The 57,671-nt window shown below is 61.9% G+C and carries 44 protein-coding genes and 1 pseudogene (1 of these 45 cut by a window edge); 28 read left to right on the top strand and 17 right to left on the bottom strand.

The features are described from left to right. Window positions 1-185: the 5' portion of a hypothetical protein gene (locus AC3EML_RS26915; protein WP_023670849.1), read on the bottom strand. The gene continues 115 nt to the left of window position 1, outside the view; the window shows 185 of its 300 coding nt (coding positions 1-185); the start codon lies at window positions 183-185; the stop codon falls past the left edge of the window. Window positions 186-509: 324 nt separating this feature from the next. Between AC3EML_RS26915 and AC3EML_RS26910 the strand changes: the two genes are divergently transcribed. The 8 genes from AC3EML_RS26910 (at window position 510) to AC3EML_RS26875 (ending at window position 9,488) form a co-directional block, all read left to right on the top strand. Further along, window positions 510-1,949, top strand: coding sequence for an NAD(P)-binding domain-containing protein (locus tag AC3EML_RS26910; RefSeq protein ID WP_352521928.1), 1,440 nt, complete (start codon window positions 510-512; stop codon window positions 1,947-1,949). Window positions 1,950-1,972: 23 nt separating this feature from the next. Continuing rightward, the gene (locus tag AC3EML_RS26905; protein ID WP_023670851.1) at window positions 1,973-3,148 is read left to right on the top strand and encodes an acyl-CoA dehydrogenase family protein; all 1,176 of its coding nucleotides are present in this window, start codon (window positions 1,973-1,975) and stop codon (window positions 3,146-3,148) included. A gap of 13 nt (window positions 3,149-3,161) precedes the next feature. Then, window positions 3,162-4,517 (top strand): LLM class flavin-dependent oxidoreductase, encoded by a 1,356-nt coding sequence (locus AC3EML_RS26900; protein WP_352521929.1) that lies wholly within the window; start codon window positions 3,162-3,164, stop codon window positions 4,515-4,517. A 10-nt stretch (window positions 4,518-4,527) separates the two neighbouring features. After that, on the top strand, window positions 4,528-4,869 hold the full coding sequence (locus AC3EML_RS26895) for a DUF3088 domain-containing protein (RefSeq protein WP_023733281.1): 342 nt from the start codon (window positions 4,528-4,530) through the stop codon (window positions 4,867-4,869). 4 nt (window positions 4,870-4,873) lie between these two features. Beyond that, window positions 4,874-6,055, top strand: a complete 1,182-nt coding sequence (locus AC3EML_RS26890) for an acyl-CoA dehydrogenase family protein (RefSeq protein ID WP_352521930.1) — start codon at window positions 4,874-4,876, stop codon at window positions 6,053-6,055. Continuing rightward, window positions 6,052-7,407 (top strand): LLM class flavin-dependent oxidoreductase, encoded by a 1,356-nt coding sequence (locus AC3EML_RS26885; RefSeq protein ID WP_352521931.1) that lies wholly within the window; start codon window positions 6,052-6,054, stop codon window positions 7,405-7,407. Before AC3EML_RS26890 ends, AC3EML_RS26885 begins: the two co-directional genes overlap by 4 nt. Before the next feature lie 74 nt (window positions 7,408-7,481). Then, window positions 7,482-8,576, top strand: coding sequence for an LLM class flavin-dependent oxidoreductase (locus AC3EML_RS26880; protein WP_352521932.1), 1,095 nt, complete (start codon window positions 7,482-7,484; stop codon window positions 8,574-8,576). 51 nt (window positions 8,577-8,627) lie between these two features. Next, window positions 8,628-9,488 (top strand): NADPH-dependent oxidoreductase, encoded by an 861-nt coding sequence (locus AC3EML_RS26875; protein WP_352521933.1) that lies wholly within the window; start codon window positions 8,628-8,630, stop codon window positions 9,486-9,488. A 6-nt stretch (window positions 9,489-9,494) separates the two neighbouring features. On the opposite strand, the gene gcvA is transcribed toward AC3EML_RS26875, so the two are convergent. Then, window positions 9,495-10,505, bottom strand: coding sequence for a transcriptional regulator GcvA (gene gcvA, locus AC3EML_RS26870; protein ID WP_352557309.1), 1,011 nt, complete (start codon window positions 10,503-10,505; stop codon window positions 9,495-9,497). Window positions 10,506-10,841: 336 nt separating this feature from the next. Between gcvA and AC3EML_RS26865 the strand changes: the two genes are divergently transcribed. Continuing rightward, window positions 10,842-12,437, top strand: coding sequence for an ABC transporter substrate-binding protein (locus AC3EML_RS26865; RefSeq protein ID WP_023733277.1), 1,596 nt, complete (start codon window positions 10,842-10,844; stop codon window positions 12,435-12,437). A gap of 94 nt (window positions 12,438-12,531) precedes the next feature. Then, window positions 12,532-14,127, top strand: coding sequence for an ABC transporter substrate-binding protein (locus AC3EML_RS26860; protein ID WP_023733276.1), 1,596 nt, complete (start codon window positions 12,532-12,534; stop codon window positions 14,125-14,127). A gap of 80 nt (window positions 14,128-14,207) precedes the next feature. Here the strand turns inward: AC3EML_RS26860 and AC3EML_RS26855 are convergent, their stop codons facing one another. Then, window positions 14,208-15,662 (bottom strand): FAD/NAD(P)-binding protein, encoded by a 1,455-nt coding sequence (locus tag AC3EML_RS26855; RefSeq protein ID WP_352521934.1) that lies wholly within the window; start codon window positions 15,660-15,662, stop codon window positions 14,208-14,210. Between the two features lie 182 nt (window positions 15,663-15,844). Here AC3EML_RS26855 and AC3EML_RS26850 point away from each other — a divergent pair. After that, window positions 15,845-17,205, top strand: a pseudogene (locus AC3EML_RS26850) (LLM class flavin-dependent oxidoreductase). Further along, the gene (locus AC3EML_RS26845) at window positions 17,202-18,293 is read left to right on the top strand and encodes a rhodanese-like domain-containing protein (protein WP_023733273.1); all 1,092 of its coding nucleotides are present in this window, start codon (window positions 17,202-17,204) and stop codon (window positions 18,291-18,293) included. The pseudogene AC3EML_RS26850 and the gene AC3EML_RS26845 overlap by 4 nt, the downstream one beginning before the upstream one ends. A gap of 33 nt (window positions 18,294-18,326) precedes the next feature. On the opposite strand, the gene AC3EML_RS26840 is transcribed toward AC3EML_RS26845, so the two are convergent. The 5 genes from AC3EML_RS26840 to AC3EML_RS26820 all read right to left on the bottom strand — a co-directional run bounded on the left by AC3EML_RS26840 (window position 18,327) and on the right by AC3EML_RS26820 (window position 24,739). Beyond that, window positions 18,327-19,589, bottom strand: coding sequence for an FAD-dependent oxidoreductase (locus AC3EML_RS26840; RefSeq protein ID WP_023733272.1), 1,263 nt, complete (start codon window positions 19,587-19,589; stop codon window positions 18,327-18,329). 8 nt (window positions 19,590-19,597) lie between these two features. Next, window positions 19,598-20,818: an acyl-CoA dehydrogenase family protein gene (locus tag AC3EML_RS26835; RefSeq protein ID WP_352521935.1), complete on the bottom strand. Its 1,221-nt coding sequence runs from the start codon at window positions 20,816-20,818 to the stop codon at window positions 19,598-19,600. A gap of 15 nt (window positions 20,819-20,833) precedes the next feature. Further along, window positions 20,834-21,871, bottom strand: a complete 1,038-nt coding sequence (locus tag AC3EML_RS26830) for an ABC transporter substrate-binding protein (protein WP_352521936.1) — start codon at window positions 21,869-21,871, stop codon at window positions 20,834-20,836. A gap of 9 nt (window positions 21,872-21,880) precedes the next feature. After that, window positions 21,881-23,065 carry an LLM class flavin-dependent oxidoreductase gene (locus AC3EML_RS26825; protein WP_023670870.1) on the bottom strand — a complete coding sequence of 395 codons (1,185 nt, stop codon included), beginning with the start codon at window positions 23,063-23,065 and terminating at the stop codon, window positions 21,881-21,883. 63 nt (window positions 23,066-23,128) lie between these two features. Further along, window positions 23,129-24,739 carry an ABC transporter substrate-binding protein gene (locus tag AC3EML_RS26820; RefSeq protein ID WP_023830917.1) on the bottom strand — a complete coding sequence of 537 codons (1,611 nt, stop codon included), beginning with the start codon at window positions 24,737-24,739 and terminating at the stop codon, window positions 23,129-23,131. 313 nt (window positions 24,740-25,052) lie between these two features. Between AC3EML_RS26820 and AC3EML_RS26815 the strand changes: the two genes are divergently transcribed. From AC3EML_RS26815 to AC3EML_RS26780, 8 genes are all read left to right on the top strand, one after another. Then, window positions 25,053-26,039: an ABC transporter permease gene (locus AC3EML_RS26815; protein WP_023670872.1), complete on the top strand. Its 987-nt coding sequence runs from the start codon at window positions 25,053-25,055 to the stop codon at window positions 26,037-26,039. Then, entirely contained in the window at window positions 26,040-27,038 is a 999-nt protein-coding gene (locus AC3EML_RS26810; protein ID WP_352521937.1) for an ABC transporter permease, read from the top strand. A 2-nt stretch (window positions 27,039-27,040) separates the two neighbouring features. Continuing rightward, on the top strand, window positions 27,041-28,039 hold the full coding sequence (locus AC3EML_RS26805; protein WP_023670874.1) for an ABC transporter ATP-binding protein: 999 nt from the start codon (window positions 27,041-27,043) through the stop codon (window positions 28,037-28,039). Further along, window positions 28,017-28,964, top strand: coding sequence for an ABC transporter ATP-binding protein (locus tag AC3EML_RS26800; RefSeq protein WP_023670875.1), 948 nt, complete (start codon window positions 28,017-28,019; stop codon window positions 28,962-28,964). The genes AC3EML_RS26805 and AC3EML_RS26800 overlap by 23 nt, the downstream gene beginning before the upstream one ends. A 20-nt stretch (window positions 28,965-28,984) precedes the next feature. Next, window positions 28,985-30,040 carry an aldo/keto reductase gene (locus tag AC3EML_RS26795; RefSeq protein ID WP_023670876.1) on the top strand — a complete coding sequence of 352 codons (1,056 nt, stop codon included), beginning with the start codon at window positions 28,985-28,987 and terminating at the stop codon, window positions 30,038-30,040. A 61-nt stretch (window positions 30,041-30,101) separates the two neighbouring features. Continuing rightward, window positions 30,102-30,740, top strand: coding sequence for an NAD(P)H-dependent oxidoreductase (locus AC3EML_RS26790; RefSeq protein WP_023670877.1), 639 nt, complete (start codon window positions 30,102-30,104; stop codon window positions 30,738-30,740). A gap of 299 nt (window positions 30,741-31,039) precedes the next feature. Beyond that, window positions 31,040-31,339 carry a hypothetical protein gene (locus tag AC3EML_RS26785; protein WP_023729588.1) on the top strand — a complete coding sequence of 100 codons (300 nt, stop codon included), beginning with the start codon at window positions 31,040-31,042 and terminating at the stop codon, window positions 31,337-31,339. Between the two features lie 638 nt (window positions 31,340-31,977). After that, entirely contained in the window at window positions 31,978-32,163 is a 186-nt protein-coding gene (locus AC3EML_RS26780; RefSeq protein WP_023681021.1) for a hypothetical protein, read from the top strand. 747 nt (window positions 32,164-32,910) lie between these two features. On the opposite strand, the gene AC3EML_RS26775 is transcribed toward AC3EML_RS26780, so the two are convergent. Further along, window positions 32,911-33,282: a response regulator gene (locus AC3EML_RS26775; protein ID WP_023670881.1), complete on the bottom strand. Its 372-nt coding sequence runs from the start codon at window positions 33,280-33,282 to the stop codon at window positions 32,911-32,913. A 509-nt stretch (window positions 33,283-33,791) separates the two neighbouring features. On the opposite strand from AC3EML_RS26775, the gene AC3EML_RS26770 reads away from it, so the two are divergent. Further along, a complete protein-coding gene (locus tag AC3EML_RS26770) occupies window positions 33,792-34,484 on the top strand; it encodes a N5-glutamine methyltransferase family protein (protein ID WP_023689767.1) in 693 nt (230 codons plus the stop codon). Window positions 34,485-34,538: 54 nt separating this feature from the next. On the opposite strand, the gene AC3EML_RS26765 is transcribed toward AC3EML_RS26770, so the two are convergent. From AC3EML_RS26765 to AC3EML_RS26745, 5 genes are read right to left on the bottom strand one after another with little or no spacing between them, the layout of a single operon-like run. Continuing rightward, window positions 34,539-34,805, bottom strand: coding sequence for an acyl carrier protein (locus AC3EML_RS26765; RefSeq protein ID WP_023670883.1), 267 nt, complete (start codon window positions 34,803-34,805; stop codon window positions 34,539-34,541). Window positions 34,806-34,860: 55 nt separating this feature from the next. Further along, the gene (locus tag AC3EML_RS26760) at window positions 34,861-36,417 is read right to left on the bottom strand and encodes a class I adenylate-forming enzyme family protein (protein ID WP_031247038.1); all 1,557 of its coding nucleotides are present in this window, start codon (window positions 36,415-36,417) and stop codon (window positions 34,861-34,863) included. Further along, on the bottom strand, window positions 36,407-38,434 hold the full coding sequence (gene asnB / locus AC3EML_RS26755) for an asparagine synthase (glutamine-hydrolyzing) (protein WP_352521938.1): 2,028 nt from the start codon (window positions 38,432-38,434) through the stop codon (window positions 36,407-36,409). The genes AC3EML_RS26760 and asnB (AC3EML_RS26755) overlap by 11 nt, the downstream gene beginning before the upstream one ends. A 6-nt stretch (window positions 38,435-38,440) precedes the next feature. Beyond that, window positions 38,441-39,421, bottom strand: coding sequence for an NAD(+) synthase (nadE, locus tag AC3EML_RS26750; RefSeq protein WP_280790677.1), 981 nt, complete (start codon window positions 39,419-39,421; stop codon window positions 38,441-38,443). Then, a complete protein-coding gene (locus AC3EML_RS26745) occupies window positions 39,418-42,168 on the bottom strand; it encodes a non-ribosomal peptide synthetase (protein WP_023815051.1) in 2,751 nt (916 codons plus the stop codon). Before AC3EML_RS26745 ends, nadE begins: the two co-directional genes overlap by 4 nt. A gap of 341 nt (window positions 42,169-42,509) precedes the next feature. Between AC3EML_RS26745 and AC3EML_RS26740 the strand changes: the two genes are divergently transcribed. Next, window positions 42,510-43,235, top strand: coding sequence for an AAA family ATPase (locus AC3EML_RS26740; protein WP_023670888.1), 726 nt, complete (start codon window positions 42,510-42,512; stop codon window positions 43,233-43,235). Window positions 43,236-43,314: 79 nt separating this feature from the next. On the opposite strand, the gene AC3EML_RS26735 is transcribed toward AC3EML_RS26740, so the two are convergent. Beyond that, on the bottom strand, window positions 43,315-43,527 hold the full coding sequence (locus AC3EML_RS26735; protein ID WP_023670889.1) for a DUF768 domain-containing protein: 213 nt from the start codon (window positions 43,525-43,527) through the stop codon (window positions 43,315-43,317). Between the two features lie 87 nt (window positions 43,528-43,614). Beyond that, window positions 43,615-45,093: a M10 family metallopeptidase C-terminal domain-containing protein gene (locus tag AC3EML_RS26730; protein ID WP_023681029.1), complete on the bottom strand. Its 1,479-nt coding sequence runs from the start codon at window positions 45,091-45,093 to the stop codon at window positions 43,615-43,617. Between the two features lie 992 nt (window positions 45,094-46,085). Here AC3EML_RS26730 and AC3EML_RS26725 point away from each other — a divergent pair. The 6 genes from AC3EML_RS26725 to AC3EML_RS26700 all read left to right on the top strand — a co-directional run bounded on the left by AC3EML_RS26725 (window position 46,086) and on the right by AC3EML_RS26700 (window position 56,429). Further along, complete coding sequence (locus AC3EML_RS26725; RefSeq protein WP_023681030.1) at window positions 46,086-47,312, top strand: glycosyltransferase family 4 protein; 1,227 nt, start codon at window positions 46,086-46,088, stop codon at window positions 47,310-47,312. Beyond that, window positions 47,309-48,568, top strand: coding sequence for an O-antigen ligase family protein (locus AC3EML_RS26720; RefSeq protein WP_352521939.1), 1,260 nt, complete (start codon window positions 47,309-47,311; stop codon window positions 48,566-48,568). Before AC3EML_RS26725 ends, AC3EML_RS26720 begins: the two co-directional genes overlap by 4 nt. A 1-nt stretch (window position 48,569) precedes the next feature. Then, window positions 48,570-50,567, top strand: coding sequence for an asparagine synthase (glutamine-hydrolyzing) (gene asnB, locus AC3EML_RS26715; protein WP_488505351.1), 1,998 nt, complete (start codon window positions 48,570-48,572; stop codon window positions 50,565-50,567). A gap of 1 nt (window position 50,568) precedes the next feature. Beyond that, a complete protein-coding gene (locus tag AC3EML_RS26710; protein WP_023681033.1) occupies window positions 50,569-52,770 on the top strand; it encodes a GumC family protein in 2,202 nt (733 codons plus the stop codon). 69 nt (window positions 52,771-52,839) lie between these two features. Then, on the top strand, window positions 52,840-55,008 hold the full coding sequence (locus AC3EML_RS26705) for a polysaccharide biosynthesis C-terminal domain-containing protein (protein ID WP_352521941.1): 2,169 nt from the start codon (window positions 52,840-52,842) through the stop codon (window positions 55,006-55,008). Between the two features lie 215 nt (window positions 55,009-55,223). Further along, window positions 55,224-56,429: an acyltransferase family protein gene (locus tag AC3EML_RS26700; protein ID WP_352521942.1), complete on the top strand. Its 1,206-nt coding sequence runs from the start codon at window positions 55,224-55,226 to the stop codon at window positions 56,427-56,429. A gap of 49 nt (window positions 56,430-56,478) precedes the next feature. Here AC3EML_RS26700 and AC3EML_RS26695 read toward each other — a convergent pair whose 3' ends face one another. Next, the gene (locus AC3EML_RS26695; RefSeq protein ID WP_352521943.1) at window positions 56,479-57,615 is read right to left on the bottom strand and encodes an NAD-dependent epimerase/dehydratase family protein; all 1,137 of its coding nucleotides are present in this window, start codon (window positions 57,613-57,615) and stop codon (window positions 56,479-56,481) included. Window positions 57,616-57,671: the final 56 nt, after the last annotated feature.

Below are 57,671 nucleotides of genomic sequence, written 5' to 3'. Positions count from 1 at the left end.
AGGCTGAGGAAATCATGAGAATGGTAATCGGTAATGTCCCCAACCGCATCGTTTTCCATCGGTCGTGCTTTGAAATAGATCTCAATCGCGACCGCGACGGCGCCGTGTACTTGACGCCGGTGCAGCTCAAGGCGTGGTGAGAGCCGCCACCAATCGAAGTCCTCGAGGTCTCCTTTCGGGTGCATGACGCGTTTTTACACACGTGGGCTCGACCCCTACTTGGGTGAAGTGTCGGAAACGCAGCGTACTCCTTTTAACGGGCAAGAATTGCAGCGGAATCGACGCGGGCAACCGAGCGTTCAGATTATGTCAGCCCTGCGCGCCAATTGTTCGCTTGTCATCACGGATTGCAGGTGGTGCCGAATATCCGGCAGCAGCCCGGTGACGCTCCGATTGTGCCGTTGGATGCAAGTGAAAAAAACTACCGGGCAATCAAAGCAGACATTTCTGGACTGTTTGCCGACCGGGGCGGAGTTTGGTGTAACGCTTGAACTTCAGCCAGGACCGAAATGGCCTTACCGTCCGATCCAGATCACGACGCCCGCGAAACACTTCGACTGATCGGTCCCGATCCGCAAAATTGGGTGCCGGATCGGGAGGGCATCGACCACAATGTCTTTGTCGTTGGCGGCGGGCAGACGGGCGCGACCTTCGCCTTCGCGTTGAGGCGGGCCGGCATCGGCAAGGTCACGGTCATCGATGCGGCGCCGGATGAGGGCAAGGCCGGCATCTGGCTCACGCATGCGCGGATGAACCGGCTGCGAACACCAAAGGGCCTGCCGGGACCGGAACTCGGCCTGCCGGGCCTGAGCTTTCAATCCTGGTACGAAGCGCGCCATGGTGCCGAAGCCTATGCAGGCTTCGACCGCATCGCGCGGACGGATTGGGCGAATTACCTGAAATGGTATCGCGACTTTCTCGGCATTGGCATTCGCTACGGCACGCGTCTCCTTCGCATCGAGCCGGCTGACGGGTATCTTCGCCTCCACCTCGATGCCGGCGGCACGCCATTGATCGAAACGGCGCGGAAGATCATTCTGGCCAATGGCTTTGGCGGCAGCGGCGGTCCAATGATACCGGCGGTGCTCGCTGCTCTGCCCCAGGGCTTTGTCGCACACAGTTCTGCAGCAATCGATTTTGCCTCGCTCAAGGGCAAAGCGGTCGCTGTCGTCGGGTCGGCGGCTTCGGCATTCGATGCGGCGGGGACAGCCCTTGAGGCCGGCGCGCAATCGGTGCGCCTGTTCGCGCGGCGCACCAGTATCGCCAGCGTGCCGATCAACCGCGTGCGGGGTTATCCCGGCGCCTATGACAACTATCCGCGCTTGCCCGATCCGGTGCGCTGGCGCCAGGCACTGCGCTTCCGCGAGGCCGGTTCGACGCCACCGCCCCATGCCGTGGAGCGGGTGGTGCGGCACAAGAATTTCCACCTGCATCTCGGTGCCCCCTGGACGAATGCGGATATCGACGGCGGCAAGGTCGTCACCGACATCGGCGCCGAGACGTTCGCTTTCGACTTCGTCATCGCCGGCACCGGCTATTTCGCCGACCCGACGCGCAAGCCGGAATTTAGCGATTTCGCCGCCTCGATCCGGCTGTGGCGTGACCAATACGCGCCGGCGGAAGGCGAACTGGATGAATTTTTCGGCGCCCATCCCTATCTCGGCCTCGGCCATGAATTCCTCGAGAAAGCGCTGGGGGAGGCGCCGTTCCTGAGGAACATCCACGTCTTCAATCCAGGCGGCTTCGTCAGTTTCGGCCTGCCGATAGGCGATGTTCCGTCGATCAGGCGCGACGTGCCGGCTGTCGTCGCCCGCATCAGCCGCGATCTCTTCCTTGCCGATCTCGACAGCCATGAGAGCCGCATAACCGGCAGCCATCCGGCCGAGTTCGGGGAGGAGGCCTACGCCTCTGCCGTCTGGCGGCCGGCACAGACCATTGCGGCGGAATAGACGCATTCCATGGACAAACGCCGATGACCTTCAGCCCTGACCTTTCCGACCCGTTCGTCGCCACGGCGGTCGAGCTGCGCACCATCTTCGATCGCGATGCGGTGGCGCGCGACAAGGCCGGTGGACGACCGGTCGAGCAGATCCGCCTGCTCAAGGAAAGTGGACTGCCGTCGGCGCAGATTCCCAAAAACTATGGCGGCAAGGGCGCGCCCTGGCTGTCGGTGCTGCGCGTCGTGCGCGAATTTGCCCGCACCGATGGTTCGCTAGCCCATCTCTACGGCTACCATCATCTGCCGCTCAACGGCGTGTTGTTTCGCGGTACGGACGCGCAGAAGGACCAACTGCTGACACGCTCGGCCCGCGAGAACTGGGTCTGGGGCAATTCCGGCAACGCCATGTCGAAGACCTCTACGGCCAGGCGCAACGGCTCGGGCTGGATCCTGAACGGCTTCCGGCCGTTCTCTTCCGGCTCGCACATCGCCGACTATATCCAGGTGGCATGGGAAGACGGCCAGGACCGCCTGGCAGCTGCGATCCCGGCCGATCGTGAAGGTATCGTCATCGAGGATGACTGGGATGGCGTCGGCCAGCGGCAGACGGGTTCCGGTAAAGTCACGTTCAAGGATGTGCATATCGGTGATGACGAACTAATCGGCTCGCCCGCCGTGCCGCTGACGCCGTTCCAGACGCTGATTTCACTGTTCCAGCAGGCGGTCCTGCTCAACCTCTTCGTCGGCAGCGCGCAAGGAGCGCTGAGCGAAGGCCGCGACTATACGGTCTCGCAATCGCGACCCTGGGTCTATTCCGGCTATGAGAACCACACCGACGATCCGTTCGTTCAGCGCAAATATGGCGATCTCTATATCCGCACGCTGGCTGCCGCCGAACTCGCCGATGTGGCGGCGCGCAGCCTCGATGCCGCCTATGGCAAGGGCGAGGCCTTGACCCTGGAGCAGCGCGGACAGACGGCGATCGACCTTGCCACCGCCAATGTCTATGCCGGGCAAATCGGTCTCGACGCATCGAGCGAGGTTTTCGAGGTGATGGGCGCCCGCTCGGCCACCAAGGCCAATGGCTACGACAGGTTCTGGCGCAATGTGCGCACGCACACGCTGCACAACCCGGCCGAATACAAGAAGCGCACCATCGGCACCTGGTTGCTGACCGGGGAATTCCCGGTCGGCGGGTTGTATCGCTGAGGAGGCGCGGAAAATGGCCAGGCGCAAGGACAAGCTCAAGTTTGGAGCGTTTCTTCTCTTCACCGGCCACCATGTGGCGGCATGGCGCCATCCACAGGCGGCCGAGGGGACCAGCCTCGGCGACTATGTCGAACTGGCCAGGCTCGCGGAAGCGGCCAAATTCGATGCGATCTTCTTTGCCGATGGCGTCGCGGCGCGGCTGAGCAATCTCGAGGCTGCCAGCCGCAAGGCGCATAGCGGCGTCTATCCGTTCGAGCCCATTACGCTGCTGTCGGCGCTGTCGGCGGTGACCACCAACATCGGCCTGATCGCCACGGCTTCGACCAGCTATTCCGATCCCTACAATCTGGCCCGCCAGTTCGCGTCGCTCGACCATCTGAGCGGCGGGCGCGCCGGCTGGAACCTCGTCACCTCGTCCGATCCGGATGCGGCATTCAATTTCGGCCACGATACGCATATCCAGCACGGCGACCGCTACGATCGCGCCGAGGAATTCGCCGATGTCGTGCTTGGGCTGTGGGACAGCTGGGAGGATGATGCCTTCCCGCGCGACAAAGTGAGCGGGCGCTATTTCGACAAGGAGAAGCTGCATGTGCTGAACCACAAGGGCCAGCACTTCGAGGTGCGTGGTCCGCTGAACACGCCGCGCACGCCGCAAGGCCATCCGGTCGTCGTCCAGGCGGGCGCGTCCGGCCCCGGTAAGGAGCTGGCGGCGCGCACCGCGGAAGCGATTTTCGCCGCGCAGATCACGCTCGATGAAGCCACCGCCTTCTATGCCGACGTCAAGGGCAGGCTCGGTAAGTACGGCCGTTCAGAGGATGATCTGAAAATCCTGCCAGGCATCTTTCCGGTCGTCGGCCGCAGCGAAGCCGAGGCGCAGGAAAAGTTCGAACAGCTGCAGGATCTCATCCAGCCGGAAGTGGGCCTCGGTCTGGTCTCGGCGCTGGCCGGCGGCTTCGATCTCACCGCCTATCCGCTCGACGGGCCGGTGCCGGAACTGCCGGAGACCAATGCCGGCAAGAGCCGGCAGGCGCTGGTCATCGATCTGGCGCGGCGCGAGAAGCTGACGATCCGGCAGCTCTATTTGCGCATCGCCGGCGCTCGTGGCCACTGGCAGGTGGTCGGCACGCCACAACAGATCGCCGACACGATGGAAGAGCGCTTTGAGAATTACGGCGCCGACGGCTTCAACATCATGGCACCGATCATGCCCGGCGGCTTGAAGGATTTCATCGAGTTGGTGGTGCCGGAACTGCGCCACCGTGGCCTGTTCCGTCGGGAGTATGAGGGCAGCACCTTGCGCGACAATCTCGGCCTGAAGCGGCCGGCAAACCGTTTTTCGCGGCATGCCGCGGCGGCGGCGGAATAGGAATGAGCCGATGGCGCGCGACACGCTCTTTCTCATCCAGCCGGGTTTCGCCGACCCAAAGCATCCGGGCCAGACCTTCGTCTGCCCCTATTCCAACAAGGTCGAAGGGCTGCTCGCAGCCTTTCCCGATCTTGCTGCCAGGCTGGACGTCGAGCGCGTGCCGTTCGCAAGGCCGAGGGGTAAGGTGATCGATACGCTCGGCGAACGCCACCAGTCGCTGCCGGTGCTGGTCGTCGGCAGTGATCCGCCAGCCGACCTACCGACCGCCAAGGGCAAGGTCTTTGCCGACGACACAAGGCGCATTCTTGCGCTGCTTGCCGAGCGCCACGGCTTCCCGCATCTGCATGAGTGACCTGATGAGCTTCGATCCCGATACCTCCAATCCATGGATCCCCAAGGCGGTCGAGCTGCGCGACATCTTTGCCCGCGACGCGGTCGAGCGCGATCAGCTTGGCGGCAGGCCCGTCGAACAGATCCGCCTGCTCAAGGAGAGCGGCCTGCTCAGTATCGTCATTCCCAAGGAATTCGGCGGCGCCGGCGAACCCTATTCGACGGCGCTGAAGATCGGCCGCGAGTTCGCCAAGGTCGACGGCTCGATCGGCCACATCTACGGCTACCATTTCAGCGCGCTGATCGCCGCAAGGCTCAATTCGGACGAACCGCGCTCAGCCGATCTGCTGCGGCGTTCGGCTGCGGGCGACTGGTTCTGGGGCAACACCGGCAACAGCTTTTCCAAGACGCTGTTCGGCCGCAAGGATGGCGAGTGGACGATCGTCAGCGGCTTCAAGCCCTTCGCCTCCGGCTCGCATGTCGCCGACTATCTTTCGACCTCCTGGGAAGACGAGGTCAGCGGCGAGCGGAAGTTCGCGGCCATCCCCGCGGATCGTGAGGGCATCACCATTCTCGACGACTGGGATGGCATCGGCCAGACGCAGACCGGCAGTGGCAAGGTCGCCTACAAGGATGTTAGGGTCCATGACAACGAACTGGTGCGCGGCTGGGTGGACGCGTCGCTGCCGATCCGCACCATCGGCCCGCTGCAGCAGCAAAGCGTCCTGCTCAATGTCTTCATCGGCACCGCCCAGGGCGCACTGCTAGCGGCACGCGACTACACGCTCAACAGCTCGCGACCGTGGATGTATTCCGGCGTCGAGCGCCACATCGACGATCCATGGATCAAGCGGCAGTATGGCGAGCTTTTGGTCAAAACGCGCGCGGCAACAGTGCTGGCTGATCGCGCTGCGGCGGCGATCGATCATGCGATCGCGCGCGGCAAGGCATTGACCGAGCAAGAGCGCGGGGAAGCGGCGGTTGCAGTTGCCGCGGCCAACGTGCTGGCCGGCAATGTCGCGCTCGAAGTCACCACCGAGATCTTCGAGGTGATGGGCGCGCGCTCGGCGGTGCGCAAATACGGCTTCGACCGTTTCTGGCGCAATGCGCGCATCCACACCTTGCACAACCCCGCCGAATACAAGGCCCGCACCGTCGGCACCTGGTATCTGACCGGCGCCTATCCCGAGCCCGGCGTCTTTCGATGATCGGCCGGCAGCTCCACCTCAATGTCAACATCCTGCACGCCGGCTTCTCGCCGGCGGCATGGCGGATGGACGGGGTCGACCCCTATGCCGCCTTCACCGTCGACCACTATGTGCGGGTGGCGAAGATCGCCGAGCGCGCCAAGCTCGACGCTATATTCCTTGCCGATCAGGCGGCAATTTCGGATCGCATCGACTATCCGCCGATTACATCGCTGGAACCGACCATCGTGCTGGCGACGATAGCCGCCGCGACCGAGCGCATCGGCCTGATTGCGACGGCATCGACCAGCTTCAACGAGCCCTACAACATCGCCCGTCGTTTCGCGACGCTCGACCATGTCGGCGGCGGGCGCATCGGCTGGAACATCGTGACCACGGCCGATCCCGCCTCGGCCCGCAATTTCGGCCTGACCGGCGCGATAGATCATGGCCGGCGCTACGAGCGGGCCGCCGAATTCACCGAATTCGTCAAGGCGCTGTGGGACAGCTGGGAGGACGATGCCTTCATCGGCGACGTCGCCAGTGGGCGCTTCGTCGATGCCGCCAAGGTTCACGCCATCGAGCACGAGGGCGCGCATTTTTCGGTGCATGGGCCGCACAATGTGCCGCGCTCGCCGCAAGGGCATCCGGTGGTCATCCAGGCCGGCGGTTCCGATGACGGCAAGGAGCTCGCCGCGCGCCACGCCGAAGCGGTGTTTTCCGCGTCGCAATCGTTCGAGGAGGCGCTCGCCTACGCAAAGGAGCTGAAGGCCCGGGCTGTCGCCTATGGCAGAAGCGGCGGCGTGCCGCTCAACCTCGCCGGTCTGGCCACCATCATCGGCAGCACCGAGGCGGAAGCGGAGCGGCGGCAGGAAGAACTGTGGGACCGCATCCCGCTCGACTACAGCCTGACGCGGCTGTCGGGCGTGCTCGGCATCGACCGCGAGCGGCTGAGGCTCGACGAGAAGCTGCCTGACGTCATCCCGCTGCCGCCCAACGGCGGCCACACCTTCTTCAAGGCCACGCTGGCACTTGCCCGCAACAACGATTTCACCGTTCGCCAACTGATCCGGGCGCTCAACGGCAGCACCGGCCACCGCACCGTTGTCGGCACGCCGGAGCAGATCGCCGACGATATCGAAAGATGGTTTGTCGCCGGCGCCGCCGATGGCTTCAACCTGATGCCTGACGTGCTGCCGACCGGGCTGGAAGTCTTTGTCGATACGGTCGTGCCGATCCTGCGCCGGCGCGGCCTGTTTCGCAGCGACTATGAAGGGCGCACGCTGCGCGACCATCTCGGCCTTATCAGGCCTGAAAGCCGTTTCGCGCCGCAGCCGCACAAGGCGTCAGGGTTGCTCGGGGCCACCCATTGAACGATCATCAAACGATAACGGCGCGGAAGGTACCGCCATTGACCTCCACGCCCGACAAAAATACAGGCCCGACAATGAGCGCTGATCCCGAATTTCTCTGGTACATCCCGAACCAGGTCGATCCCGGTCACCGCGGCGAGCCGGCCGTCGAGGACCACAACAGCCTGGAGACGCTGACCAGCCACGCAAAGGCGCTTGAGGAACACGGCTGGAAGGGCTCGCTGATCGGTACCGGCTGGGGCCGGCCCGACACGTTTACCGTCGCCGCCGCGCTCGCCGCGCGGACCACCTCCTTCGAGCCGCTCATCGCGATCCGCCCGGGTTACTGGCGGCCAGCGCACTTCGCATCCGCGGTCGCCACGCTCGACCAGCTGACCCGCGGTCGCGTGCGTATCAACATAGTGTCGGGCAAGGACAACCTCGCTGCCTATGGCGACAGCGAAGGCGAGCAGAACCATCGCTATGCCCGCACCAGAGAGTTCATGCGGCTGGTTCGCAGACTTTGGACCGAAGAGAACGTCACCTTTGCCGGCGAGCACTTCAAGGTCACCGGGTCTACCGTCATGCCCCGCATCCCTGTCCGTGGAAACAGTCGCCATCCCAGGCTCTATTTCGGCGGCGCGTCGGAGGCGGCCGAGCGCGTCTCGGCCAGCGAGGCCGATGTCCAGCTGTTCTGGGGCGAGCCGCTCGACGGCGTCCGGGAGCGGATCGAGCGGCTTAAGGCCTTGAGCCGGGAACTTGACCGGGACCTCCCACCTCTACAATTCGGGTTTCGGGTCACCACGCTGGTCCGCGACACCACCGGGCAGGCCTGGACGGACGCCGAGGCGAAGGTCGCCGAAATGGCAAAGGGCCAGGGCGCCGGCTGGAATGATCATGGTCGGGCGGTAGCGGTAGGCCAGCAGCGTCTGCTCGATCTGCACACGCGCGGCGAGGTGCTGGACGACAATCTCTACACTGCGCCGGGCAAATATGGCGGCGGCGGCGCCGGCACCACCTGGCTGGTCGGCTCGGCCGCCGACGTGGCCAGTTCGCTCGGCAAGTACCGGGATCTGGGCATCACGCATTTCGTGCTCTCGGACACGCCGTATCTTTCCGAGATCAAGCGGCAAGGCGACCAGTTGCTCCCGCTATTGCGCAATAGGGTCCAAGCCGCGTTTGTTGAATGACGTGGGGTTGTCAGAACACCGAACGAGCCAGATCGCCAAATAGGGACGACAATGCCACAGCCGGCCGCTTTCAGCATCCGCCCTTCCGACGCCGACCTGCGCGGTGAAGCAGCACTAAGGCGGCGTTACCGGGCGCCGCAAGAGGCGAACACTGCAAACTGGAACGAAGCCCTCGAGGCGATCCTTTCACATCGCTCGGTCCGCAACTATCTCGCCAGGCCTCTGCCCGAAGGGACGCTCGAACTGATCATCGCTGCCGCCCAGTCGGCGCCAACCTCGTCCAATCTGCAGGCGTGGAGCGTCATCGCCGTCGTGGATCCGGCGCGCAAGGCGCGGCTTGCCGGACTGGCGGCGGTCAATCGCCATATCGAGCAGGCGCCGTTGCTGCTGGTTTGGCTGGCCGACCTGTCACGGCTGCGCGCCATTGCCGAGGCAAACAGCCGGGCGGGCGAGGGGCTCGATTATCAGGAGAGTTTTCTGCTGGCCGTGATCGACGCAGCACTTGCCGCGCAGAATGCCGTGGTGGCAATCGATGCGCTCGGGCTCGGCTCCTGCTACATCGGCGCCATGCGCAATCATCCTGAGGCCGTGGCGCAAGAGCTCGGCCTGCCGCCGGAAACCGTGGCGGTGTTCGGCCTGACCGTTGGCTGTCCCGATCTCCTGGCTGCGACCGACATCAAGCCCAGACTGCCGCAGCGTGTTGTGCTGCATCGCGAGCGCTATCAGTCAGGCTTCGATCAGGACGATCTCGCAGCGTACAACCTGACGCTTCGCACCTTTCAGCAAGAGCAGTCGATGCCCGTTGTCGACTGGACCGAACTGATGTCGAGCCGCATCGGCAGCACTGCGGCGCTGAAAGGCCGTGATCGCCTGGGTGATGCGCTCAAGGCGCTGGGCTTCAAGCTTAAATAGCCAAGGCTATTCGGCGGCAACGATGGCGATGCGCGCCGGCAGTGCTGCCGGCGGTGTGAAGTCGAGTGCGCCAACCCTTCGCGCCTCAGCCTTCAGCCAGCCATGGAAGCGCTCGACGGTCGCGAGCTTCGCCTTGTGTGGCGTCGTCGCGAAGTAATAGGAAAACTCGACCGGCTGCGGCGAGCCGAAAGGGCTGACCAGCCGCCCTGCCGCAAGGTTAGGCTCGGCCAGTCGGAATTTGCCGAGACCGATGCCCTTGCCGGCAACCGCGGCGTCGAGTACCAGCGAGGACTGGCTAAGCCGTATGCCGCCGTCGACAAGGCGGCCGGACAGGCTGTTGGATCGCAGCCAGCCCTTCCAGTCGGGGCAACTTGGATCGCGCTCCGGCCCGTCCTCATGCAGGATCGGCGCGTTACGCAGCCCTTCCGGTCCACGGAAGAGGCCGTGCGTGCGGGCAAATTCGGGGCTGCAGACAGGCAGCACCGCTTCCGAGAACAGCCGTTCCGTGATGAGGCCGCTATAGGCGCCCGAGCCGTAGCGGATGACACAGTCGATATCTTCGCTGGCAAAGTCGGCAAGCCTTGTCGATGCATCGACCAGTACTTCGAGTCCGGGCACCGCCTCACGCAGCGCGTCGAGGCGCGGGATCAGCCATTTGCTGGCGAAGGAGGGCGCGACCGACACCTTGATCGGCGCATCCTCCTCGTCGCCGGAAATACGCGCGACGGATTCGACAACGACGTCGAAAGCCTCGGTGAGCCCGGGCATCAGCGCCTGACCGGCCGAGGTCAGCAAAAGCTCGCCCCGGTTGCGCTGGAACAGCGGTTGCCCCAGGTGATCCTCCAGCAGGCGGATCTGCTGGCCGATGGCGGCGGGCGTGACATGGAGTTCTTCCGCCGCTCGCGTAAAGCTCAGATGGCGGGCGGTTGCGACAAAGGCGCGAAGCGAGGTCAGCGGCGGAAGTCTCGCCAGCGTCGGTCGTAGCTTCCTCGGTTTGGCGCGAATGAGATCAACCATGAGGCGCATTCAACACGTTCGGACCCGGCGCGACGAGGGCGGGCTTTGCGCCAAAGCGCGCGGCGGAAAATTTCGTTTGCCGCAGCGTCGCGCCAGCGGGAACGGAAATCTAAAAAATCGCAATGTCTACTATTCTTGTAGAAATAAGACGGGCAGCACCGATTTGGGTGTCGGTCGGCTTCGCAGGCCTGGAATGAACCAGTCGTGCAAAGCGGCGCTTTCGGCCGACGATAGAAAATCATTCTTCCGGTTTTGCGCGACGGCAGGGATCATTGCGTCGAGGCGCCGGAGTGCGTTCGGCCGCCGGATGCAATCCGTTTTCCGGAGCCCAAGACCATGTCTGTCAATCGTCGTCATTTCAACCAGCTCTTGCTGCTTGGCGGTGCGAGCTTCGCATTGCCCGGCTTTTCCTTTGCAGCCGAAGGCACGCCCGTTCAGGGCGGCACGCTCAACTGGGCCTACTATCCCGATCCGACGTCGCTGATCGCCATCAACACCTCGTCAGGCACCGGCCAGGCGATCGGCCCCAAGGTGAATGAAGGCCTGCTTGATTTCGCCTACGACCTCACCCCGAAACCGCTGCTGGCCACGGAGTGGTCGATCAGCGATGACGGCCTGCGCTACACCTTCAAGCTGCGCCAGGGTGTCAAGTGGCATGACAGCAAGGACTTCACCTCGGAAGATGTTGCCTTCACCATCTTCCGGCTGAAGGAGGCGCATCCGCGCGGCCGCATCACCTACCAGAACGTGACAGCGGTCGAGACGCCCGATCCGCACACCGCCATTGTCGTGCTTTCGAAGCCGGCGCCCTATCTGATCACGGCGCTGAGCAGTTCGGAATCACCGATCGTGCCGAAGCATGTCTACGAAACGTTCAAGCCGGCAGAACAGCCCAAGCTGGAACAGACGATCGGCACCGGCCCCTTCGTTCTCAAGGAATGGGTGCCCGGCAGCCATCTGATCTTCGATCGCAATCCGAACTATTGGGATGCGCCAAGGCCTTACCTCGACCGCGTCGTGCTGCATGTCATTCTCGACCCGGCGGCACGCTCGGCGGCTCTTGAAACCGGCGAGATCGATATCGGCGCCAATCCCGTGCCGCTGGCCGATATCGAGCGGCTGAAGGCCAACCCCGCTTTGGTCGTCGACACCAACACCTATGCCTATTCCGGCCCGCAGCAGCAATTGTTCTTCAACTACGAGAACGAAATCCTGACCAAGCGCGACGTGCGTCTGGCCATCGCCCACGCGATCGACCTGCAGAAGCTGGTCGACATTGCGCTCTATGGCTATGCGCAGGTATCGCCAAGTCCCATCAGCACGGCACTGCCCAAATGGTATGACCCCAGCATCAAGGCGCGCGAACCCGACCCCAAACTGGCGGAGAAACTGCTCGACGATGCCGGCCATCCGCGCGGCGCCGACGGCACGCGCTTTAAGCTCCGGCTCGCCTACAACGCGTTCCTGCCGGCGTCCTATGCCGATTTCATCAGGCAGTCGCTGGCAGTGGTCGGCATCGACGCCGAGATCCTGAAGCTCGATCTGTCGACGTTCCTGAAGACCGTCTACACCGACCGCGCCTGGGACCTGGTGGTTGAGTCGCTGTCGAACACCTTTGATCCGACGCTCGGCGTCCAGCGCGCCTACTGGTCGAAGAATTTCAAGATCGGCCTCGTCTTCTCCAACGCCAGCCACTATGCGAACCCCGAGGTCGACCAGATCCTCGAAGCCGCCGCAATCGAGCCCGACGAAACGAAACGGCGCGAGCTCTGGTACAAGTTCCAGCACATCATCCATGACGACGTGGTGTCGGTCGACCTCGTTGCGGCCGGTGCCCAGATTGTTGCCAACAAGAAGGTCAGGGATTTCGCACCCGGAGCGCAAGGCATCAACAACAGCTTCGCGCAGATCTGGCTCGCGCCAAACGCATAGGCGCTCGGATTGCCTTGCCTTGGATCGGTGCGTGAAACCACCGATCCCGACTTTTCCCCATAAAGACAAATCGCGCAAACGCGGAGTACCGACCATGACCATCAACCGACGCTTGTTCAATCAGTTCCTGCTGCTGGCCGGCGCGAGTACCGCCCTACCTGCCGGGGCCTTTGCCGAAGACGCCAAGCCGGTGGCGGGCGGCACGCTCAATTTCGTCTACTATCCCGAGCCCAACCAGATCGTTTCCATCAACACCAGCGCCGGTGGACCGGCCACCATCGGGCCGAAGATTTTCGACGGCCTGCTCGCCTACGACTACGACCTCAATCCAAGGCCGCAACTGGCCACCGAATGGTCGATCAGCGATGACGGGCTCGAATATGTCTTCAAGCTGCGGCCGGGGGTGAAATTCAGCGACGGCCATGATTTGACATCGCAAGACGTGGCCTTTTCGATCTCGCGACTGCGTGAAGCGCATCCGCGTGGACGCATCACCTTCCAGAATGTCACCGACGTCGACACGTCGGATCCGCATGTGGTGAAAATCAAACTGTCTAAACCGTCCGCCGCGCTGATCTCGGGGCTGGCCGCGACGGAATCGCCCGTCGTGCCCAAGCACATCTACGAGAAGCTGAAGCCGGCGGACGATCCGTCCTTCGAGCAGATCATCGGCAGTGGACCGTTCGTGCTCAAGGAATGGGTCAAGGGCAGCCACATCATCGTCGAGAAGAACCCGACCTATTGGGATGCGCCAAAACCCTATCTCGACCGGATCATCTTCCGCTTCATCACCGATCCCGGCGCGCGCGCCGCGGCACTCGAGACGGGTGAAGTCGACATCGGCCCGAACCCGGTGGCGTTTGCCGATCTGGAGCGGTTCAAGGCGTTGCCGCAGTTCGTCGTCGATAGCACCGTCTTTGCCTATAGCGGCCCGCTGCACCAGCTGATCATCAACCTGGAAAACCCGATCCTGAAGGAGAAGAAGGTCCGTCAGGCAATCGCGCATGCCATCGATCTCGATGCGATCAATGCCATCGTGTTCTACGGCTATGGCCAAGTGTCGCCTACACCGATCAGCGTCGTCAACAAGAAGTATTTCGATCCCGATGTGAAGGCGGCGACCGTCGATACGGCGCTATCGGAAAAACTGCTCGACGAGGCTGGCTTCAAGCGCGGAGCGGACGGCATCCGCTTCAAGCTCAGGCTCACCAACAACCCCTACAACCCATGGGGCTATGCTGACTTCCTCAAACAGGCGCTAGCCAAGATCGGCATCGACGCCGAGATCCAGAAGTTCGACTTCGGCACCTATGTCAAAACCATCTACACCGATCGCACCTGGGACCTGTCGACGGAATCCTGCGGCAACATCTTTGACCCCAGCGCCGGCGCGCAACGGCTCTACTGGTCGAAGAACATCAAGATCGGGCTGCCATTCTCCAACGGCGCGCACTACGAGAACCCTGAGGTCGACCGGCTGCTGGAGGCCGCATCGGTGGAGCTTGACGAGGCCAAGCGCAAGCAGCTGTTCTTCAGGTTCCAGGAGATCATCGCCGACGAGTTGCCGATCATCAATCTGATCGCACCGCCGACCATCATCATTGCCCGCAAGACCGTCAAGAATTACGCGCCGGGTGCTGAAGGCCTGTCGGCCAGTTTCGCAGACGCATATATCGATCCGAACGCCTGAACCCGGCGGACATCAGCAAGAAAAGGGGCCGCGTCTCGACGCGGCCCTTTTCGTTTCTATGGTCTTGAGGTGCAGAACGGTCAGGCCAGAGCACGCAGCCTTGGGCTGGAGCCGACCAGAAGGCCGGCAAGGGCGATGGCTTGCGCCAGCTGTTCGCCGATGGAACTCGATTCCCAGGCGACGCCGCGCAGCGGATGGCCGATGGCAAACAGATTGCCGTGGGTCCTGCCGTCGCCGGAAATCACCTGGCCGTCATGCGTGGCGTCGATGCCGAACCCGGTCGCATGCGGCCTGACGATGCCGTTCTCCAGCAGGCTCTGGACAAACGGATCGGCGATCCGCCGCCAGTCATGCTCCTGATGGCCCCGGCAGTTGACGACACCGTCGAAACGCAGCCGTTCGACCGCGCCGCTATCGCGCCAGCGGATCTCGGCGACAATGCCGCCGGCTCGCGGATGCAGTGCCAGCACCCGTCCGGCGCCGCCCGCCCAACGGCCTTGGCTTTGCGCCAGTGCGACGCGCTCAAAGCTCGGCGGCGCCGCTCGATGCGCGGTGACGTCCCAGAAAGCGCGCAGATGGCGTGCGAACTTCAGGCGCTCCTTGTCGGTGGCGCCTTGCCACAGAGCCAGGATCCACGGCCGGATCGTCAAAGGCAGCCCTTGCCAGTCCAGCCCGGCGGCCTCGATGGCCCGGCGTTCGGCCTTTACCAAGGCAAGAAGCGCCCTCGTGGTTTTCGGCAGCGGCCGCCCGGCAAGAAAATCGCGCCACGCTTCGGTATTGCGCCGAGGCTCGACGATCTGTCCGCGCCGCGACACGACGCGATAGCTGCCCTTGAAGCCGCGCGCCTCCATGCTGGCGACGAAGTCGACCATGCTGAGACTCGAGCCGATCAGCAGCAATTGCCTGCTGCCAGCGAGCCGATCCAGTGCTGCCGAATCCCAGGGATTTGCGACATAGCGGTGATCGTTGATGATTGGTGCTTCGGTGGCCGACGGCTCGCTCTGAAAAACACCTGTCGCCAGCACGGCCTCATCGGCCAGCAATTGCTGGCCGTCGCTGGTGCCGACGCAGACTCCGGACGGACCGGTCAGCATGTCGACGGCGGATGCCTTGATGTGGCGCAGCAAGGAACGCGGATCTGCTTCCCTGACAGCCCTGGTCAGTTCCGACTGGACATAACTGCCGAACAGCCAACGCGGCGGGCTGGAGTCATGGACATCCTCGGGCGGCGTCCAGCCGTGCTCCGGCCCATTCGCCTCGAGCCAGCGAACGAGGTGATCGGGGTCCTCCGGATGCAGCGAGAAGATGCGCGCCGCGCCGTTGACGAGATGTTGCGGATCGGCGGTGCCGTAGGCAACGCCACGACCAAGCTGGGCCCGGCGTTCGATGATGGTGATCGCCAGCGGCTCAGTCGAACGATCGAGCAGCTTGATCGCGGTAAGGGCGCCGGCAAAGCCACCGCCGACGATGATGATCGAGCGCGGGGTCGAACGCGGAGGGATGATCGAAGGCGGGGAGGAGGGGGTATGAAGCATCAAGGACCTTTGCGACGCCGACGGTGCGTGGCTCTAGCCCATCGCCTCGGCGGCGACCATCGTGCTTCCCCGTAACCCGATGTCAAAAAACAATAATTGCCAGCTGGCGAAAGGCATTCTTTCGCTCAGCGCGTTTGGCAGGCGCTAGATAGGAGAGCCCTTTGCGACCAGCCCGAGAACCACTGATGACTGAAGATCGAAAGATAAGGCTTGGAGCCTTCATTCGCGGACCCGGCCATCATGTCGCCGCCTGGCGCCATCCCGATGTGCCGGCCAATCCGGGCCTGAGTTTTCAACACTATGCGGACGCCGCGCGCACTGCCGAGTGCGGTCTCTTCGACATGGTCTTCCTCGCTGACAGCCTCAGCGCGCGCAATGGCGAGCAGCCGATCGAGACTTTCGAACGCACCGGCCATGTCGTGCATTTCGAGCCGCTGACGCTGTTGTCGGCACTGTCGACCATCACGCAAAGGATTGGGCTCGTCGCGACAGCGTCAACCACCTATTGGGAACCTTCCATCTGGCGCGGCTATTCGCTTCGATCGACCATCTGAGCGGCGGCAGGACAGGCTGGAATGTCGTCACCTCGGCCGATGCGCCCGCGGCCGCCAATTTCAGCCGCGACCAGCACCCCGTTCATGCCGATCGCTACGACCGCGCCGAAGAGTTCGTCGCCGTGGCGCAGAAGCTGTGGGACAGCTGGGACGACGATGCCTTCGTCGCCGACAAGGCTTCGGGGATCGCCATCGACCGGCACGGCATCCATGCTCTTGACCATGTCGGCAGGCATTTCCGCGTCAAAGGACCGCTCAACGTCGCCCGCCCACCGCAGGGCCATCCCGTCATCGTCCAGGCCGGTTCGTCCGATGCCGGCCAGCACCTGGCGGCGCGCACGGCGGAGGTGGTTTTCACGGCCCATCCGACCATCGAATCGGCGCGCGGTTTTTACAGCGAGCTGAAGGGCCGGCTGGGCTCCTTTGGCCGCTCTGCCGATTCCTTGAAGATCATGCCCGGTGTCTTCCCGGTCGTCGCGCCGACACGCACGGAGGCCGAGGACAAGTTCGACGCCATCCAGCGCCTCGTCGATCCGGTGGTCAGCGTGGCGCTGGTCTCGGGACTGCTCGGTGGCGTCGATCTTTCCGGCTATCCGCTCGACGGGCCGTTGCCGGAACTCGGCAGTTCAAATTCGGTGAAGAGCCGCCTGAAAGTCGTTTCCGAATTGGCCGCAAGCCGGAACCTGACCATCCGGCAATTGTACCTCGCCGTTGCCGGTGCACGTGGCCATTTCCAGATCGTCGGCACGCCAAAAGACGTGGCCGACATGATGGAGGAGTGGTTTGCCGGCGGGGCGGCCGACGGCTTCAACGTCATGCCGCCGATCCTGCCGACGGGCCTCACCGATTTCGTCGACCTCGTCATCCCGGAGCTGCAGCGGCGCGGCCTGTTTCGCACTGCTTACGAAGGCAGGACGTTGCGCGAGAATCTCGGCCTTGCGCGTCCGGTCCGTGGCGCCGCCGAACAGCAAGAGAGGAAAGCATCATGAGCGACACGACGATCGACTCGACAACGTTTCGCCAATGGCTGGCGGACGGCGAGGAACTGGCGGTGCTGGATATCAGAGACAGCGCGGCTGTCGGATATGCATCGCCGCTGTTCGCCACCAATCTGCCCGCAGATCAGGTCGAGGCGGAGATCGACCGCTTCATCCCGCGCAAAGCGGTGCGCACCGTGCTGGCCGATGACGGCAGCGGCGTTGCCGAGCGACTTGTCGAACGACTGACCGGGCGCGGACGCAGCCAGCTCTTCGCACTGGCCGGTGGAATTCCGGAATGGACGAAAGGCGGCTTGGACGGCTTGCCGACCTTCGACACGCCGGGCGTCGATTTTTCGTTGGCGATCCGCGACGAGAAAGGAACGCCGGTCATCACCGTCGACGAACTTGAAGCGCTCAAAGGCCAAGTCGCCGACGTGGTGATCCTCGACAGCCGGACGGTAGCGGAGTTCGACAAGGACCATGTGCCTGGCGCCATCAGCGTGCCGGGCGCCGAACTGGTGCTGCGCTTCGCCGACCTGGTGCCGTCGCCGGAGACGCAGGTGGTTGTCTCCTGTGCCGGCCTGCCGCGCGCAATCATCGGCGCGCAGACGCTGATCGACGCCGGTGTGCCCAACAGGGTTGCCTATCTGCACGACGGCACCAAAGCGTGGCGTGAGGCCGGCCTTGCGCTCGAGACCGGCAGGACTGCTGGGTATGGTTCGGCCAGCGAGGACGCGAAGCGCTTCGCCGGAGAGCACATCGCAAAACTCGCCGAAGGCGACAGCTTTCCGCGCATCGATGCGGCGACCGCGGCAGCCTGGGCGAAGGACGAGAAGCGGACGACCTACCTGCTTGACGTGCGCACACCGGAGGAATTCGCCGAAGCGCACATTGCCGGGTCGATCGCGTCGGAGGGCGGGCAGTTGCTCGGCGTCGCCTATCGCACCATCGCCGTGCGCGGCGCCCGCATCGTGCTGATCGACGATCTGCTTGGTGTCCGCGCGGCGACGACGGCGCACTGGCTGCAGCGGCGCGGCTTCGAGATCGCCATCCTCCTGCATGATTTCCGATCGGCCAGCCTGGTGGAAGCGGCGTAGAGCAGGAGCGTTGTCAGCCGATTCTTCGAGGCGCTATTCGGCGGCTTCCTGTTGACGGCGGCGGCCTGAGAGCACGTTCTTCTGCATCGCGGTCAGCGAAGAACGCACGGCTTTGGCGCCGTGCTCCAGCATTCTGGCCTCGTAGTGCGACAGTGCCTGGAGAAGCGGCTTGTCGCCGCGTTTGGCGGCCACGAGTTCGGGCACCAGCAACCCGGCATCGTAGATCGCGGTGTTGCCGCCAAGCGCGCGGAAATAGGTCATGGCGTGGATGGCGTCGCCCAGCAGCGTCACCTGTTTCGTCGGCCACGGATCGACTGGTTCGGAGCTATGGACATGCAGCAGCGCCACCGTCGACGGATCGGTATAGCGGATGAGGTTGAGGAGCTCCGGATGCCAGTGGCCGATCTTCGAGATCAGCAGGCTGAGCAGTTCGGCGCCGGAGAGCTTTGCCAGCGCGTCATCCGTGGCAAGCTCGTCCTTCTCATAGGCGGTGTTCCACCAGACATAGCTGGTGGTGTTGTTGAAATGGAAACCGGCAATGTCCTTGTGGGTGTCGTCGTCCAGCCCGATCAGCCCATATCTATGATAGGCTTCGACATTGACGCGGTGGCTGGTGACCATCAGCCCATGACCTTCTGTCGGCCTGACGCTGGCATTGTAGTCGAGCAGCAGCGGCGAGATCTGGTGAAGGGCTGCCGCATGCAGCGTCATCTTGCCGGCCAGGCGCCTGACACCGGTGTCGAAGCTCCCCGCATGCGGCACCAACTGCTGGCGAACGCGCGAGCGGGCGCCGTCGGCACCGACCAGCACATCGGCATGGATTGTCGAGCCGTCCTCGAAATGCACCGTTACCGAACCGTCCGGCTGCTCCTCGTAGCGTGAAAAGACCTTGCCGTAGCGCACGACACCGTCGAGGCCGGACAGCAGCACCTGGCGCAACGTGATGCGGCTCACTGATTTTTCGATATGCGTATCGTCGGGCTCGCCGGGCGCGTTGCCGCCGCCCCAGGCATCCTCGCCCAAGGTCTCGAAATTCTCGCCGAGCAGGATGTTGCGATCAGGCGCCTGGCCGAGCGTGGCGACAAAAGCCTCGTAGAGTTCTGGCGGCAAATTGGCGATCAGCGAATCGATGCCGCGCTGACGGATGCGCAGGCGGAAACCCTGGACATAATCGGTGCGGGCGCGATCCTTCTCGAAGACCGCGACACTGATGCCGTTCTTCTTCAGGCCCTGCGCCAGTGTCAGGCCACCGGGACCTCCGCCGATGATGGCGACGTCGACATGTTCGGATGCCATGACGTTGCTCACCCGACCGCCGCGAACCTGGGTCTGACGGCGGCAACAGCCGGCTTCTCGGCCACTTGGCCGGCGACGTGGCGACCGAGCGCCGCCTTGGCGGCGATCGCGCGGATCATGTGGTTCTGCGGTGCGTGGGAGCGGGCGGTCAGCGTATCGCGGTGGTGACGCTCGAGCTGGAAGTCTCTGTTTAGGCCGGGATTGCCGGCAAGCTCCAGCGCCAGCGAGGTGACGGCAACGGCATTGTCGATGACGACATGCCTGACCGTCATGCCGTCAGTGCCAACCGGTCGGCCGGCATCGACATCTTCGGCAAGCGAACGCAGCAACCGCGTGCTGGTCGCAAGCCGGACCTCGATCTCGCCCAGCCCTGCCTGGATGTGCGGCACGGTCGACAACGGCGCCCCGAGGCTTGCCGGCGCATGCGTGGTGACAAAGGTGACCAGCCGGTCACGGGCAGCGCGGGCCGCACCGTGGTACACGGCGCCGATCAGCGAAAAGAAGAACGCCGTCGAACCCTCTTCGCGCCTCAGCGGTTCGGACGCCGGCTGTGCCTCGGTAATGTCTTCGGCAGGAACAGCAACATTATCCAGAATGATATCGTCGCTGGCGGTGGCCCGCATGCCGGCGGCGTTCCACTTCTTTTCGATACGCAATCCCGGCGCATTGGTCGGCACCAGGAACGAGGCGAGGCGCGGTTGCGGCTCGTCGGTCAGCGCCAGCAAGTTCACCCATTTCAGAATGGGAATGCCGGTGACGTAATTCTTGTGGCCGGATATCCGCCAGACATTGCCGTCGCGCCGGGCCATGGTTTCGGGCGGCTTGCCATGAGCGGGCGAGCCGATCCCCGGCTCGGCCTGCGCGGCGTTGATCAAAGCAGGGCCGAGGCGGCCGGCCTCGACAATCCGCTGCACCAGATGGCGCGGCCATTTGCCGGATTTCCGCAGCGCGTACTGGCTGTTGTAATGCATGGCCAGCACCAGCGCCGTCGACGGCTCGCCACGGCCGATCTCGGCGATCACTGCCTGGGCTTCCACCAGCCCGCCACCGAGGCCCCCATGCTCGCGCGCCGTCACCAGGCCAAGCAGCCCGGCCTGGTGAAGCCGGTCGAAATTGGCGAACGGAAAATCCCCGGTCGCGTCGTGATGCGCGGCGGTCAGCGCGAAGTCGTTGGCAAGGCCGGCTGCCGTGTCGAGGAGTTGTGGAAACTCGGGAATGGTCGAGGTCATGAAGCTGGCTTCCTCTCAGGCGGCGGCGCGAATGGTCACCAGATCGAGCGGCCGGCGATCGACCCATTTCTCGACGTCGAAATCGCTGGCGAGAAAACCCCAGTCGCACAGGAAATCCTTGTAGTGGGAAACCGCCGCGATGAGCTCGGGCTGCAGCCCGAGGCCGAGATGTTTGTGGACATCCGGACCGTTGGCCGCCAGCACCTGCTCTTCGGTGGCGCCGGATTCGCGGGCAACGAAGCGCCGCGTCTCGTCGGGATGCGCCTCGGCCCAGGCGCTGGCGCGCAGGATCGTCTCGATCAGCCGAGCGACCAGATCGGGGCGTTCTTCGGCCAGCAAATCGTCGACGGTCAGCACGCGCGGCGAACCGGAATTGATGCGGATATTGGGCTCCGGGTGGAAGCCGAATTCGGCGACCTGGATGGCGCCGATCAGATTGGCGACATTGATGCCGGCCGTGCCCTTGACATAGATGGCGTCGACCTCGCCACGGATCAGGGCTGCTGCCTCCTCGCCATAGGCCTGCTTGCGCTTGAGGCCGAACAACGATGGCCCTTCCTGGCTGTCGAGCACACTGTCGGTCAGCGCGATGTCGACGATCTCGACGTCGGCATGGCTGAGGCCCTCGAGCGACAGCGCCGATACCAGGCCCTTCAGCGCCGTCGCCCGCATGAAGTCGACAACGCCTTCCGGACGCCGGGCGATACCGAACCGGCGGCCTTTCAGGTCTCTGGTCGTTTTGATGCCGGAGCCGGGCAAGGCGATGATGGCCTGGAACTCGTCGGTCCAGGTGATGCCGACGAGACGCGTCTTGCGCCCTTCGGAACGGGCACGGATCGGCGGCACGTTGCCGCCGTGGCGGAACGACCAGTCGAGCGTGTGGTTGAAATGGCTTTGGCGGATATCGCGGTTGGGCGAGTCGATGATCGACTTCAATTCGATCCCTTCCTTGCGGAAGGTTTCGTCGAGAAGCCCGAGTTGTGCCGCAAGTCCGACAGGCGTCGGCACCGGGCAGCGTGTGTACCAGATTTCGGAGATCGCAGTCGTGGTCATGATTGCTCCTCAGACGTTGCGCAGGCCGGCCTGCTTCATCAGCGGCAGGATGTTCTCGCCGAAGAATTCGAGATCCGGCTTGAAGTCGAAGAAGGACAGTTGCAGTCCGTCGATGCCGGCGTCCTTGAGCTTGACGAACTGGTCGACGATCTGCTCGGGCGTGCCGATGAGATAGATGTTGCCGCCGACCTTGGCGTAGGGATCGTCACGGCCTTCTCGACCTTTCCAGGCCTGGGCGTCGCTGTTGAAGGTCTGGAAGCCCTTCGGCGTGCGGCTGTCGGCATGGGCGACGATCTGGTCGGCGACCGCCCAGGCTTCCTTCTCGGTCGGACGGCTGATGACCAGCGGGTTGAGCAGCGTGCGCACGGTGCGGCCGACACCGAGGGCCGCGTCCTTTACCTTCTTGGTATGCGCCGGCAGCGCCTCCAGCGCGCTGGCTATGTCTGAGCCGGCCGGGCTGGTGACGAAGACGATGTCGGAGTAACGGCCGGCAAAGGAAATGCCGGCGTCGGAGCCGGTGGCGTTGACCAGGATCGGCCGGCCGTAATTCGGCTTCGGCGTGACAAAGCCGCCGTTGAGCTTCCAGCTCGATTCTCCGGAGAAGGAGAAATTCTCGTCGTCCTGCCACAGCCGCTGCAGCACTTCGACAAACTCGGCGGCGAGTTCGTAGCGGCGGTCATGCTCGATGCGGTTCCAGCCGAACATCTCGTGTTCGACGGCGCGATGGCCGGTGACCACATTGATGCCCCAGCGGCCGCCGGAGATGTGGTCGAGAGTAGCGCCGAATTTCGCCAGATGCAGCGGATGCCACGGGCCGTAGAGAACATGCATGGTCGAGATCAGCATGATCCTCTTGGTGATCGCGGCCATGGCTGCGATGGACACGAAACTGTCAAGCGCCTGGCCGTTGAAGACACCGCCATAACCACCCTTGGGCAGCCATTGGCTGAGGGCAAAGACAAGGTCGAAGCCAAGCTCTTCCGCCCTGAGCGTCAGGTCGCGATTGTAGTCGAAGCGCCAGTCGGTCGAACGCTCCAGGGTCGAGTTGGTCCAACCACCGGCCTGGATCGGCAGGAACAGCCCGAGCAGCACCGGCTGCTGAAGCGCTTTCGACAGCGGGCTGTCGGGATAATCGGTGGGCGCCCTGAAGAAGGGCGTGCCGACGATGGAACCAGGCTTATGGGCGAGCGTCATGGCGAACTTTCTCGGATGGAGGCAGGGAACCCGTGCGTGAAGACCGCGCACGGGTTTGGCGGATCAGGCGACGATGTGGGCTGTTGCGAGGGAGCCGGCATTGCCCTCGGCGCCCACCGTGTGGTCGGCGATGCGCTTGTTGTAGAGGGTGATTTCCGGCTGGCTGACGATGCCGATGTCGGGCAGGTCCTCGACCAGGATCTGCTGGATCGCGGCCCATTGCTCGAAGCGCTTTTCGTGGTCGACCTCGACAGCGGCCGCTTCAAGGAGTTCATCGACCTTGGGGTTGCTGTATTTCGAGCCATTCGAGAACGGCACGCCCGGCTTGAAATTCTTCGACCAGTAGAGGCGCTGCACGCCGACCGTCGGGTCGAACAGATTGCTCATGCCGTTGAAGGTGAAGTCGAAATCGCGGTCGGTGTAGATGCGCTTGGTGTAGGTGGCGAAATCCTGGCTGCGCACGGTGACCGCGATCCCGACCGCGGACAGCGCCTGCTTGATGTAGTCGGCGCCGCGCTTGTAGGTCTCGCCGCTCGGGACATAGTCGTGGACAAGGTTGAGGCGGGTGCCGTCGGCACCGCGTTGCAAGCCTGCTTCGTCGAGCAGTTTCTCGGCGGCAGCAATGTCGACCGGATAGGTCTTCAGGTCGGCGACGAACCACTTCTTCAGATTGGGATTGATCGGGCCCGGAATGGTCGCGCCATAGCCGTAGTTGATGGTGTCGCGGATGATGTCGCGGTCGATGACATGGGCGAAGGCGCGGCGGACGCGAACATCCTGGAAATAGGGTTTCTCCAGGTTGAACTCGACCCGGCTGATGCCGTTGGAATACTGGTAACCCTGCTTCTCGAAGCCGATATGCGGCAGCGTTTCGAAGCGCTGCAAATCGCTGTACGGGATCGGCGTTGCCGGCGCCAGGTCGATCTCGCCGGTCTCGAGCGCCAGTGCGCGTCCCGAGGCGTCCGGAATGAAACGCACGATCAGCCGGTCGAGATAGGGGCGCGGTGCATCCCAATAGCCGGGGTTGCGTTCGTAGACGATGTGGCTGCCGCGGACCCATTCCTTGAAGACGAATGGGCCGGTGCCGATCGGAGCCGTGTTGACCGGATTCTCGGCGGCCTTGCTGCCGTCATAAAGATGCTTCGGCACGATCGGCGTTTCGGCCGCGGCCAGCGCCGTGATCAGGTAAGGTGCCGGCTTCGACAGAACCAGCGTCACGGTCAGCGGATCCGGCGTCTGGATATCGACAAGGTTGAGGAAGGTGTTGCGGCCGCGCGGATGAACCTCCTTAATCGTGGCGATCGAATAGGCGACGTCGGCAGCGGTGAATGGCTGGCCGTCATGCCACTTCACGCCTTCGCGCAGCTTGAATGTGTATTGCAGGCCATCGTCGCTGACCGACCACTGCCTGGCCAGCGATGGCCGCGGCGTGAGATCGAAATCATAGGTCAGCAGGCCCTCGGTGGTCTTTGCCGAGACGTAGACCGAATTGAATGCGGTGTGGGCGATCGTCGTCAGCACCGGCGGCTCGGCCGAGAGCAGCAGCGTCGCCGTCCCACCCTGTTTCGGCTCGGCTGCGTAGGCATTGCGCGATGCGGGCAACAGGGTGGCTCCGAGCACTGTCGCCGAAAGGCCGAGGAACCTGCGGCGGTTCGGAGTGAGGAAATGAGACATGGTGCCCTGGTCCTTTTTTGCTGCCGGCATCAATCGGCCGGTCGTCGGCAGCCGGGTGAAAAATCCATCGTTCCAAGAGCCGGCCCGTTTGTGAAAAGATTTGGCCGCCGCGCTCCCGCACTTAAGATTTCATACTTCAAATGGCTTTTTTTGTAGCATGAAACAAAATTCTATTCTGCAGTTTCGCCATTTGCAGAACAAAAGTTCTTAGATCAGGTTTGACAACGTCTATAAATCTTGTCAACTAAAAAGCACGGAACTTCCGGGAAACAGTAAACCCGCATCGTCAGCCACAGCCGGGATAGCGAAAACGATGTCGACCCTGACGCGCATTGGCAGAACCTTCCGGCGCACGGCCATCCAGGCGGTGCCAACCGTTCTGGGCATCGTCATCCTGAACTTCTTCCTGCTGCAGCTTGCGCCGGGCGATGCTGCCGACGTCATGGCCGGCGAGGCCGGTTCGGCCACGGTGGAAACCATGGCTGCGCTGCGCGAGCGCTTCGGGCTCGACAATCCGCTGCTCGTCCAGCTGTTCAACTATCTCTACAACCTGGCGCATTTCAGTCTCGGCTTTTCGCCGCGCTACGGCATGCCGGTCGCCGACCTGATCGGCCAGCGGCTGCCGGGCACACTGTTGCTGATGGCGGTGGCGCTGAGTATCGCCATCGCACTCGGTCTCGTCCTCGGATCGTTGATGGCGGTGTTTTCGGGACGCCTGCCGGATCGTCTGCTTTCGGTCGTTTCGCTGCTGTTCTATTCGATCCCGGGCTTCTGGATCGGCTTGATGCTGATCGTGCTGTTCTCGGTCAAGCTCGGCTGGCTGCCGAGCGGCGGTTCGGGAACCATCGGCAGCAATCTGACCGGTCTCGCCGGCCTGTGGGACAAGGTGCGCTACATGATCCTGCCGGCGCTGTCGCTGGCACTGTTCTACGTGGCGATCTATGCGCGGCTGACGCGTGCGGCGATGCTGGAAGTCCAATCGCAGGACTATGTGCGCACCGCCGCCGCCAAGGGCTTGTCGCCAACCATCATCACCATCCGCCATGTCCTGCGCAACGCGCTGATCCCCATCACCACCATGGCCGGCATGCATGTCGGCGGCATGCTTGGCGGCGCCGTGGTTGTCGAGACCGTCTATTCCTGGCCCGGCCTCGGGCGCCTCGCCTTCGAGGCGGTCATGGGCCGCGATTTCACGGTGCTGCTCGGCATCCTGCTGCTGTCGTCGCTGCTGGTCATCGTCGCCAATGCGACGGTCGATCTGCTGCACGCCTGGCTCGATCCCCGCATCGGAGTGCGCTGAATGGCTTCAACCGATTTCGTCGCGCGCGACGCCCGCTCCCGCCGCGCCTATGCCGAGGCTCGCGAGCCTGCGGCACCGGCTGAACCCGAGGCGAAGAGCTGGAGCAATCTTCACGCGCCCGACGCGCGCTCCGCCTCTGCGGCGTCGGTACCGATTGCAGCCGGCGGCCGGGCGCTGAGGATTTTCCTCCGCAATCCCAACGCCATGTTCGGCGTGGTGTTCCTGTCGCTGGTCGTGCTCGCAGCATTGCTGGCGCCCGTCGTTTATCCGGCCGATCCGCTGTCGATGGTGGCGCGGCCCTTCCTTTGGCCGGGGCAGAATCCTGGCTTTCCGCTGGGCACCGATTCCATGGGCCGCGACGTGCTTTCCGGCATTCTGCACGGTGCGCGGATTTCGCTGTTCGTCGGCCTGGTGGCGACAGCACTTGGCCTGAGCTTCGGCATCCTTGTCGGCGCCACCGCCGGCTATTTCGGCGGCTGGATCGATGACGTGCTGGTGCGCCTGATCGAGATCTTTCAGACCATACCGAGCTTCGTGCTTCTGGTCGTCATGGTGGCGATCGCGCAACCGACGGCGCTTGTCGTGACGGTGGCGATCGCCGTCATCACCTGGCCGACGGTGGCGCGGCTGACCCGCGCCGAATTCCGCGCCATTCGCGAAAAGGATTTCGTCATGGCCGCGCGCAGCCTCGGCTATGGCCATGCCCGCATCATCTTTCGGGAGATATTGCCAAACGCGCTGCCGCCTTTGATCGTGACCTCGTCGGTGATGGTGGCAACCGCAATCCTGATGGAATCGGCGCTGTCCTTCATGGGCCTCGGCGATCCCAATGTCGTCAGTTGGGGTTCGATGATAGGAGCGGGCAGGGAGTTGATCCGCACCGCCTGGTATCTGACAGCACTGCCGGGGCTTGCGATCGTCTTCACCGTGCTGGCGCTGAACTTGATCGGCGACGGCCTCAACGACGCGCTCAACCCGCGCTTCTTGCAGGAGCGCTAGAGATGGCCGCTGCTTTGCTCAAGGTCGACAATCTGACGGTTCGCTTCCCGAGCACCGAGCCGGTCAGCCGGCTGAGTTTCGAGGTCGGCGAAGGCGAGACGCTGGCGATCGTCGGCGAATCGGGCTCCGGCAAATCGCTGACAGCACTTGCCCTGATGCAGCTTCTGCCGCGCTCGGCGAAGATCCCCAATGGAAGGATCGAGTTCGCCGGCAGGGATCTGCTCGGTCTCGACCAGAAGGCGATGCGGAACCTGCGCGGGCGCGAGATCGCCATGATCTTCCAGGAGCCGATGACGTCGCTCAACCCGGTGCTGACCATCGGCCGGCAGATCACCGAGGTACTGACGCTGCACGAAGGCATACGCGGCAAGGCAGCGCGGAACCGTGCCATCGAGCTTCTCAATCTGGTGCGTATTCCCGATCCGCAGCGGCGCATCGACGACTATCCCCACCAGCTTTCCGGTGGCATGCGCCAGCGAGTCATGATTGCCATTGCCGTTGCCTGCCGTCCGCGCCTGCTGATTGCCGACGAACCTACGACGGCGCTGGATGTGACCATCCAGGCGCAGGTGCTCGACCTGCTCGATACGCTGCGCCGCGAACTGTCGATGGCTGTCGTGCTCATCACCCACGATCTCGGCGTCGTCGCGCAGTGGGCCGACAAGGTCGTCGTCATGTATGCAGGACGCAAGGTTGAACAGGCGCTGCCCGGCGCGCTGTTCAGAACCCCGCTCCATCCCTATACGCGCGGCCTGCTGGCCGCTTCGCCAAGGCTGAAGACCAATCTGCACTACCGCGACGCCAGGCTGACGGAGATACCCGGCAGCATCGTCTCGGCCGCTGGCGAGAAAGGCTGCCCGTTCCGGCCGCGCTGCGCGGTGGCGCGCGATAGCTGCGCCCATTTCGTGCCCGACCTCGTCGAGGTGAGCGAGGATCGCCTCGTCGCCTGCCCCTACAGCTTCATTCCGGAGGTTGCGCATGGCGCTGCTCTCGGTCTCTGACCTCTCCACGCATTTCCATGCTCAGGGTGGTGCGTTGCGCGCCGTCGACGGCGTCTCGCTCGAGGTCGGACGCGGCGAAACGGTTGGCCTCGTCGGCGAAAGCGGCTGCGGAAAATCGAGCCTCGGCAAGACGATCATGCGGCTGGTCGATCCGACCAGCGGCAAGATCGAGTTCAACGGCACCGACATCACCGTTCTCGACGCCCGCCGGCTGAAGGCGGCGCGCCGCAACATCCAGATGATTTTCCAGGATCCGTTCGCGTCGCTCAACCCGCGCCACACGATTGGCGACATCCTGACCGCGCCGCTGAAAGTCCATAGCATCGGCAACAAGGCCGAGCGGCGCAAGATTGTAGAGGATATAATCGAGCGCGTCGGTCTGCCCAAGGATTCGCTTGGCCGCTACCCGCATGAATTTTCCGGTGGTCAGCGCCAGCGCATCGGCATCGCCCGGGCACTGATCCTCAATCCGGAACTGGTCGTCTGCGACGAGCCGGTGTCGGCACTCGACCTTTCGATCCAGGCCCAGATCCTCAACCTGCTGGTCGACATGAAACGGCAGCTCGGCCTGTCCTACCTGTTCATCTCGCATGATCTGTCGGTGGTCCGCTATTTCGCTGACCGGGTGCTGGTCATGTATCTCGGACGCATCGTCGAAAGCGCCGACAATGCGACGCTGTGGACCTCGCCAAAACATCCCTACACGCGCGCACTGATGGACGCCGTGCCGGACCCGGTGCGCCGGCGTCAGGCAGCGCCGATCCATGGCGATCTGCCGAGCCCGCAGAACATCCCCAGCGGTTGCCGTTTCCACACGCGCTGCCCGCTGGCGACGGATCTCTGCCGTTCGCAGGAGCCTGCATTCCGGGCGATCGCGGCGGGGCATCACGTCGCTTGCCACTACGCCGAACCAACCCTCAACTGAAAGTTCAACGGAGCAAAACAATGTCCGATTACCGCTATCTCGGCCGCAGCGCCCTGAAGGTTTCCCCGCTCAGCCTTGGCACCATGATGTTCGGCGGGCCGACCGAGGAGACGGTCGCGCACCGCATCATCGACAAGGCGCGCGAGCAAGGCGTCAATTTCATTGACACCGCCGACGTCTACCACAATGGCAAGTCCGAGGAAGTTGTTGGCCGCGGCATCAAGGCGACGCGCGATCATTGGGTGGTGGCGACCAAATTCGTCAACTCGCATGACAAGGGTCCCAATCTCGGCGGCCATTCACGCAAATGGGTGATCCAGACCGTCGAGAACAGTCTGAGGCGCCTGGGAACAGACTACATCGACCTGTTCTATTTCCACCGCGCCGTCTTCGATGCGCCGCTGGAGGAGCCGGTGCGGGCCATCGCCGACCTGATCCGCCAGGGCAAGCTGCGCTATTTCGGCGTGTCGAACTTCCGTGGCTGGCGCATCGCCGAAGTCGCGCATCTCGCCGATGAACTCGGCATCGACCGGCCGGTGGCCAGCCAGCCGCTCTACAACATCGTCAACCGCACCGCCGAGGCCGAGCAACTGCCGGCGGCAGCCTATTTTGGTCTTGGTGTCGTCTCCTACAGCCCGCTGGCGCGCGGCGTGCTGACCGGCAAATACGAGCCCAACCAGGCGCCAGCCGCCGACACTAGGGCCGGGCGTGGCGACAAGCGTATCGCCGAGACCGAGTGGCGCCCGGAATCGATCGAGATCGCCAGGCAGATCGCGGCGCACGCAAAGTCGCGCGGTGTCTCGGCCGCCGATTTCGCGCTGGCCTGGGTGCTCAACAACCGGCTGATCACGGCGGCGATCGCCGGTCCGCGCACTGAGGAACAGTGGGACAGCTACGCCAAGGCGCTGGACTTCAGGCTGACCGCCGAGGACGAGGCCTTTGTCGACCGCCTCGTCACCGCCGGCCATGCCTCGACGCATGGGTTCAACGATCCGAGCCATCCGGTCGAAGGCCGTGTGCCGCGTTCCGAGCCGGCCGCACCGATCCCGCTGACGCGGCCTCTGCGCGCCGCCTGACGGTCAGCTGTGGACTGGCGGGGCCGGCGGCCCCGTCAGAGTCTCCAATCATTTCGCACAGATGAGAGAGACCACGAATTTCCATGTCGAACGGCTGCGCCAGAACATCGTCGTGTTGTCAGGCAACACCCATAGGCCGTCGAAATCACGGAGGCTGGCGCATCATCTGGGTGAGGCACTGCGCGAAAAACTGTCGGTCACAGTGAATTTCCTCGATCTCGTCGATGCCGGCCGCGGTCTGGGTGCTGCGTTCACGCGTAAGGAATCGACGCCGGAGGCGCTGGATGTGGTGGCCGCGGTCGAACAAGCCGACGCGCTGATCGTGACGACGCCGGTCTATAATGGTTCCTATGCTGGCCTGTTCGACCTCATCGATCCGCTGGCACTCGTCGATCGCCCAGTCCTGATCGGCGCGACGGGAGGCGGCCAGCGCCACGCGCTGGTGGTCGAACACCAGCTTCGCCCGCCGTTCGGCTTCTATTCGGCGCTGAGGGTGCCGAGCGTCGTCTATGGCAGCGACAGCGATTTTGCCGACGGCAAGCTTTTGGATCCAACGGGCCTGGGCTGGCCGCACAGGCCGTGGACCAGTTCGCGACGTTGCTTTCAGCGCGGCAGCCGAAGAGCCAACCGGTCAGGCTGGCTTCAGGCTGACGGGTATCGGGCTCGGCCAGGTGCCGGCTGCCTCGGCAAACGGAACTAAGGGGTTCGGGAAGGTCGTGAACATCTTTTAGTGTAGTAGGGTGATGGCTGCCTGGAAGTTTCGCTATTCGTGCTCCATCTGAAGGCCAAACACCGAGCGTTCGGTGCTTTGGCCGTCCTCGGAACCATACGGAACGATGCGGGAAGATTTCTGATTTTTGCCCGCGAAAAACCCAACAAAATCGACGATTTTCGTTCGCCCTCCGGGCCTACCAGTCGCCTTGATGAACAAGGCTTTGCGTCGAGGGTAGACAACCTGGTTAGACAGTCGGTCAGACAAACCGCTTCAGAAGCTTCGCCATGCCCTCCACGGCGAGCCGCTCCTGCTCCGTATCGACTTTTTTATTGAAATCCCGAATTCGGTGGCCTTACAAGACCGATGTTGCCATTGCTCGTAGGTCGGCTGTGATGGATAACGTGGTTCCATTCCGCAAGGCCGTGCCTTGCGTCGAAGTGACAGAAACCTGCGGCGAATGGTTCGTCCGCGTGGTTGAGAAAGATCAGGAAATTGCCAGGTCATTCAATCAGGAATCGTTCGCGTTGTCCTTTGCAGAAGGCCAGCGGATACGCCTAGGGCTAGCGAAGGTCGTGCGCCTGTAGGGCGCTGTGGGGCGGCATTGTAGGCATTCAAGCATGAGCGGAACCTAATTTGCAGCCGCAAATTAATGTCCAATGAATGAACTCCCAAACCGGAAAAAACTCGTGCCTGACCCTCAACCTCGGCGCGGCTCCAACAAAGGTGTGTTGCTAGCGGCTGCAGCGCTGCTGTTTGCCTTTCTCGCTCTTATTCTGTTTGGGTTTTTTCAGTAAGTGCGCGCGGCGCCGGCTTCCTAGAGAGGGCAGAGCACCTGCCGACGTGATCTTCGATCGCTCGCGTCCTTGCGGCGGGGCGACTATCCAAGCCGGCTCGGTTCGTCGCTCCTGACGGGTTCGGCGGTCCCACCACAGCAGGATGATCATTCGGCAATTTTTGGCAGCGCCGGTATTCAACTCACGCCCAAAGCGATTGAACTGAAGCTGGCCGTCGATGTCGTGACTGACGCAGCATGAGCCGAACAGGCGAGGCAAGCGCAAGCCTTGGGGCCCAACCTCAGACAGACGAAGCACGCTCGTGCAGTCTGGAGACAGCGCAACGAGTTATTCATTCGGGCGCCTTCGCATCACCAGCGGAACGAAAGAGTTAACTGGCGGTTTACTAGGGAAGGATTGCAGGACGAAAAACATTGAGGATTTCTGCCATGACAATGTTGTTCGAACCACTCGACTCTGAAGGTTACAAGCGCAGCGTGGTCTACCATGCGGCACGCTTGTCCATGCTCCACAATCGAATGCTGAAGCGTTTCGACAAGGTCGATAAAGCGGCTGAAAAGGTTGAAGCCGAGGTGGAGTTGTTTGATGAAGCTGTTCGCACTCTCTACGAATGAGCGGCATGTTGACCGCCGACGTTCCTGCTAGCGCGTATACGGGCGCGGGGTTCACCGTTGCGTCACCAGGCGATGTCGCGCCGCGTATTTGGGCTTGATAAGCACGATCTAATGTATACGATTCACCCAGCCGGCCTGGCTCCCCCGCCATCGGGCCGGTCAGGCCCGACGGTTCAACGCACCACCCCAAACGACTGTCGGGCCGCTAGGACTCTCACTGCGCAGCCGGGTTCATGCTTTGCCTTTTTTTCTCGAAAAGCGCGAGCTTGGTCATATAACCAATTCTGATTTTTGCATGGCATTGGGTGCAGTTGAAGTTGGATATCACCTTCAACCACGATCCCTTTTTTATGATGACATGAGAACAGTTTGGACATTCCAGTTCCAGGTACTCGTCCCCCATATCGTTTGAAATCGGCACTACGACACTCCCCAACAGTTGCCCGTGAAACTTGCGCTTCGAGATCGGCCGGCACCTCCGTGCTCAAACCCCGAACGTGGGTCCTTGGCAGATGTTCCGCAATCCGACCTCTGGCGACGTGATCGGACCTAAGTCCAAATCGCCGCCAACAGGCCGAGAAGTGGAACCCGGCGGATGCTTTTTGAACGCTGAATTTCCGTCCTCGCCGGTCGTAGTCCGCCGTCCTCGTGGCCAAAGCGCCAATGTTGCCTTTTGTGAAACTGACCTCGCCCGGCCTACCAGGTCGCCAGGGCGCAACTCCGGTAATGCTACGGTCGGAGCGAATGTCAGCGCGAAGCTGTGCGCAGGGACGCCAACTCGCTGACAGCAGCAAGGATGACAGCATCGGTTGCCGGCTTCGGCAGGAATCTGCAGTCGCGGAAAGCCGCGGGAACGTCGGCGGGGCCAAATCCCGACAAGAAGGCAAAGGGGATGCCTCGCGCCTGCAATATCCTCGCCACCGGCAGACCCGTTTCACCGTTCAGCTGGATGTCTAGCAACGCCACGTCAATCTTGTCCGATTCGACAAGACGCAGAGCGGCGGATACCGACGGCACAGGTCCGACCACCTGATAACCGGCGCGACGCAGCCGCGCGGCAGTGTCCTGCGCGACTAGCCATTGATCCTCAACAATCAGAACACTCACGCTTTCGCTCACGGCCCCTCTCTGCGATTGACCGGAAATGAGATGTCGATCCGAGACCTTCGGACAGTTGTTTCGACATGTCCGCAAACCTATAGGTAACCTCTCCATGCAGCAAGGTGAGGCTGATGCTGGAGCGGAGGCGCTTCCACCGACCACTTGCTGAATTACCGGAGCCGAAGATTAGCGCGTCAATGGAGCTGCGGTCCGCCTCCGCTCCATCAGAGTTGGATAGGCATTTACCCTCTCCACGATCCGCAAAATCTAAAAGCCTCCGTATCACGCCATTGGCTCTTCAAAGCATCAGCAGCACCTCTCTCTCTCTCTCTCTCTCTCTCTCTCTCTCTCCATCTTGGGCGACCTGAGATTGCGGTCGGTCAATGAGCGTCAGAAGTGCGATGCACCGAGTTTGTGCCTGCAGTTTTTCGAAGGAAAGGCTTGAGAATTCATGATTTCGGAGCAGGTTTGGCTGGCGCATGAGCGCCGCAGATCTATACTGGGGAGATCAAGCGATGGGGTCGGCCATGAGCAAAGAGTTCAGTGTAGCTGATGCCTATGGCGCCGGCCGCGCCATGTTCATGGGACTTGAACTGCTGGTTTCGCCCGGTGCGCTCGTCCCCAGACCTGAGACCGAGTTGCTCGGCAAGACCGCGCTTGGTGTGTTGCATCAGATGAACCTGCCGGCTCCGCGCATAGTTGATATGTGCTGCGGCACTGGGAATCTGGCGTGCGCGATCGCCTACCATGTGCCCAGCGCCCTTGTCTGGGCAAGCGATCTCACCGATGAATGCGTCGAAACGGCACGCCGCAACACCTCACATCACGGCATGGCTGAGCGTCTTTCGGTGCTTCAGGGCGACTTGTTCGACTCTCTCATCGGCCTTGGGCTAGACGGAACTATCGACGTAATCGTCTGCAATCCGCCTTACATTTCTGAAAAGCGGCTCGAGGGCGACCGCGCCCATCTGATCGAGCTTGAGCCGCGCGAGGCGTTCGCAGCCGGCCCTTACGGCCTGAGCATTCATATGCGCGTGCTGAAAGACGCACCGCGATACCTGCGGCGTGGCGGCATCCTGCTCTTCGAGGTCGGGCTTGGCCAAGACCGACAGGTAGCGGGTCTGCTGGAACGCAGCAAGGCATTCGAGAACATCCGTTCGGTCTCGAACGAAGCGGGCGAGGGCCGGGTGGTTCTGGGGCAAGTCAAGACGCAGGCATAAATCCTGCGACAGTCAGACCAAATACGGGGCTGCTCTGGGCGTTACGCTCACCCATCAGTTCATTTTGCGGATGATGTATTGCTCGATCCCCTGGATGGAATCGAGGTTTTCAGGCAGAAGTTCGCTGTCCTCGACGGTAATGCCAAAGGTCTCCTCGATGAAGCCGATAATCTCAAGCACACCCGTCGAGTCGACAATGCCTTGATCGAGCAAGGATGCGTCATCCAGCAATGCCTTGACGTCGCTGACGTAGAAATTTGAAACCAAGAAACTACGAATCTGCTCGCTGTAGATTCCGGTGCGTTCCTTGATGGTCAACATGAATTCGTCCTCCGTAGCGACGCCATTAAATCAGCGACTTGGTTCTGGCCCCGCATCATGACAGCGCCGTTTTCTTGAGTTTTCCCGTGTCCGTCATCGGCAGGTTCGCAACAACGACGATGGATTTCGGGACCATGAAGTTTTCCAGACGCTTCTGGCACTCCTTCTGCAGTTCCCTTTCGCCAATGGCTCTTCCATGCTCCATCACCACAAAGGCTTTCACCGCTTGCCCGAGGAGCTCGTCGGGAACACCGATGACAGCCGCTTCCCGGACTCCTGGAATGTCCATCAGTACGTTTTCCACTTCCCTTGGCGCCACCTTCTCGCCTCGCGACTTTATGATCTCATCCCCACGGCCAACGAAGTAGAGGTAACCCTCCGTATCCATCCGGCAGTAGTCGCCGGTGTATAGGACCTGCTCGCCGGGCAACGGGCCGGGTTTGAGTTTCCTGGCCGTTGCCTCGGGCTTGCCCCAATACCCCTTCATCACCGTTGCGCCGCGAATGACGAGTTGGCCGACAACGCCGGGGCCTATCCGCCTGTCATGCTCGTCAACGATCCACATCTCCGTATTCGGGATTGCGATCCCTACGCTCAATGGCTTTCGCTCGAGGTCCTCTGGCGGCAAATAGGTGCAACGTTTGCATTCGGTGAGACCGTACATCGAATAGATGCGTGCACCCGAAAACAGCTCGCGAAGCATGAAAATATGCTTGAGGGGCAGGGCTGCCGCAGTGTTTGTGACGTAGCGGATGCTCGAGAAATCCTGGTCTTTGAGGGACCTGAGTTCGGAGAGTGCGGCAAAGATTGTGGGCACGCCGGGAAAGCCCGTAACTCCCTCCTGCCTGATCAACCCGAGGATCTGTGCCGGGAAAGCGAACGAGCGTTCGAGCACCAGCCGGGCGCCGGTACGAAAAGCCATGATCATCTGGTACAGTCCATAATCGAAGGCGAGGGGTAGGACATTGAGGATCACCTCGTCCTCGGCAATCGCCAGGTAGGAAGCGACAGACGCGCACGCGGCCATCATGTTTCTGTGCGTCAGCATCACGCCCTTGGGTTCGCCCGTCGACCCGGACGTGTAGATGATGGCTGCCAGATCAACATCGATGCACTGCCGTGCCGGCGGCGTATCCGCGCCATTGGCGAGGGCGGCGTCCCAGCGCACGGCAAACGGCAGCTGGGCGAGTTCGACGTCGTCGATCGGTCCCGATACGATCACCCGCAGAAGTGACGGGCAGCCGCGCGCCGGCTCGCGGAAGATCGCGTGCAGATGGCCGTCCGTGATGAGCGCCGTCGGCCGGCAGTCGTTGAGCAGATAATCGAGCTTGTCGCTCTTGGTAAGCGGGTTGACGATGCACACCACCGCATTCGCCTTTAGCACCGCCCAGAAGCTAACCACCGTCTCGACGGTGTTGTCGGCGAAGATCATCACGCGATCACCGCGGACGACTCCGGATGCGGCCAGGTCCCGGGCGATCGCGTTGGCTCGCGTTTCCAGTTCGAGGTAGGTGACACGCTGCCTGTTGCACACCAGCGCCACCTTACTTCCGTGTCGGACGGCGGAATGGGCGAGGTAGTCATGTAGCAGTGGTATGGCATCATGCAACATACAGGCGCTCTTCCCGATGTTCGCAGTCGACGTCGACGCTGAGCGTGCATTCGAGCGTTGCACTGGGACAACCCGCGACGAACTGCTGATGAAGAAGTTGGGTCGACAACACGCCGACCAGCGCCATGTTGTCGGCATTGGACAGGTCGCCATCGCCAGTTCTGGCCTGGCATTTGGCAAGCAGGTGCGTGACCCCCTTTGGATCGAAGACATTCGCCTCGCGCAGGGCCTTCTGCGAAACCGCCTCGCGAGCGTAATCCGGAGCGTCTGCGCCGACGAAGCAAAGCGCGTTGGGCGCGCGGAAGGGCTGCTTCTTGCGGGCTACGATCTCGGAGGGCAGGATGGGTGCCGCCATGCGCTTCAGCACGTGCTTTTCGTCGAGGCCGCGGAGTTTGAAGGAGGGCGGCAGCGAATTCGCGAGCCTCACAAGTTCATCGTCCAGGAACGGGAAGCGCCCCTCGACGGAGTGAGCCATCAGCATCCTGTCGCCTTGCGAGGAGAGCAGATAGCCCGACATCAGTGTTTGCACCTCGAGATACTGGTCCTGCGCAAGGGGACTCCAACGGGCAAACTGCGCGGGCAGACGGGCGAGCAACTCGGACACGGCGTCGCGGCCCTGCGTTCGAGCCCGCATATCGGCCGTAAACAAGCGCTTGATGGCCCTGGTGGTTTGCCAGCGGGTTTCATGAGCAAAGCCCGGCGCGTCGTAAGCCTGAATATTTCGCCCGAAGAACTGACGCGCCATCGCCTGCTGTTGCACCGGCGAGCGGGTGAGATAGGGGTAAAGGCGTTCCAGGAGCCGAGAGCGTCGTGTCGAAGTCGGGTGGCGCCCCCAGAAGCGGCGGACCTTGCCTTCGCGGAACAGGTCGTAGCCGGCGAACATTTCGTCAGCGCCTTCGCCGGTCAGCACGACCTTGATTCCACGCTCGCGCACCAGGCGCGAGAGCAGGAAGAGTGGCGCCGGGGCAGTCCTCAGTATCGGGCGTTCGGTGTGTCGGATTACCTCCGGAAAGATTCCGGCTATATCTCTGCGCGAAACGACCACTTCATGGTGCTCACTGCCGGTCGCCTCGGCAACCATTCGCTGGAAGCGGGTCTCGTCATATTCGGCGTCGGCAAAACGCAAGGAGAAGGTTTGGAAGCGATCGCCCGCGAAGCGCCTCGCGAGCGAGGCCACAAGCGAACTGTCCAGCCCTCCGGAGAGGTAGCACCCGACAGGCACGTCGGCGCGCACCATTCTGAGCGCCGTCGCGGCCTCAAGAGCGCTAGACACGCGGTCCACCGCGTCGTTGGAGGACCCGGGGAACTCGCCCTGCCGCGATCCGAAATTGTCGGGATAGGAAGGCTGCCAAAAAATCCGCTCACGAACGGTGCCATCCTGATAGATGCGGACACGACCCGGCTCGAGTTCGTTGATTCCGTGGAAAACTCCTTGCGGCGGAACGACCGTCCAGAGCGTGAACGTCTGATCGATGCCGGCTGGATCAAGGGCGCGAGGTATGGTTCGATCGGCCGCGAAAATGGCTTTCACTTCGCTGGCGAAATAAAGCCGGTGCGCATGCTCGTTGAAATACAGCGGGCAAATGCCGAAGCGGTCGCGCGACAATATAAGACGATTGGCCACTGAATCCCAGATCGCAATTGCCCATTGGCCGTTCATCCGCTCGAAGGCCGTTTCTCCCCACTCACGATAGGCGTGTAGCGCGACCTCCGTGTCGCTGCGGGTTCGGAAGCGGTGGCCGAGCGCCGTGAGTTTTTCACGCAATTCGACGTAGTTGAATATCTCGCCGTTGAACACGATCCACGTCGTATCGCCTGTGTCCGCCATCGGTTGCTGGCCACTGGAAAGATCGACGATGGACAGGCGCACATGCGCCAGCCCCGCGCGTCTGTCCCGGTAGAGACCGCGCCCGTCGGGGCCGCGATGCGCCAGCGCGCCCATCATCTGCATCAGCGCCTGCCGCGAAGGAGAAGCCGCTGTGGCATTCAGCGCCACGATTCCAGCGATGCCGCACATGCTCGGTCAATCTCCGCCTTCCGCGGACAGCAAAGGCCGCGCGTGAAGATAGTGGGCCGCCCTTCGTTTCGCTTCGATGTCCTTGAACACTTTCTGAAGCTGGGGCTCGGTGAGGCCAGCAACCGCCGCGAGCTCATTGCTGGCGACCCCGTGGTTCAGGCCGTAGAGGCATAGATCCATCAGGTGATAGGGCAGCGCGAAATAGAATTCTTCCTGGCTTTGGGTCATGGAAAAGGTGTCGGTGGTCGGTGGCCGCTGCCGGATTTCATCATCCACCTCGAGATATTCCGCGAGTTGATAAACCTGGGTTTTGTAAAGGTGAACGATCGGCATCACGTCGGCGGCTCCGTCGCCCTGCTTGACGAAAAAGCCCTGGTCGTACTCGAGGCGATTTGGAGTGCCGACAACCGCGTATTTGAGGCGGTCGGCGTGATAGTATTCCGTCATCTTGCGCAGGCGCTGCTTGTAGTTTGTCGCAGCAACGATCTGCAGATAGGCAGCTGGCGGCAGACGCACGGTATCTACTTTACCCTGCGGATCCTGGACCGTGAGGCGGGTTATATTGAGCCCGCTGCTCTCCAGAACCGACGCGATCACCAGCTTGCATTTCCACCCTTCCCCATAGTCGGGAACGACGGTCTGGATCGCATCGATCTGCCGGCGGTAGGCCCCAATGGCCTCCAGTGCCGGTGCTATGTCCTCAAGGACGCTTTCAATGCCAAGCTGTGCCGCGACGCGGCGGCCAAGTCTCAGGGAGTCGCCGGAAGAATCCCGCTCCGGCATGAACAGTCCCAGGACCTTGTCTTTCCCGAACGCGCGCATGCACAAGGTCGCGACGACGGAGCTGTCGATACCGCCGGAAAGACCGACAACCACGCCGCGACGATGCAGGGTGCCGAGAACCTGAGTGCGCAAGGTGTCAACGATGCGATCGACCTCCGCGCGGGCATCGAGCGTCAGCATGTCCTTGCTGAATTCCGGAATTATGTCGATGACAAGTCCTCCCTTTTGCGAGATTCGGCGGGGGAATAGGTCTGCACGATGGCCGTCTCGATAAGCGGACGGTTGGTGGCAAGGTTTGGTTCGACGACAAGGTCGATGTGGCTGCCCGTGATCGAAATGACGTCCAGGTGTGCCAAGACGCTGTCCCAGCCCAAGGCCCGCGGCATTCCCTCCCTGCGACATCGGAACAAGGTACCGGAGAGGGGCAGAGCCGGTTTCGGTGCCTCAAGCCATTGGAAGAATGACTTCGCCCTTAAAACCTCCTGCAGTTCCAGTTTGGTCCTGAAGATCGTCGGGTTGAACTCTCCATTGGCAAATCTGTCCAGAATCCTGGCCAGACGCGCTTCGCCGCCCACGGCGACGGTGATCTTCGCAAGGGCTCTGCAAGCCATCCGATGCGCGGATATGCGGTTGGTGCGAATACGATAGAACGTACGGGTAAGTGTCTCCCAATGGTTGCTCGGCTCGTCCAGAAGGCTCGTGTCGAGGATGCCCAGGAACCGCACCGTTCGCCCGGCCTTCATGAGCCGTGCGGCAACCTCGAATGCAACCGCGCCACCCAGAGAATGGCCGAGAAGTCGCACGGGGCCCGCAGGTTGGATGCGGCTTATCTGCTCGAGTGCGGCGCCAGCCATGGCGCTGAGGGTGTTGTGTCCGTCCAGTATCGCCGCAAGGCTCGGATATCGGATCGGGTTTACACGGGCGACTTTCCCTATGGCGGCTGCGAACGCAGCCAGGCTCGGACCATAGCCAACGGACCCTGGAAACAGGAAAAGAACCGGGGGGTGGTGCTTCTTTTCGCGCCCTTCGCCCGACCGTGCAGAGACGACCGCCTCAACCATCTCGTCCAAGCTCATGCCGACGGTGAATGCTTCGAGGCCCAGCTCTTGCCCGATGGCGTTTTCGATCGCCATCACGCAGTGCAGCAGCTGCAGCGAATCTCCTCCAGCATCATCCCAGTTTCCCGTGGCAGTGCCTGTGTTGAGAACCTGCGTCCACGCGTGCTGCACTATTTGACGTGTGTCCTTTGCTCCTCCGGCGGGCGGAGCATCGAGAGTGGACGACCGGGCGACTCGCGCCCTCCTTCCGTGCGAACGATCTATCTCGGCCAGTGTTGCCAAATCGACCTTACCTCCCGACAGGCGTGGGATTGCGTCAACGGGGTGCAATCGCAAGGGACGCAATGGTGCCGGCAAGGTCATTCTGAGGAGCTGGCGAAGGTCGTCTGCAAAAGCGCCGCCTGCGAAGCGCTGGGGAACCGCGAAGGCGATGAGTTCCTGCGCGGCCGTTACCATCACCACGGCATCCGCCACCGAAGGCGCGCAACGCAAGACCCGTTCGAGTTCGGCGGGCTCGATGCGTCGACCATTGATCTTGATCTGGCGCCCTTTGCGGCCGACGATCCTCAAGATGCCATCATCGTCGAGCCGAACGAGGTCCCCGGTCGAAAAAAGCCGAGCCTCGGGATCGTCGGGGTCCGGCTGCGCGGGAACGACCACACCGTTCTCCCAATGACCAAGCAGGACATAGCGGCTTTTGATCAGAAGCTCTCCACTTTCGCCTGGCCCTACATTGCGCTCCGCTTCGTCGACGATAGCGAATGTCATACCAGGGAGCAGCCTGCCGACGGGAACCGACGCGTCTTGCTCGGGCCAGTCAGGCGGCAAGAACCATTGCGAACCGATGGTTTCAGTCGATGAGTAGCCGATCTGGATCAGACACTGGTCCGAAACGGCTTTGCGCAGCAAAGCGATGTCCATCCATGACACTTTCTCCCCACCGATCCGGGCCACTCTGAGCGGCCAGGAAGCGTCGGCGGGCGCCTCAGCCAGGAGGGCTCGAAGCAGTGCCGGCACAAGATAGGCGATCGTCACACCTTCGGACTGCAATCGAGCGCGCGTAGCGCGCAGGCCGACAGCCTCCACTTCGAGAAGATGCAACGTGGCGCCCGTCAGCAGCGCCGCAAAGATCTCCCGGCAACCGGCGATCGTGGCTGGCCCGGTCAGCGGCAGGAAAACGTCATCCGCGCTGATATGGCACGCATCGACATATTGCCGGACCCGCCATAGCAGGCTGCGTTGGCTGTTGACGATTCCCTTGGGGCGCCCGGTGCTGCCCGAAGTGTAAAGCACCAATGCGGGCGCATCGACCGAAACCATAGGGGGCTTATGCTGCTGTTCTGGGTGTTGATCGTTGGACGCCACGGCGGCCGCAATTTCGATCCAGACGATCTCTTGGGCCAATTCGACCGGGCGAACATTTTCGGCGCCTATAATCGCGCCGAGCCCCGCGGCACTGACTATATCGAAAATGCGAGAGGCGGGATCTCTTGTGTTGAGCGGGACCGAAGGCCGTCCCGCCGCCATGGTCGCCAACATCGCCACAGGATACCAAGCGGAGTTTGCTTGCAGGATGCCGATGGCCTGCCCTTCGGGGACGACGGCAGCGATATGAGTTGCCAGCGTCTCGACCGCCCGGAAAAGCTCAGAAAAAGTCAGGCGGTTCGCGCCGTCGCTGATTGCGAGCTTGTCAGGATACCGCCTGGCGACATCTCCAAGGTGGTCGAAGATTGGAGTGTCCGCAAATTTGGCACCCATCTGTCGGTAACGGCGCCAGACTGGCCCCCCTTGGTCAAGATCATATTCGGGAACGACTGACCACTTTCGGGTGGGTCGCAGATCCACCTGTAGGTTTTGATTTGCCACTTCCGAATGCAAACACACTGAGGACATTCAGGGCCCCGCCAAGCTGACGGTCGAACATCGCTCGCCGCGGAGATCTTTTCATCAATCATTCGGATGATGCCTCGATCTTGCCTAGCCAGCGCTTCCCGAGCGTCCTTCAGAAGTTTTGCCATCTGTGTCCAGCACCGGTCGTTTTTCCTTGCAAGCTCCGTCGAGCGCAAGACGGCTTGCCCAGGCGAACGGAGCGATCGGCATCTCCGCTAGAATCCGGGCTCGGTGCCCAGATTCACTGACTGGAACAATCATTCAAATGAACGTTGGTGTGATCTGAAATCCGGCTAAGCTTGATCCGTAGGGGAATGACTGCTCGTTCGGAGACGCTTGAGCATATGATCATCGAGTTGTTTGGGCCGCCTGGCGCGGGTAAAACCACGCTGCTTCGCGGCCTCTGCCAAGGGCTGGCGAGACACGGCATCAATGTGAAGACAGTAAATGGGTATCGCCTGATTGAACCTGGATCGGCTCAGGATGACGCTCCGGAAATCCGCCATGGCATAGGAAGAATTGGCAAAAAGATTGCCACATCCGGTCCTATCTTGCTGTCGACCTTGCCAAAGGACAGTGTCGCGGCCCGGCTTCTGGCATCGATCCCTCTTCGAAGCCGCGTGTGGTCATGGCGAATGAAGGTCGACATCGCCCAACTGTGCCAGTCCTGGCGCCAAGCGCGGGAGTCGCCCGGTTGCTTCATCTTCGAAGAGGGCATGATTCAGGCTTTGTGTGCGCTGGGTGTGCTGGCTAGAACTCCAAGCCTCGACGCGGTCCGCGAGTGCCTGGCGTTCCTGCCGCGGCCGGATCTCGTTGTGCAACTCGACGCGCCCCAGGAAACGTTACGCCGCCGTCTTGTGGATAGGCATGCGCAGCAACCGCTCCTCGAGGTTATGCTGTTCGAACTTGGCGTGGACAAAGGATTAAGGCAGGCCGAAATCTCAAGAGAGGTCGGCGAGTGCCTGCGCCAGGACCGATGGCCGTTGATACAAGTCAATGGTGCTGAACCTCACGACGTGGACGGGGTCGTCGCGCGCGTTCTGGGAGAGCATGTTGGTCATGCTGCCTAGGCTGGCCCATGACCTATGATCCATGACACATTTATGCATTTGGCGCCAAGCCGGGCAGCATCTGCCGCCAAGCGCGCAATCATGTCGAATCGTGCTGATCGAGCACTTCGAGCATGGTCGTCAACATGCTTCCGACTTCCTCAGAGATTTCCTCGGGGCGGATTCCCGCTCTGATGGCATCCGCCGTTGCTTGGTCCGCAAGTTTCGCCGCAAGAGCCGGATCGGCCTTGGTGTAGAGTGGGATCTTATCCTCTACCCATTTCTGCAGGAATTCGATGCCGCGCGCGCTCATACCAAGTACAAGCTCGGCGGGGCTTCTTGGTTCCGTCAGCCATATTCAAGAACGTCAGACCATCTTGCTCAGGCTGACGTCCCACGGTCACGTCACGATGAACGAGGACGCCGTCAGAGCCAGATGTGGCGATAGAGTGGCAAATTGGATCTGATGTGCGCCGCCCGAGCCGTCGCTGTCAAAGGAAAGCGCGCCGGTCGTGCTGTTATAGACGATGTGATCGCCGCTGTCGTGCGCGGCCCTGCCGGCGTAAAACGCCGAAGAGGGAAGGGCGCCTGTATGCAGGCCGGCAAACACGGTGTGGTCGAGTTGGATCTTGTCGTGGCCCACTTTGAAATCGGTGACCTTGTCGATATTGCCGACCTTGAGAGCCGAATCGAAGACAAAGACGTCGTTGCCGCCATGTCCGGTCAGAACGTCTCTCCCGCCACCGCCGTTGATAGTGTTGCTCCCGGAATTGCCATCGATGGTTTGGGCGAATTCGTTTCCCGTGAGCTTGATGGCGGCAGTTCCCAATTTGCTGGTGGTCGCAAGATGCTCGACCTGCGAGCCGGCCGACAGCGCGTAGCTCACCGATGCCAGCACGCTGTCGTTGCCGCTGTGCCGCAGTTCCACCACCTTGTCGCCGGCGTTGTTGACATAGTAGGTGTCGTTGTAGCCGCGGCCCATCATCGTGTCCGCGCCAGCGGTGCCGCGAAGCACATCCGCGCTACCCGTGCCGTAGAAAATGTGATCGCCGGTGCTGGTCGGAGGGACACTTGTGGGCGGAGGCGCTGTGCTGGTAGGCGGCGGCGTCGGTTCGCTGGCCGAAGGACCGCTTGCGGTGCTCTGGTTGTGTTGAAGGAACAGAGCCTGCAGCGTCGGCGAGCTCTCAAGCGCCGTGTCGCCCTGTTGAGAACCCCAAGCATAGGCATAGTCGAAGGCCGGCGAAGGCGCTACCTTGGCCCAGTGGTCCAACATGGTCTTTTCCTGAGCAACGCTGGGCAGGACATAGCGACCGCCCGTGTCGGTCGTCCAGTCGCCGCCGCCGAAGGTCTGATACACGGGAACGACCTGACTGAGCGGGATGCCCGAGGCGACGGCCGCCGCCACAGTCCTGTCGATCATGTTGTAATCAATCGTGCTTGTTCCGGTCCGTACCGGGTAGGGATCCAAGCCGTAATAGTCGATATGCGTGTTGGCAGGATTGAAGGTGTTTGAAAAGTCGGGGTTAGCGGAAGACCCCATGTTCATCATTGTTATGAAGGTCTTGGCGCCGGGCAGGTGGCTGTGGATCCAGTCTGACTCCGCCTTCAGATCAGCGGCGGTGGCATAAGTTCCCCATTTGCCGGTCGGGTCCGGCTCATCGACGAGGAAGAAGCCAAACACTTTCGGATTGCCGATGAAGGGCGTGACCTTCTGGATAAAGGAGGAGGTTGCACCATCTGCTTCATTGAGCCACACCAGGCCTTTCTGGCCGGCCGGCAAGGCGTTGAGCTGGTCCAAGGAAGATACATCAACAAGATTGAATCCGGCTTTCGCGACCTCGGAGGCCGACCCGCCCGAGGCGTAATGGAGTGTTGTCATTGACATACCCTTCGTCCGATTCGGTAGGCGCCCCACACCTGCCTAGGGAAAGGATCCATTAGCGACAAATCAAATACCGGCGTCCCTTGATAGAATCTTTGATCATCGTCCGGAAAACACAACAGCCTCGATGCTACGCTTGCGTCAGAGGTTTGTAGATGATCCAAGTATGTCGGGCGCTCAAGCCTGCAACGAAAGCGTTGCAGCGAAGTCTGCCGGAGCGCCTGCGCATTTGCAGTGGCGGCAATCGGCCAATGCGCGCTTCGGTTGCGCGAGCCACCGCCCAAATGCGCGCTTCCGCAGGATTTATTCGAGCTCAGACCGCAAAAGAATCGCGTCCTGGCGAAGCCCTCCCATTGCAGCCGCTCAATGCTCCTCGTGAGCAAAGCCTCGGCGCCAAATGTCCGCAAGGTCATGCGAGGCGCTCGCCGCTGGCAATTGCGGAGAGGCACTGAACTGGATCCCGCCGGGTTCAACCGAAAGGCGGGCGTGCGGGTCCGAATGACGGGGAGCATGGCAACGCGGTCGCCCATCCGCAGGAAGAGGCGGCTGGTGGTCCGACCGTATCCAAAGACCGGGTGAAAGCCTGTTCCAGACGAAGCGGTCGGGAGAACTGCCGGTGCGAGTCATCACACCATCTGGGTGCGATGTTGATCCGGCGTGAGAAGGCGGGCAGAGAACGCGAGCGCGCGGACCCCGTCGAACACAGCCCTCTTTTTCTAAATATCCGGCCCGCCGTGTCGTACGCGAACGTGTCGTCGTTGCACCGTCAGACCGGATGATCCAACGCACTGACCGAGGCGACAGCGATTGTGGCTGCATTGCCGCATCGTTGATCAGCTTGCTTCATGCAAACAGACGAGGACAGCACGAAAGCCTGCTCCTAGCGTGGGACTGGCTGTTGTGTGTTCAGGGGCGATGAAACCGGCCATGGAAACCGCGGATAGGGTCAGCTGTTTTACGAGATTGGGATCGCATCCAGGAGCGACAGGATGAGTCCGCATCTGGTTTGCGTTGGCGGCGAGGATCATAGACTAAGAATCCCGTTTCTTTTGGCGCTTCGCGAAAGGGGTTTTCAAGTCACTGCCGTTTCGAGTGATCTCGGAGCCGCCTTTTCACCCCATGGCATTGCCCATCGCCGATTCGGGTTCGACCGCTTTGGCAGCGGCGGTGCAGAATGGGGTGCTGTCGGCGCGATCCGTGAACTGATGTCCGAACTGCGTCCGGACATCATTCAAAGTTTCGACACCAAGCCCAATCTCCTAACTCCACTGGCGGTGCGCGGGCACGTTCCCGTCGTTCGCACCATCAACGGGCTTGGTTGGACATTCTCGTCGCGGGAGCCGCGGGCCCTGGCATTGCGTCCTTTCTTTTGCGGCCTTCAGGGGGTGGCGTCTCGTTGGACAGCCATGACCGTCTTCCAGAATAGTGATGATCAGGCCTTCTTCGAGCGCTATCGGCTGGTGGCTCGCGGCAAAGGGCGACTGATCCGGAGTTCTGGCATCGACCCCGATGCATTCTCGATGGCAAGGTATCGTGGTCCTTCGGCTGCCACGATGCGCGAGGAACTTGGCCTACAATCGGCCCAGGTCATAATATTTGTCGGTCGGCTCACGCGGCAGAAGGGGATTCCAACCCTCATCGAGGCGGTTCCTCGCGTTATCCGCGAGAGGCCCAACGCGCGTTTCGTACTTGTCGGCCCGCAAGACTCCGAAGGTCCGTTTGCCGTCAGCAGAGCCGATATCGAGCGCCATGTTCCCCACGTTGTCGCATTGGGGCCAAGGCGCGACATTCCAGCCCTCCTTGGCATGGCGGATATCTTTGCGTTTCCGACGCAATATCGCGAGGGAATTCCGCGTGTCCTGCTGGAGGCGGGATTGTCCGGATTGCCGATCGTCGCCTCGAATATGCCGGGCTGCAACGATGTGGTTGAGGATGGCTGGAACGGCTATCTCGTGGCGCCGCGCGATGCGGATGGCTTGGCCTCCCGGATAGTCGATCTTCTTTCCGACCCCGCCCGTGGCAAGACGATGGGCAGCCGTTCCGTCGGATTCGTGCGGGAGCGGTTCTCGCTGTCGTGGGTGATCGACCAGTATTGCGACCTGTATAAGACAATACTGGGTGGCAGATATCGCAGCAGGCTTGTTCAAGCTGCGCAGGCGAATCCGAGGGAAGAGGCGGTGCCAAGCCCCCATCGACTGGGTGAGGCGCGGCAATGATGCGTGATGCGCTTCTGGCCTTCGGCGTCGCGATGTCCTACGCGGCGCAACTCAGCATCCCAGGGCTGCCCTTCGGCTACAGCGAACTGTGCCTCACGCTCTGGATAATGCTGTCGATGACGCGAATCCTTGCTGGCGGCCAACTGGAGGTTACGCCGGCCCTGGCCAAGCTTGGGCTTTTCTGGCTGATCCTGGCGCTTGCCATGGGCGTGGGTTACATCATCGGTTTTCTGACAACCACGTTGTTCCTGGATCCGTTGTTGCACGACACGCTGGCCTATGTGCTGTTGGCGTGCGTCACCTGTCTGGCCGCTGCGGAGCCCAACGCGTCTTTCCGTTTGCGTCGTATCGCCTGGTGGATGGTTGCTATCGCGAATGCGGGCTTCATCATTCAGGTAGGGCTTGGCTTCGGCTGGCTCCATCAGGCTGGGGTCGAGCCCTGGTACTGGGACCGCTTCTGCGGATGGTCCGACAATCCGAACCAGCTTGCGCTCTACTGCGCCCTGCTCGGTCCACTGGCCTTGCATCTTGCCACAACCACCAGCAATAAATGGGGAAGATGCCTTGCCCTATGCAGCCTCATATTCACCGTTTACGTCGGAAGGCTGACAAAAAGCGATACCTACCTTTATACCACGGTCCTGGCTTGTCTGATCCTTCTCGGGCTGCGGGTCCGGGCCTGGCTGACGAGCGACGGCAATAAGGCGAGCCTTTCAAGGCAGCTTGCCGTCCTGATGGCCGTTGGCTTCCTGCCGCTGGCCCTGTCTATAGCGCCCTATGCCCTCAGCGAGGCCTCCAGCGCCGAAGACTTCGCCAAGAGCCTGACCAAAGACAAGGGCGGGGAAGCGACTGCCCAAACCGCGGCGCTTCGCCTCTACCTCTGGAATGCAGCCTTGGAGAAGGGGGCACGATCGGGATCGCTTGGACTGGGTCCGGGCCCGCACCTAGATAGTCCCCCCGTGGTCAATCAACAGTTTTTGCCGCGGCCCTTCGAGGCGCACAGCACCATCCTGGATCTCTACACTCAGGGCGGCCTGATTTCGGTTCTAGCCCTGATGTGGATCTTCGGCTCGGCTGCGTTGTCCGCCTGGCGGGCGAAGCTGGATGCTCTGGTGGCGCTCGTGGCATCGATCGCCGTCTTCAGTGCTCCGCATTTGGTCATCCGCCATCCGATCGTGTGGTTCTGTCTGACCCTCTGCCTTGTCGCTGGGACGCCGGAAGCGATCCCCGCGATTGTTCGCGAGAGGAGATGCTAGAATGTGTGGGATCGCCGGAATTTTGTTGGCGCCCGATGCACCCAACGCAAGTGCGCTCAGGGCCATCGGACCGATGGCGACGGCGCTTCGTCATCGCGGACCTGACGGTGAGGCCTTCTGGGTGAGCCGTGAAGGGGGGGTAGCCTTCGGCCACCGGCGACTGGCCATCGTCGATCTGTCCGGAGCGGGTCGCCAGCCAATGCTCTCCGCGAGCGGTCGGTATGTCATCACCTTCAATGGCGAGATATACAACTTTCGCGATCTGCGCCGTGAACTGGAAGGGGCGGGCCATCATTTCCGCGGCGCCAGTGACACGGAGGTCATGCTGTGCGCGATCGAAAGCTGGGGCCTTGATGCAGCCCTCGCGCGCTTCGCTGGCATGTTTGCTTTCGGGCTGTGGGACCTGGAGAACCGAACGCTTCAGCTTGCCCGCGACCGAATGGGCAAGAAGCCACTCTATGTCGCCTTGACACGTGACGCGCTTGTCTTCGCCTCGGAGCTGAAGGCGATCACTTGCTTCCCAGGCTTCACTCCGGAACTCGATGTCGATGCGGCGACGACGATGGTTTCCAACGGCTGGGTGCCGGATGACCGTTGCATTTGGCAAGGCGTGTTCAAGCTGCCGCCTGGTTCAATCCTGTCGGTCACTGCGGCGCAATTCGCCGACGCCCGCGGCACCGGTTCGCTTGCGCATCGCATTCACCCTTGGTGGTCGCTGGCCGATGTCGCCAGCAAGGGACAGCGCGATCCGATAGCCGCCAGCGACGAGGACCTCGCGACCGAGCTCGACAGCCTGCTCCGACTGGCCGTCAAGGAACGAATGGTTGCAGATGTGCCGCTGGGCGCCTTTCTGTCGGGCGGGATCGACAGCTCGACTGTCGTCGCCCTGATGCAGGCACAGTCCCGAAACCCCGTTCGGACGTTCACCATAGCGTTCGGGGAAGGTGGGTTTGATGAAGCTCCCCATGCGGCCGCGGTTGCTCGCCATCTGGGCACCGATCATACGGAACTTCATCTCTCGCCGGCCGCCGCGCTTGAGGTCGTTCCGGAGCTGCCCCGGATTTGGGACGAGCCGTTTGCCGATGAATTGCAGATACCGACGCTGCTGGTGTCGCGCCTCGCGCGGCAACACGTAACCGTGGCGCTTTCAGGCGATGGTGGCGACGAGTGCTTCGCAGGCTATTCTCGACACTTCCTGGCAACCCGCCTCACAAAGCAGCATGAGCTGCCATTGTCATTTCGCCGGCTGTTGGCATCGGGGGCTGGGTTGCTGGCCCAAGCCTCTCAGAAAGATATCTTCGGCAATCTGCCGCTTTCGGCGAATATGCGGCATGGCTTGCGCGGTGACCGCCTGGCTCGCCTTGCCCGCCTGCTCGCGGCGCGAGATGAGGACGAACTCTTTCTGCAACTGACAAAATCTTCAGCCAACGACCTTGTTCATCGCAAGCCGTCGACAGCACCTACCGACACGACAAAGCTCGACGGCCTGCTCTCGCGTCTCCTATTCGCCGACATGACAGGCTATCTACCGGGCGACATTTTGGTGAAGCTCGATCGAGCCACCATGGCCAACAGCCTCGAGGGGCGATGCCCGATCCTGGACCATCGCGTCGTTGAATTCGCCTGGCGCTTGCCAGCCCGTGCCAAAGTCCGAAACGGGAAGGGCAAATGGTTGCTTCGCCGACTGCTTGATCGTTATGTACCACGCCGACTGGTCGACCGGCCCAAGCAAGGTTTCGACGTTCCGGTCGGGACTTGGTTGAAAGGGCCCTTGCGCGGCTGGGCAACCGATATCATTGCCACGATCGGCCGCTCCGGGGACGGGGTCATCGACCGTGAGAAGGTCGACGCATGCTGGCGCAATCATCTGCATGGAAGCCAAGATAATTTCCGCGACCTGTGGCCGGTGCTCATGTTTCAGGCGTGGCGCAACGAAGCCATGCGGCCATCGACGGTCGCCACGCACCCTTCTTACCATATCGAACTGACAGGGGATTGAGATGGAAGGTTCCATAGCCAACCGCGCCCGGCGTCCGCGCGCCAAGCAGATGGAAGTTGGGACACTTGAAACCAATCTGCGCTTGATGCGGCCGCCCCGCGAGCCAACGCAATCGTCACCCTTCCACCAGCTCGTCATCATCCTGACGACGCGAAAATGGTTCTTGCTTGCCATGGCCCTTCTGGGCGGCATCCTGGCCGGACTGGCAGGCTTCACCCGCCCGGTGCTGTTCGAGGCAACGACCCAGGTCATTATCGATGCCCCGAGCAGCAGTGCTTCGGGCGGCGTGGCATCCGCCCAGGACTCGCTGGAATCGAACATCGATGATCATCTGACGATGCTCTCCTCGCAAGGCCACCTGCGTCGGGTCTTGGCAGCACTGCGCAAAGCCCAACCAGTCGACGGTAACGGAAAGACCGTCGTCAATGCCGTCCCGCCCGCGGCTGGCTCGTTCCTCATCGATCTCCTGAACAGGGCCTGGAGACAGGATAACACGGTGGCGGAAAATCCGGACGCAGCGGACGCGCCCGAGCTGAAGGCGCTACGCAACGGAATGAGGGTCGGACAAGAGCTGCGATCGCGCGTCATCACCATCGGCTTCACCGATCCAAATCCGGCGCGTGCGGCACTTGTCGCGAACACGTTTGCCCAGGTCTACATTCAAGATCTGGTACAAAAAAGCCGGGCATCGGATCAGGTTCATCTGGATTCGATAGTCGCCAGCCTTCCGCAAGTACAAAGGGATCTTGTCGAAGCGACAGATCGGCTGGAGACATACCGGCTCACGCATGGCGCCGTCGATCAGACTGCGGCCAACAACGCAGCCAGTGAGACAGCGGAACTCGGCCGGCAGATATTCCTATCGAAAGCCAGTCTTTCCGCGTCGGAAGCGCGCCTTCGCCGTATTGAGGACCTGCGCAAGGCGGGCGCCCCGGTCACGGCCATCGCTGAAGAAATCGGGTCGCCCGTGTTGACGGACCTGGTGACACGCCAGTCGGGTGCCGCCGCCGACGGCGATCTGCGCAACGCGATCGCCCGCGAAATGGAGCAAAGCGTTGCCCGAATCGCTGCCGAGGCAAATGTCTACCGGTCTCAGGCTACGGCTCTTGAAAGTCGCAAGGCGATGCTCGACGCGGCCGTGGCCGACACGGCGAGCCAACTTTCGGGGCTGCGTTCCCTTGAGCCTAGGGTAGCCATCGTGACGCAGCATTACAACGAACTCCTGAGCCGGCAGCAGGATCTGATACGTCGCATCGCCGCTCCTTCGCCAGGCGTAGCGGTCCTTTCGACCGCCTGGCCGCCGTCGACCCCCGTGACATTGTCGCCGATTTTCCTGATTCCCCCCGGCATGGTCGTCTTTGGTCTCATGGGGGCGGTCATTGTCCTGGTCCGCAACGGTTTCAACCAAACCTTGCGCAGTGAAGCCGAAGCCGAGGCCGAGCTTGGGGTCCCGTGCGTAGGACTGCTTCCCAGGGTTGCGGGACTTAATGCCAGAAAGCTGCGGCATCTGGTTCTGAGCCAGCAGAACTTGCCGTTCAGCCGCGCCGTGACTTCGCTGCTCGTCACTGCGGCGCCAACTCAGGGGAAGGGGCAGCCGCCGCATATCATTCTCGTGACGTCCAGCATCCAGGACGATGCCAAGACCGAGTTGGCATGGAGCCTGGCGCTGGCGGCAACGCGGCTGGGAGGAAGAGTGCTTTTCCTCGATCTCGATCGCAAGGATGTACGGCTCACGAACGGGTTTCGTGGTGAATTCAGCACCGACAAGGCCCGGAACTCCTTCGGCGACTATGTGAATGAACGTTGCGTGCTGAAGGATGCAATTACGAGGATGCCGGAAATCGGTATCGACCTCATGGCCGCTCCAGCACCTTCCGATGATCTCCTGACGCTTCTGTCCACCGTCGACAAATGCCAGTTCACCGAGGAGCTGCGTTCGGCCTACGACGTGGTCATCATGAACGGTCCCCTGGGCCTCGGGGGGCCTGAAACCAGGCTGCTTAAGCGCTGGGCCGATTCGGTGCTTTTTGCCGTTCGCTGGGCAAGGACGAGGCGCAGCATTGCCCGTGGTGCTCTGGATGCAATAGGGGCCGGCGGATCCGCCACCGTTCCAGTAGGGAGTGTGCTCACCCGGGTGAACCTGAAGAGGCTAGCCGGCTCCAGGCTCGGAGACAACGCCGATCTTCTGTTGGAGAGGGTTTGAAGATGCGTGTGCGATCTTCAACAGAAGCTCCAGGGAGCGATCGCGCCCCTAAATCGAGCCAGCTACACGATGATCATTGAATTTTTCGGACCTCCAGGATCCGGCAAAACAACCTTCGCACATGCGCTTGCGCAGCAGCTGCGCGGGAAAGGCTATCACGCCAAGGTCGCTCTCAGCTACAAGCCAAGCACCAGGGCCGCCAAATATGACCTCGGAATCTTGCTATTCATATCACGGATCGTATCGGCGATATTTTCAACCTCCAGAATACTGCTTTTTTCGGCAGGGCGAGCCGATGATATTTCCAATTCCTTTGCAATGGTGAGGATGATACCGCCAAGAAACCGAATTTGGCGCGCGCGAATCTGGCGATACATCCTGCACCTTTCGCGTTGCTGGAAGTCTGCTGAGCAATCGCCCGAAATTATAATTTTCGATCAAGGATATGTTCAAGCGATTGGTTCGCTTGCGATGTTTAATGGGAGCACCAACCCCAGAGCGCTGGAAAAGGCGCTCAGCCTCGCACCGGCGGCCGATCTCACCGTCAGGCTCTTGGTGCCAGCTGCGGTCGTGGAAAGTCGCCTTCGTCGGCGGATGGAGCTTGAGCCGCCGGCGGAACGGATTTTCGAGGCCGACTTGAACGTGAACATGCGCTCGTTCGCCGTTTTTGAAGCGATGCATGACCTCCTGACAACATCTGGCCGGGAAATCATCTCCGTCGAAAACACCGATGGTCCATCGACCTTTAAAAGTATTTGTCGGATTGAGAGACAAATACTTTCTGCATTGTCGCGCTTCGATAGGGCGGTCGGCGAAAAGCAAATTGAGTTGCCAGCTCATCGCGCAGATGTAACTGGTTCAGCAACCGCACCGCCGCGCAACAAGGACATGGGCTCGCGGCTCGCTTGGGCAAGCATATCCGCCTTGCTGATCTATATTGGTGGCGCTGGTTTGACCAGTCTTGCCCAGTTGGCAATTGCACGCCTTATCGGACCTCACAACTACGGCATCTATTCCTACGTTCAGGCTTGGACGTCAGTGCTCGCCTATCTGGCAACGCTTGGTTTTAATGTATCATTGTTGCGTTTCCTCCCGGCCTATAGGGCCAGTGGCAGGCTTGATCTGGCCCGCGGCGTGATAAGATTTGCGCTGCAGAGATCGCTGATAGCGGCAACCTTGTTCGGGATGATCGGCGCTGCGTCCGTCCTGTTCCTTTCAGATCCAACGGAAAGAGGGCTTGAGACAAGCATCGTGCTCGGCATGATGGCTGTGCCCTTGGTTACGGCCTATGCTCTCGGAGCCACGCTTGTGCGTGCTTTCGGCGGCGTTGTCTCGGCGTTGTTGCCGGAGCGCATCATGCGAGACGGGCTCCTGCTCGTGTTGGTAGCGCTCCTGGCATTGTCGGGATTTCGAACAGTGGATGCGCCCTCGGTGACGCTGGCGGTGCTTGTGAGTTCCGCTTTCACAGCGGCGCTGGTGTTCATCATCGCTAGGAGGTTTGAACCACCCGGCCTGGGACACGCCAAGCCAAGTTATGCCTCGAGGGAATGGTGGCTTGCCGTCCCCCCGCTCATGCTCATCACTGGGCTCGATGTTTTCGTCAGTCGGGCAGGAGTCCTGGTTTTGGGCTGGACAAGCCATATTGCTGAAGCGGGTATTTTCGCGCTGGCCTTGAATGTCGCGATGCTCGTGGGCCTGTCCCGTATCGCCGTGGCAACCATGTTTTCGCCAACAGCAGCCGATCTCTACGTCAGAGGCGATCGCAGAGGCCTACAACAGCTGTTCGCGCGCGCAACCCTGCTTTCTGCTGGCGGTGCCATCCTGGTGGCCGTCCCAATGATGGTGATAGTCGAGCCGTTCTTGAGCTATTTCGGTGAGGGTTATAGCGCGGGAGCGCCGATCGCACGGGTTCTGATTTTGGGATATGTCTTTGTCGCGCTGTGCGGGCCCCAACAGAATCTCCTGACCATGACTGGAAATGAATGGGCTGCGGCAACGACGATGGTAGCGGGTGCTGTGGCCAATATAATTGCCTGTGCAGCCGGAGTTGCGGTGTACGGCCTGCTTGGCGCTGCGGTGGGTGTGGCACTTGCACTGAGCATCTGGAGCATTGCCATGGCCGTCTATATCCGCAAGCGACTGAAAATCATGCCAGGCTTGGTTTTTGCCTTGCTGTCGATCAGGCCGAGCGCGGTCGATGCCCGTCAATGGCATTGGTTCTTGAGGGCGAGCAAATGAGAGCACTGTTTTGGCTACGGTGATTGCCGTCGTTCGGGCAGGAAGTCACGAAGCCCGGATCGCACAAAGGCCATAGGGCTGCACAGACGCTTCGGCGTATCTCTGTTCCGGACACCCGCGCGGGCAGCCGATACTTCGCGGGCTGTGTCCGTCATTTGAAGGATGCATCAGTTTCGGAGGCGCCCCAGGGTGTGCTCACAATCTGCGGAGCATCCATGGAACAAGCCCGAATGGCGAGCGCCTCGGCGCCTGCAGTGCGCCGTCGCTCGGAGAGATCGACGCCTGTCGAGCGCAGCCAACGCGAAACCCTCACCCAGGTCCAGGTCCTGCGCGCTCTCGCGGCTAGTTCGGTCGCGCTGCGACACGCCCAGCATGATGCGGCCACCCTGGAATTACAGGCCGGCCGCACCTTTCAGAGCTGGAATCCGATACCATGGAGCGCTGGAGTCGATATTTTCTTCGTGATTTCCGGCCTTATCATGGTGCATACGTCGCGACAGCTGTTCGCAAAGCCCGGGGGCGCGCGTCTCTTCATTTCCCGCCGGATCGCGCGAATTGTCCCGCTATATTGGGCGCTCACCTCGCTCTACATTGCGGTAGCGGTGGCCGCCCCAAATCTTCTCAACCAGAGCTACGTCGATTTCAGGTTTGTAGTCGAATCCTACTTATTCGTTCCGGCCAGTCGCCCTGACGGCTTCGTTCAGCCGGTCTACGAGTTGGGTTGGACGCTCAATTATGAGATGCTGTTTTACGTGCTGTTCACGGCGACGATCGTGCTGCCCATGCGGTGGGCAGTTACGGTCCTGCTCACGATCCTGGTTGGGATGGTGCTCTTGGGCGCTCTTGCGGCTCCTTTGCCAGAGCCTTGGGGTTTCTGGACCAATCCGATCATCCTCGAATTCGCTTTCGGCGCGATGATCGGGGTCATGTGCGCCTCGGGCCTGCGGCCTTCCGGCCCAATCAGGGCCTGTGTCGCCGCAACGGGACTGGGTGCCCTGATGCTTGCGGCGGCGTTTCCCGATATCTCGGCCGGCCTTGGTCGCCCTGTCGTGTATGGCATTCCGGCGTCTCTAATTGTTTGGAGTGCTGCCCTGGCAGAGCCGGGTAAACTGAGGCATGACAGCCTGGCGGCGAGGTGGGCCGCTGGCGTTGGCGATGCGTCATACGCTCTTTACCTCATGCATCCATTCGTGATCCGCGCCATGCGCATAATTTTCTGGCGTACAGGCTTGATCTTTGTGCTCGGCCCGTGGGCTTTCATCGGTTCGGCCTTGGCGATAACCCTGGGCGTGGCATTTATCACCCACCGTCTGTTCGAGAAGCCGCTCACCCGCTATGCGCGGCGCCTTTTGGGGGTCGGGCACAGCACAGGGCGGCAGCTTGGGCCCCTTCCAGTGCCGGCCTATCCCAAGACAGATTGATGGCGAGCCGCGACCCTGCCACACCAAGGAAATGCCGCTGTTGTGCTCACTATGCCGTTGCCGTAAGGCCGGCTGGTCGCACCTGTCCGACGGGGCATGCATGGAATTCCCGATACCATTCCACGAAACGTTGCACGCCGTCCTCCAGTGTTGTCGCCGGTGCGAAGCCAACGGCGCGGCGGAGGTCCCTGACATCGGCGCGGGTTTCCAGGACGTCACCTGGTGGTAAAGGTACGTTGACGCGAACGGCGCGGCGACCAAGGGCCGTCTCGATGAGCGCGATCAGATGGTTGATTTCTTCAGGCCGATCATTGCCGATATTGTAGAGCCGATACGGCGCCGAACTGGTGGCAGGATCGGCAGCGCGACCGTCCCAATCGGGATCCTGACACGGTGGTTTGGCGAGCACGCGAACAACCCCCTCTACGATGTCGTCGATATAGGTGAAATCCCGCCATACGCGCCCGGCATTGGCGATTTCGATCGTTCGGCCCTCGGCGATGGCATGGGTGAAAGTATAGACAGCCATGTCGGGCCTGCCCCAGGGACCATAGACGGTGAAGAAGCGCAGTCCGGTTGCGGGCAAGCCGAACAGATGGCTGTAGGAATGCGCCATGCACTCGTTGGCGGCCTTGGTGGCGGCGTAGAAGCTCACCGGATGATTGGCACCATGATGCTCGGAAAAGGGTATGCGTCGATTGGCACCATATACGGAGCTCGACGAGGCATAAACGAGATGGCTGACGCCGGCGTGTCGGCAGCCCTCCAGAACGTTGAGAAACGCGACTATGTTTGACTCCACATAGGCATGCGGGTCCACGAGCGAATGACGTACCCCGGCCTGGGCGGCCAGATGCACGAAGTGCGATGGCTGGAATTCGCAGAACAGCGCTTTCACCAGCGACCGGTCCGCCAGGTCGAAGCGCATCGGCGTGAACCTCGGCTCGGCGCAGAGCCGTGTAAATCGCGCCTCCTTCAGCTTCAGGTCGTAGTAAGGCGTGAAGTTGTCGACGCCGATGACCTCGGCGCCGAGCCGCAAAAGGCGTAACGCAACATGAAATCCGATGAACCCAGCGGCGCCCGTGACGATGATCGGCCCCGTGTGCGTAAGGGTCGACGCAGCACCATCCTGCAGCCCGTGAACGATATCCGCCAGCTTGTTGACCTTCGAATCTGCTTCGGCCATGGCAAGTCACTCCCGTTTCCAGGTTCCGCGTTCCGCGCTATCTCGGCAGCGCTTGA

This window comes from Mesorhizobium sp. P170090, assembly GCF_057786115.1.
The sequence above is the reverse complement of the archived record's forward strand: the minus strand, read 5'-3'. Positions and strand labels throughout refer to the sequence as shown.

Bases quoted from the DNA above. Each gene is read 5' to 3' on its own strand.
- AC3EML_RS26795 (WP_023670876.1), top strand. From the start codon at position 28,985: ATGTCCGATTACCGCTATCTCGGCCGCAGCGCCCTGAAGGTTTCCCCG.
- AC3EML_RS26700 (WP_352521942.1), top strand. From the start codon at position 55,224: ATGGAACAAGCCCGAATGGCGAGCGCCTCGGCGCCTGCAGTGCGCCGT.
- asnB (WP_488505351.1), top strand. From the start codon at position 48,570: ATGTGTGGGATCGCCGGAATTTTGTTGGCGCCCGATGCACCCAACGCA.
- AC3EML_RS26825 (WP_023670870.1), bottom strand. From the start codon at position 23,065: ATGACGCTCGCCCATAAGCCTGGTTCCATCGTCGGCACGCCCTTCTTC.
- AC3EML_RS26725 (WP_023681030.1), top strand. From the start codon at position 46,086: ATGAGTCCGCATCTGGTTTGCGTTGGCGGCGAGGATCATAGACTAAGA.
- asnB (WP_352521938.1), bottom strand. From the start codon at position 38,434: ATGTGCGGCATCGCTGGAATCGTGGCGCTGAATGCCACAGCGGCTTCT.
- AC3EML_RS26905 (WP_023670851.1), top strand. From the start codon at position 1,973: ATGACCTTCAGCCCTGACCTTTCCGACCCGTTCGTCGCCACGGCGGTC.
- AC3EML_RS26790 (WP_023670877.1), top strand. From the start codon at position 30,102: ATGAGAGAGACCACGAATTTCCATGTCGAACGGCTGCGCCAGAACATC.
- AC3EML_RS26835 (WP_352521935.1), bottom strand. From the start codon at position 20,818: ATGACCTCGACCATTCCCGAGTTTCCACAACTCCTCGACACGGCAGCC.
- AC3EML_RS26745 (WP_023815051.1), bottom strand. From the start codon at position 42,168: ATGTCCTCAGTGTGTTTGCATTCGGAAGTGGCAAATCAAAACCTACAG.
- AC3EML_RS26820 (WP_023830917.1), bottom strand. From the start codon at position 24,739: ATGTCTCATTTCCTCACTCCGAACCGCCGCAGGTTCCTCGGCCTTTCG.
- AC3EML_RS26785 (WP_023729588.1), top strand. From the start codon at position 31,040: ATGCCCTCCACGGCGAGCCGCTCCTGCTCCGTATCGACTTTTTTATTG.
- AC3EML_RS26705 (WP_352521941.1), top strand. From the start codon at position 52,840: ATGATCATTGAATTTTTCGGACCTCCAGGATCCGGCAAAACAACCTTC.
- AC3EML_RS26765 (WP_023670883.1), bottom strand. From the start codon at position 34,805: ATGTTGACCATCAAGGAACGCACCGGAATCTACAGCGAGCAGATTCGT.
- AC3EML_RS26885 (WP_352521931.1), top strand. From the start codon at position 6,052: ATGATCGGCCGGCAGCTCCACCTCAATGTCAACATCCTGCACGCCGGC.
- AC3EML_RS26805 (WP_023670874.1), top strand. From the start codon at position 27,041: ATGGCCGCTGCTTTGCTCAAGGTCGACAATCTGACGGTTCGCTTCCCG.
- AC3EML_RS26830 (WP_352521936.1), bottom strand. From the start codon at position 21,871: ATGACCACGACTGCGATCTCCGAAATCTGGTACACACGCTGCCCGGTG.
- AC3EML_RS26895 (WP_023733281.1), top strand. From the start codon at position 4,528: ATGGCGCGCGACACGCTCTTTCTCATCCAGCCGGGTTTCGCCGACCCA.
- AC3EML_RS26855 (WP_352521934.1), bottom strand. From the start codon at position 15,662: ATGCTTCATACCCCCTCCTCCCCGCCTTCGATCATCCCTCCGCGTTCG.
- AC3EML_RS26890 (WP_352521930.1), top strand. From the start codon at position 4,874: ATGAGCTTCGATCCCGATACCTCCAATCCATGGATCCCCAAGGCGGTC.
- AC3EML_RS26880 (WP_352521932.1), top strand. From the start codon at position 7,482: ATGAGCGCTGATCCCGAATTTCTCTGGTACATCCCGAACCAGGTCGAT.
- AC3EML_RS26845 (WP_023733273.1), top strand. From the start codon at position 17,202: ATGAGCGACACGACGATCGACTCGACAACGTTTCGCCAATGGCTGGCG.
- AC3EML_RS26900 (WP_352521929.1), top strand. From the start codon at position 3,162: ATGGCCAGGCGCAAGGACAAGCTCAAGTTTGGAGCGTTTCTTCTCTTC.
- AC3EML_RS26740 (WP_023670888.1), top strand. From the start codon at position 42,510: ATGATCATCGAGTTGTTTGGGCCGCCTGGCGCGGGTAAAACCACGCTG.
- AC3EML_RS26800 (WP_023670875.1), top strand. From the start codon at position 28,017: ATGGCGCTGCTCTCGGTCTCTGACCTCTCCACGCATTTCCATGCTCAG.
- AC3EML_RS26875 (WP_352521933.1), top strand. From the start codon at position 8,628: ATGCCACAGCCGGCCGCTTTCAGCATCCGCCCTTCCGACGCCGACCTG.
- AC3EML_RS26815 (WP_023670872.1), top strand. From the start codon at position 25,053: ATGTCGACCCTGACGCGCATTGGCAGAACCTTCCGGCGCACGGCCATC.
- AC3EML_RS26865 (WP_023733277.1), top strand. From the start codon at position 10,842: ATGTCTGTCAATCGTCGTCATTTCAACCAGCTCTTGCTGCTTGGCGGT.
- AC3EML_RS26695 (WP_352521943.1), bottom strand. From the start codon at position 57,615: ATGGCCGAAGCAGATTCGAAGGTCAACAAGCTGGCGGATATCGTTCAC.
- AC3EML_RS26910 (WP_352521928.1), top strand. From the start codon at position 510: ATGGCCTTACCGTCCGATCCAGATCACGACGCCCGCGAAACACTTCGA.
- AC3EML_RS26840 (WP_023733272.1), bottom strand. From the start codon at position 19,589: ATGGCATCCGAACATGTCGACGTCGCCATCATCGGCGGAGGTCCCGGT.
- gcvA (WP_352557309.1), bottom strand. From the start codon at position 10,505: ATGGTTGATCTCATTCGCGCCAAACCGAGGAAGCTACGACCGACGCTG.
- AC3EML_RS26710 (WP_023681033.1), top strand. From the start codon at position 50,569: ATGGAAGGTTCCATAGCCAACCGCGCCCGGCGTCCGCGCGCCAAGCAG.
- AC3EML_RS26730 (WP_023681029.1), bottom strand. From the start codon at position 45,093: ATGACAACACTCCATTACGCCTCGGGCGGGTCGGCCTCCGAGGTCGCG.
- AC3EML_RS26780 (WP_023681021.1), top strand. From the start codon at position 31,978: ATGACAATGTTGTTCGAACCACTCGACTCTGAAGGTTACAAGCGCAGC.
- AC3EML_RS26760 (WP_031247038.1), bottom strand. From the start codon at position 36,417: ATGTTGCATGATGCCATACCACTGCTACATGACTACCTCGCCCATTCC.
- AC3EML_RS26720 (WP_352521939.1), top strand. From the start codon at position 47,309: ATGATGCGTGATGCGCTTCTGGCCTTCGGCGTCGCGATGTCCTACGCG.
- AC3EML_RS26735 (WP_023670889.1), bottom strand. From the start codon at position 43,527: ATGAGCGCGCGCGGCATCGAATTCCTGCAGAAATGGGTAGAGGATAAG.
- AC3EML_RS26770 (WP_023689767.1), top strand. From the start codon at position 33,792: ATGAGCAAAGAGTTCAGTGTAGCTGATGCCTATGGCGCCGGCCGCGCC.
- AC3EML_RS26860 (WP_023733276.1), top strand. From the start codon at position 12,532: ATGACCATCAACCGACGCTTGTTCAATCAGTTCCTGCTGCTGGCCGGC.
- AC3EML_RS26810 (WP_352521937.1), top strand. From the start codon at position 26,040: ATGGCTTCAACCGATTTCGTCGCGCGCGACGCCCGCTCCCGCCGCGCC.